At 71.2% G+C, this 55,487-nt stretch carries 49 protein-coding genes, 2 tRNA genes and 1 pseudogene; 41 read left to right on the top strand and 11 right to left on the bottom strand.

Going from position 1 to position 55,487, the window contains the following annotated elements:
- Positions 1 to 44 precede the first annotated feature (44 nt).
- The 7 genes and pseudogenes from V6M57_RS10725 to V6M57_RS10700 all read left to right on the top strand — a co-directional run bounded on the left by V6M57_RS10725 (position 45) and on the right by V6M57_RS10700 (position 11,644).
- The gene (locus V6M57_RS10725) at positions 45 to 482 is read left to right on the top strand and encodes a universal stress protein (RefSeq protein WP_332814978.1); all 438 of its coding nucleotides are present in this window, start codon (positions 45 to 47) and stop codon (positions 480 to 482) included.
- Positions 410 to 874, top strand: a pseudogene (locus tag V6M57_RS18525) (alkaline phosphatase family protein); the annotation flags it as partial. The gene V6M57_RS10725 and the pseudogene V6M57_RS18525, both read left to right, overlap by 73 nt.
- A 143-nt stretch (positions 875 to 1,017) precedes the next feature.
- Positions 1,018 to 2,112 (top strand): alkaline phosphatase family protein, encoded by a 1,095-nt coding sequence (locus tag V6M57_RS10720; RefSeq protein WP_332814977.1) that lies wholly within the window; start codon positions 1,018 to 1,020, stop codon positions 2,110 to 2,112.
- Positions 2,113 to 2,462: 350 nt separating this feature from the next.
- Positions 2,463 to 3,800, top strand: coding sequence for an efflux RND transporter periplasmic adaptor subunit (locus tag V6M57_RS10715; RefSeq protein WP_332814976.1), 1,338 nt, complete (start codon positions 2,463 to 2,465; stop codon positions 3,798 to 3,800).
- Between the two features lie 43 nt (positions 3,801 to 3,843).
- Positions 3,844 to 6,948 carry an efflux RND transporter permease subunit gene (locus V6M57_RS10710; RefSeq protein WP_332814975.1) on the top strand — a complete coding sequence of 1,035 codons (3,105 nt, stop codon included), beginning with the start codon at positions 3,844 to 3,846 and terminating at the stop codon, positions 6,946 to 6,948.
- Complete coding sequence (locus tag V6M57_RS10705) at positions 6,945 to 10,199, top strand: efflux RND transporter permease subunit (protein WP_332814974.1); 3,255 nt, start codon at positions 6,945 to 6,947, stop codon at positions 10,197 to 10,199. Before V6M57_RS10710 ends, V6M57_RS10705 begins: the two co-directional genes overlap by 4 nt.
- Positions 10,196 to 11,644, top strand: coding sequence for an efflux transporter outer membrane subunit (locus V6M57_RS10700; RefSeq protein WP_332814973.1), 1,449 nt, complete (start codon positions 10,196 to 10,198; stop codon positions 11,642 to 11,644). The genes V6M57_RS10705 and V6M57_RS10700 overlap by 4 nt, the downstream gene beginning before the upstream one ends.
- Positions 11,645 to 11,648: 4 nt before the next feature.
- On the opposite strand, the gene V6M57_RS10695 is transcribed toward V6M57_RS10700, so the two are convergent.
- Genes V6M57_RS10695 through nth form a run of 3 tightly spaced genes read right to left on the bottom strand, consistent with a single transcriptional unit; the run spans position 11,649 to position 13,185 of the window.
- Positions 11,649 to 11,918, bottom strand: a complete 270-nt coding sequence (locus V6M57_RS10695) for a hypothetical protein (protein WP_332814972.1) — start codon at positions 11,916 to 11,918, stop codon at positions 11,649 to 11,651.
- Positions 11,919 to 11,947: 29 nt separating this feature from the next.
- Entirely contained in the window at positions 11,948 to 12,493 is a 546-nt protein-coding gene (locus tag V6M57_RS10690; protein ID WP_332814971.1) for a J domain-containing protein, read from the bottom strand.
- Positions 12,494 to 12,507: 14 nt separating this feature from the next.
- Positions 12,508 to 13,185, bottom strand: a complete 678-nt coding sequence (gene nth, locus V6M57_RS10685; RefSeq protein ID WP_332814970.1) for an endonuclease III — start codon at positions 13,183 to 13,185, stop codon at positions 12,508 to 12,510.
- A gap of 53 nt (positions 13,186 to 13,238) precedes the next feature.
- On the opposite strand from nth, the gene V6M57_RS10680 reads away from it, so the two are divergent.
- Both V6M57_RS10680 and V6M57_RS10675 read left to right on the top strand, forming a co-directional pair.
- The gene (locus V6M57_RS10680; protein ID WP_332814969.1) at positions 13,239 to 14,156 is read left to right on the top strand and encodes a crotonase/enoyl-CoA hydratase family protein; all 918 of its coding nucleotides are present in this window, start codon (positions 13,239 to 13,241) and stop codon (positions 14,154 to 14,156) included.
- A 34-nt stretch (positions 14,157 to 14,190) separates the two neighbouring features.
- On the top strand, positions 14,191 to 15,813 hold the full coding sequence (locus V6M57_RS10675) for a gamma-glutamyltransferase family protein (RefSeq protein ID WP_332814968.1): 1,623 nt from the start codon (positions 14,191 to 14,193) through the stop codon (positions 15,811 to 15,813).
- On the opposite strand, the gene V6M57_RS10670 is transcribed toward V6M57_RS10675, so the two are convergent.
- Positions 15,810 to 16,700 carry a YihY/virulence factor BrkB family protein gene (locus tag V6M57_RS10670; protein WP_332814967.1) on the bottom strand — a complete coding sequence of 297 codons (891 nt, stop codon included), beginning with the start codon at positions 16,698 to 16,700 and terminating at the stop codon, positions 15,810 to 15,812. The genes V6M57_RS10675 and V6M57_RS10670 overlap by 4 nt on opposite strands.
- Before the next feature lie 268 nt (positions 16,701 to 16,968).
- Between V6M57_RS10670 and V6M57_RS10665 the strand changes: the two genes are divergently transcribed.
- The 5 genes from V6M57_RS10665 (at position 16,969) to V6M57_RS10645 (ending at position 20,945) form a co-directional block, all read left to right on the top strand.
- Positions 16,969 to 17,379 (top strand): hypothetical protein, encoded by a 411-nt coding sequence (locus V6M57_RS10665; RefSeq protein WP_332814966.1) that lies wholly within the window; start codon positions 16,969 to 16,971, stop codon positions 17,377 to 17,379.
- 36 nt (positions 17,380 to 17,415) lie between these two features.
- Complete coding sequence (locus tag V6M57_RS10660) at positions 17,416 to 17,904, top strand: hypothetical protein (protein ID WP_332814965.1); 489 nt, start codon at positions 17,416 to 17,418, stop codon at positions 17,902 to 17,904.
- 80 nt (positions 17,905 to 17,984) lie between these two features.
- Positions 17,985 to 19,178 carry an aminotransferase-like domain-containing protein gene (locus tag V6M57_RS10655; RefSeq protein ID WP_332814982.1) on the top strand — a complete coding sequence of 398 codons (1,194 nt, stop codon included), beginning with the start codon at positions 17,985 to 17,987 and terminating at the stop codon, positions 19,176 to 19,178.
- A gap of 39 nt (positions 19,179 to 19,217) precedes the next feature.
- A complete protein-coding gene (locus tag V6M57_RS10650; RefSeq protein ID WP_332814964.1) occupies positions 19,218 to 19,490 on the top strand; it encodes a KTSC domain-containing protein in 273 nt (90 codons plus the stop codon).
- Positions 19,491 to 19,553: 63 nt separating this feature from the next.
- A complete protein-coding gene (locus V6M57_RS10645) occupies positions 19,554 to 20,945 on the top strand; it encodes a coniferyl aldehyde dehydrogenase (RefSeq protein WP_442968815.1) in 1,392 nt (463 codons plus the stop codon).
- A 39-nt stretch (positions 20,946 to 20,984) separates the two neighbouring features.
- Here V6M57_RS10645 and V6M57_RS10640 read toward each other — a convergent pair whose 3' ends face one another.
- Positions 20,985 to 22,442, bottom strand: coding sequence for a sensor histidine kinase (locus tag V6M57_RS10640; RefSeq protein ID WP_332814962.1), 1,458 nt, complete (start codon positions 22,440 to 22,442; stop codon positions 20,985 to 20,987).
- 112 nt (positions 22,443 to 22,554) lie between these two features.
- Positions 22,555 to 23,286: an osmolarity response regulator transcription factor OmpR gene (gene ompR, locus V6M57_RS10635; RefSeq protein ID WP_332814961.1), complete on the bottom strand. Its 732-nt coding sequence runs from the start codon at positions 23,284 to 23,286 to the stop codon at positions 22,555 to 22,557.
- A gap of 223 nt (positions 23,287 to 23,509) precedes the next feature.
- On the opposite strand from ompR, the gene V6M57_RS10630 reads away from it, so the two are divergent.
- Genes V6M57_RS10630 through V6M57_RS10620 form a run of 3 tightly spaced genes read left to right on the top strand, consistent with a single transcriptional unit; the run spans position 23,510 to position 26,019 of the window.
- The gene (locus V6M57_RS10630) at positions 23,510 to 24,178 is read left to right on the top strand and encodes an SIMPL domain-containing protein (protein ID WP_332814960.1); all 669 of its coding nucleotides are present in this window, start codon (positions 23,510 to 23,512) and stop codon (positions 24,176 to 24,178) included.
- 48 nt (positions 24,179 to 24,226) lie between these two features.
- A complete protein-coding gene (locus V6M57_RS10625; RefSeq protein ID WP_332814959.1) occupies positions 24,227 to 25,207 on the top strand; it encodes a diacylglycerol/lipid kinase family protein in 981 nt (326 codons plus the stop codon).
- On the top strand, positions 25,204 to 26,019 hold the full coding sequence (locus tag V6M57_RS10620; RefSeq protein WP_332814958.1) for a metallophosphoesterase family protein: 816 nt from the start codon (positions 25,204 to 25,206) through the stop codon (positions 26,017 to 26,019). The genes V6M57_RS10625 and V6M57_RS10620 overlap by 4 nt, the downstream gene beginning before the upstream one ends.
- 22 nt (positions 26,020 to 26,041) lie before the next feature.
- Here the strand turns inward: V6M57_RS10620 and V6M57_RS10615 are convergent, their stop codons facing one another.
- Positions 26,042 to 26,812: a 3-hydroxybutyrate dehydrogenase gene (locus tag V6M57_RS10615; protein ID WP_332814957.1), complete on the bottom strand. Its 771-nt coding sequence runs from the start codon at positions 26,810 to 26,812 to the stop codon at positions 26,042 to 26,044.
- Positions 26,813 to 26,904: 92 nt separating this feature from the next.
- Between V6M57_RS10615 and V6M57_RS10610 the strand changes: the two genes are divergently transcribed.
- From V6M57_RS10610 to rimO, 5 genes are all read left to right on the top strand, one after another.
- Positions 26,905 to 27,810: an alpha/beta fold hydrolase gene (locus tag V6M57_RS10610; protein WP_332814956.1), complete on the top strand. Its 906-nt coding sequence runs from the start codon at positions 26,905 to 26,907 to the stop codon at positions 27,808 to 27,810.
- A complete protein-coding gene (locus tag V6M57_RS10605) occupies positions 27,807 to 30,014 on the top strand; it encodes a RelA/SpoT family protein (RefSeq protein ID WP_332814955.1) in 2,208 nt (735 codons plus the stop codon). Before V6M57_RS10610 ends, V6M57_RS10605 begins: the two co-directional genes overlap by 4 nt.
- A 47-nt stretch (positions 30,015 to 30,061) precedes the next feature.
- Positions 30,062 to 30,138, top strand: a tRNA-Val gene (locus V6M57_RS10600).
- Positions 30,139 to 30,274: 136 nt separating this feature from the next.
- A complete protein-coding gene (gene phaR, locus V6M57_RS10595; RefSeq protein ID WP_332814954.1) occupies positions 30,275 to 30,808 on the top strand; it encodes a polyhydroxyalkanoate synthesis repressor PhaR in 534 nt (177 codons plus the stop codon).
- A 94-nt stretch (positions 30,809 to 30,902) separates the two neighbouring features.
- A complete protein-coding gene (gene rimO, locus V6M57_RS10590; RefSeq protein WP_332814953.1) occupies positions 30,903 to 32,282 on the top strand; it encodes a 30S ribosomal protein S12 methylthiotransferase RimO in 1,380 nt (459 codons plus the stop codon).
- A 92-nt stretch (positions 32,283 to 32,374) separates the two neighbouring features.
- Here the strand turns inward: rimO and V6M57_RS10585 are convergent.
- Positions 32,375 to 32,459, bottom strand: a tRNA-Leu gene (locus V6M57_RS10585).
- A 58-nt stretch (positions 32,460 to 32,517) separates the two neighbouring features.
- Here V6M57_RS10585 and rnr point away from each other — a divergent pair.
- Entirely contained in the window at positions 32,518 to 34,725 is a 2,208-nt protein-coding gene (gene rnr / locus V6M57_RS10580; RefSeq protein ID WP_442968814.1) for a ribonuclease R, read from the top strand.
- A 34-nt stretch (positions 34,726 to 34,759) separates the two neighbouring features.
- Here the strand turns inward: rnr and V6M57_RS10575 are convergent, their stop codons facing one another.
- The 3 genes from V6M57_RS10575 to V6M57_RS10565 are packed head-to-tail and all read right to left on the bottom strand — an operon-like array spanning position 34,760 to position 38,856.
- Positions 34,760 to 36,202 (bottom strand): NAD(P)H-hydrate dehydratase, encoded by a 1,443-nt coding sequence (locus V6M57_RS10575; protein WP_332814952.1) that lies wholly within the window; start codon positions 36,200 to 36,202, stop codon positions 34,760 to 34,762.
- Positions 36,203 to 36,229: 27 nt separating this feature from the next.
- Positions 36,230 to 37,501 (bottom strand): D-amino acid dehydrogenase, encoded by a 1,272-nt coding sequence (locus tag V6M57_RS10570; protein ID WP_332814951.1) that lies wholly within the window; start codon positions 37,499 to 37,501, stop codon positions 36,230 to 36,232.
- 20 nt (positions 37,502 to 37,521) lie between these two features.
- Complete coding sequence (locus V6M57_RS10565; protein ID WP_332814950.1) at positions 37,522 to 38,856, bottom strand: amidase; 1,335 nt, start codon at positions 38,854 to 38,856, stop codon at positions 37,522 to 37,524.
- Positions 38,857 to 39,038: 182 nt separating this feature from the next.
- On the opposite strand from V6M57_RS10565, the gene rpsB reads away from it, so the two are divergent.
- From rpsB to V6M57_RS10475, 18 genes are all read left to right on the top strand, one after another.
- A complete protein-coding gene (gene rpsB, locus V6M57_RS10560; protein WP_332814949.1) occupies positions 39,039 to 39,791 on the top strand; it encodes a 30S ribosomal protein S2 in 753 nt (250 codons plus the stop codon).
- A gap of 72 nt (positions 39,792 to 39,863) precedes the next feature.
- Positions 39,864 to 40,754 carry a translation elongation factor Ts gene (gene tsf, locus V6M57_RS10555; protein ID WP_332814948.1) on the top strand — a complete coding sequence of 297 codons (891 nt, stop codon included), beginning with the start codon at positions 39,864 to 39,866 and terminating at the stop codon, positions 40,752 to 40,754.
- Between the two features lie 83 nt (positions 40,755 to 40,837).
- The gene (pyrH, locus tag V6M57_RS10550; protein WP_332814947.1) at positions 40,838 to 41,557 is read left to right on the top strand and encodes a UMP kinase; all 720 of its coding nucleotides are present in this window, start codon (positions 40,838 to 40,840) and stop codon (positions 41,555 to 41,557) included.
- 19 nt (positions 41,558 to 41,576) lie between these two features.
- Positions 41,577 to 42,140, top strand: coding sequence for a ribosome recycling factor (frr, locus tag V6M57_RS10545; protein ID WP_332814946.1), 564 nt, complete (start codon positions 41,577 to 41,579; stop codon positions 42,138 to 42,140).
- Positions 42,137 to 42,862 (top strand): polyprenyl diphosphate synthase, encoded by a 726-nt coding sequence (uppS, locus tag V6M57_RS10540; protein ID WP_332814980.1) that lies wholly within the window; start codon positions 42,137 to 42,139, stop codon positions 42,860 to 42,862. The genes frr and uppS overlap by 4 nt, the downstream gene beginning before the upstream one ends.
- Positions 42,863 to 42,867: 5 nt before the next feature.
- Positions 42,868 to 43,722, top strand: coding sequence for a phosphatidate cytidylyltransferase (locus tag V6M57_RS10535; protein ID WP_332814945.1), 855 nt, complete (start codon positions 42,868 to 42,870; stop codon positions 43,720 to 43,722).
- The gene (gene dxr / locus V6M57_RS10530) at positions 43,719 to 44,909 is read left to right on the top strand and encodes a 1-deoxy-D-xylulose-5-phosphate reductoisomerase (protein ID WP_332814944.1); all 1,191 of its coding nucleotides are present in this window, start codon (positions 43,719 to 43,721) and stop codon (positions 44,907 to 44,909) included. Before V6M57_RS10535 ends, dxr begins: the two co-directional genes overlap by 4 nt.
- A 17-nt stretch (positions 44,910 to 44,926) precedes the next feature.
- The gene (gene rseP / locus V6M57_RS10525; protein ID WP_332814943.1) at positions 44,927 to 46,303 is read left to right on the top strand and encodes an RIP metalloprotease RseP; all 1,377 of its coding nucleotides are present in this window, start codon (positions 44,927 to 44,929) and stop codon (positions 46,301 to 46,303) included.
- A gap of 56 nt (positions 46,304 to 46,359) precedes the next feature.
- Entirely contained in the window at positions 46,360 to 48,654 is a 2,295-nt protein-coding gene (gene bamA / locus V6M57_RS10520; RefSeq protein WP_442968812.1) for an outer membrane protein assembly factor BamA, read from the top strand.
- Positions 48,654 to 49,163 (top strand): OmpH family outer membrane protein, encoded by a 510-nt coding sequence (locus tag V6M57_RS10515; protein ID WP_332814942.1) that lies wholly within the window; start codon positions 48,654 to 48,656, stop codon positions 49,161 to 49,163. Before bamA ends, V6M57_RS10515 begins: the two co-directional genes overlap by 1 nt.
- Before the next feature lie 7 nt (positions 49,164 to 49,170).
- Positions 49,171 to 50,139 carry a UDP-3-O-(3-hydroxymyristoyl)glucosamine N-acyltransferase gene (lpxD, locus tag V6M57_RS10510; RefSeq protein ID WP_332814941.1) on the top strand — a complete coding sequence of 323 codons (969 nt, stop codon included), beginning with the start codon at positions 49,171 to 49,173 and terminating at the stop codon, positions 50,137 to 50,139.
- Positions 50,136 to 50,579, top strand: a complete 444-nt coding sequence (gene fabZ / locus V6M57_RS10505; protein WP_332814940.1) for a 3-hydroxyacyl-ACP dehydratase FabZ — start codon at positions 50,136 to 50,138, stop codon at positions 50,577 to 50,579. Before lpxD ends, fabZ begins: the two co-directional genes overlap by 4 nt.
- A gap of 2 nt (positions 50,580 to 50,581) precedes the next feature.
- Positions 50,582 to 51,373 (top strand): acyl-ACP--UDP-N-acetylglucosamine O-acyltransferase, encoded by a 792-nt coding sequence (gene lpxA / locus V6M57_RS10500; RefSeq protein ID WP_332814939.1) that lies wholly within the window; start codon positions 50,582 to 50,584, stop codon positions 51,371 to 51,373.
- 56 nt (positions 51,374 to 51,429) lie between these two features.
- Positions 51,430 to 52,548 (top strand): lipid-A-disaccharide synthase, encoded by a 1,119-nt coding sequence (gene lpxB / locus V6M57_RS10495; protein WP_442968813.1) that lies wholly within the window; start codon positions 51,430 to 51,432, stop codon positions 52,546 to 52,548.
- The gene (gene rnhB / locus V6M57_RS10490) at positions 52,520 to 53,185 is read left to right on the top strand and encodes a ribonuclease HII (RefSeq protein ID WP_332814937.1); all 666 of its coding nucleotides are present in this window, start codon (positions 52,520 to 52,522) and stop codon (positions 53,183 to 53,185) included. The genes lpxB and rnhB overlap by 29 nt, the downstream gene beginning before the upstream one ends.
- Positions 53,182 to 53,949, top strand: a complete 768-nt coding sequence (locus V6M57_RS10485; protein ID WP_332814936.1) for a TrmH family RNA methyltransferase — start codon at positions 53,182 to 53,184, stop codon at positions 53,947 to 53,949. Before rnhB ends, V6M57_RS10485 begins: the two co-directional genes overlap by 4 nt.
- 173 nt (positions 53,950 to 54,122) lie before the next feature.
- Positions 54,123 to 55,292 carry a glutamine-hydrolyzing carbamoyl-phosphate synthase small subunit gene (gene carA / locus V6M57_RS10480; protein ID WP_332814935.1) on the top strand — a complete coding sequence of 390 codons (1,170 nt, stop codon included), beginning with the start codon at positions 54,123 to 54,125 and terminating at the stop codon, positions 55,290 to 55,292.
- 3 nt (positions 55,293 to 55,295) lie between these two features.
- Positions 55,296 to 55,487 (top strand): carbamoyl phosphate synthase preATP-grasp domain-containing protein (locus tag V6M57_RS10475; protein WP_332814934.1); only part of this gene is annotated, 192 nt, incomplete at its 3' end.

The following is a 55,487-nucleotide window of genomic DNA, read 5'->3' as shown; positions in this document are numbered from 1 at the left end:
CGGCGTTAAGGTTCAATTCCTCCGCAACTCCCCGGGAGCCCCGCATGTACAAGCGAATCCTGTTGGCCTACGACGGCAGCGATGCCGGCCAGAAAGCCCTGCTCGATTGCCGCGAACTCGCGCAGTGGGCCGGCTCCGAGCTCTTCCTGGTGGCCGTGATGCCCTCCGCCATGAGCTTCGTCGGGCTCGAAGGCGGCGTGTACGACATCGAACTGGAGGAGCGCGAACGCGCCAAGTACCAGGCCATCCTGCAGGACGGCCTGCGCCGGCTGGAGCAGGCCGGCTACGCCGCGCGCGGCGAGGTCGTCACCGGCGAGGCGGTGGAGGAGATCACCAAGTACGCACGCAAGGTCGAAGCCAGCCTGGTCGTGGTCGGCCACAAGCACCTCGACAGCTGGGCCGCGCGCTGGTGGCGCGGCTCGATCTCGGGCGCCCTGATCGAGCATTCGCCCTGCAGCGTGCTGGTGGTGATCACTTCGTGATCCGCCGCGCGTCGGCGCGCGCCCTTCCTGCTGCGCTGGCCCTGCTGCTGGCAGCCTGCGCGGTCGTTGCGCAGGCACCCGCCCGGCCGGCGCTGGTCGTGCTGCTGGTCGTCGACGGGCTGCCGCAGCGGCAGGTCGCCGCCTACCGCGACCAGCTGGCCCCCGACGGCCTGGCGCGCTTCCTGGACCACGGCGCCTGGTTCGCGCAGGCGCACTACGGCTACGCGTTCACCGTCACGGCGCCAGGACATGCGACGCTGCTCACCGGCGCGCGTCCGGGCCGCACCGGCATCATCGGCAACCAGTGGCGCGACGTGCTGTCCGGCGCGCTGGTCTACAACACCGGCGACCCCGCGCACCGCTACCTCGGCCATGCCACCGGCCCGCTGGACGGCACCAGCCCGCGCAACCTGAAGGTGGACACGCTGGGCGACGTGCTGCGCCGTGCCGATCCGCGTGCCCGGGTGATCGCCGTCTCGGGCAAGACCGCGGCGCCATCCTCCCGGCGGGCCGGCTGGGCACGGCCTACATGTACATGGCGACGACCGGCCGGTTCGCCTCCACCACCTACTACATGCAGCAGCATCCGGAGTGGGTCGAGGCCTTCAATGCCGCACGCCCGGCCGATCGCTGGTTCAAGGCCGAGTGGACACCGCTGCTGCCCGAGGCCGCCTATGCCCGCTCGCTGCCCGACGACCCACCCTGGTTCGGCCCGCGCGGCGGCCGGCTGCCGATGCGCATGGGCGGCGCCGATGCAGCGGCGCCGGGGCCGGCGTACTACGCCAGCCTGCTGCGCAGCCCCTTCGCCGACCAGCTCACGCTGGACTTCGCGCGCGCGGCGATCCGCGCCGAGCACCTCGGCCAGGACGAGGTGCCCGACCTGCTGGTGGTGAGCCTGTCCGGCCACGACTACGTGAACCACGCGTTCAGCGCCGAGTCCCGCATCTCGCACGACCACATCCTGCAGGTCGATCGCCTGCTGCAGGCCTTCCTGCGCGACCTGGATGCAACGGTCGGGCGCGGCCGCTACGTGGCGGTGCTCAGTGCCGACCACGGCTTCATGCCCGCGCCCGAGGTCCGCCGCGCGCGCGGCCTGGAGGCCGGCCGCGTGGACTGGCGCCGTGCGCTGGAGCGCGTGAACGGCCGGTTGCAGCAGGCTTTCGGCGCCGCGCCGCTGGTGCGGCTGAGCCCGGGCGCCTCGCTGAACGTCGACCGCCGGATGCTGGCCGAGCACGGCCTGGACCTCGACCGGGTGGCCGATGCAGCGCGGGCCGCGCTGCTGCTCGAGCCGGGCATCGCTGCCGCCTACACGCGCCGCGAGCTGCAGGATCGCAGCCGCACCGGGGCCCCCTTCTTCGAGCCGGTGCTGGAGGGCTGGCACCCGCAGGTCTCGGGCGACGTGCCCTACGTGCTCGAGGCCGGCTGGATGGCGTCGGCCGGCGTGGCCACGCACGGATCGCCGCACGCGTACGACACCCACGTGCCCCTGCTGCTGTGGGGGCCGCCCTGGGTGAAGCCCGGGCGGGTGGATGCGCGCGTGCAGGTCGTCGACCTGGCGCCCACGCTTGCCCATTGGCTGGGGCTGCCGCCGCCACCGGCCAGCCAGGGACGGGTGCTGCCGCTGCCGTGAAGGGGACGGGCGCAGCCACTGCGGTGGAAAGAGGCGGCCCGACGGACTTCAGCGCGCATTCGTGGATCCCCGCGTTCGCGGGGACGACCGGCTCGCTGCGGTGAGGGGCGGCCCGACCGATGTCAGTGCGCATTCGTGGGTCCCCGCTTTCGCGGGGACGACCGGCTCGCTGCGCTTCGCCGGTCGCTTTGCAAACCCGAAACCTGCGCGCCAAGCCCGCGACACCTGGGGCCGGCAAGCTGTTCCACGCGCGGGCGGCCCTGCCGCAAAGGTTCTACATTCGTGAGCGGGCCGCGGCCAGCCGGCGGCGGCAGAGCCGCTGCAGCGGCAACCGACCCGATACGACAAGAATGCAATCCGACCCCTCCCGCGAACTGCGCCATCCCCCCATCTCCGAGGCCGCGGAATCGCCGCCGCGCCGCCTGGGCCGTCGCGGCCAGCTGCTGGGCAGCCTGGTGGCGCTGCTGCTGGTGGCCGGCCTGGCCGGGCTGGCCTGGTACTTGACCCGGCAGCCGGCAGCGCCGGCCAATGGGGCCGCCTTCGGGCCCGGCCGGGGCGGCCCGGCCACCACCGTCGGCGTGGCCGTGGCCGAGCTCACCGACATCCCCGTCACGCTGGACGCGCTCGGCACCGTGGTGCCGCTGGCGACCGTGCGGGTGCGGCCGCAGGTGTCGGGCGTGCTGCAGCAGGTGCACTACCGGGAGGGCCAGTCCGTGCGCGCGGGCGAACTGCTGGCCAGCATCGACGCGCGGCAGTTCGAGGCGGCGCTGCAGCAGGCGACCGGCCAGCGCATGCGCGACGAGGCCCAGCTGGATGCGGCCCGCGTGACCCTGCAGCGCTTCCGCACGCTGCTGGCGCAGGATTCGATCGCCCGCCAGGAGGTGGACACCCAGGCGGCACTGGTCAAGCAGCTGGAGGCCGCCATCGTGGTGTCCAGGGCCAATGAAGCGGCGGCGCGCCTCGACCTGGGCTACACGCGCGTGGCGTCGCCGATCGCCGGCCGGGTGGGCCTGCGCACGGTCGACGTCGGCAACGTGGTCGGACCGTCCGATGCCAACGGCATCGCGGTGGTCACGCAGCTCTCGCCCATCGACGTGGAATTCGCCATCCCGCAGGACCGCATCGATGCGCTGCTGCAGGGCGGGCGCGGCGAGGCCCTGCCGGTGCGCGCGCTGGACAGCACCCGCCGCCGGGAGCTGGAGACCGGCCGCTTCATTTCGCTGGACAACCAGGTCGACGTCCAGACCGGCACGGTGCGGGCCAAGGCGCGCTTCGACAACGCCGGGCAGGCGCTGTTCCCGAACCAGTTCGTCAACGTGCAGCTGCGCCTGCGCACCATCGAGGGCGCGGTGACGGTGCCGCTGTCGGCGGTGCGCACCGGCGCCAACGGCGACTACGTGTTCGTGCTGAAGGACGACCGCACCGTGCAGCTGCGCAACGTGCGGCGCGGCGAGGCCACCGCCGAGCGGGTGCAGATCACCAGCGGCCTGCAGGCCGGCGAGCGCGTGGTGACCGAGGGCGCCGACCGGCTGCGCGACGGCTCGCGGGTGGTGCTGCCGGGCGAAGGGCCCGCAGCGGCGGCCGGCGCCCCCGGCAACGGCACGCCGGCGGCCGCCAGCGCGCGGCCGCGCCGCGCCGCGTCGGGGCCGCAACAGCGTCGTTCGGCGGGCGGCGGGGCGGCGCAATGACGGACGATGGATGGCGGCCCGCGGCCGCAATGACACGGTCCGGATGAGCCCCTCTCGTCCCTTCATCCTGCGCCCGGTCGCGACTTCGCTGCTGATGCTGGCGATCGTGCTGGCCGGTCTGGTGGGCCTGCGGCTGATGCCCTTGTCCGCGCTGCCGCAGGTCGACTACCCGACCATCCAGGTGCAGACGCTGTACCCCGGGGCCAGCCCGGAAGTGATGGCGCAGACCGTCACGGCGCCGCTGGAGCGGCAGTTCGGCCAGATGGCCGGGCTCGCGCGCATGAGCTCGACCAGCGCGGCGGGCGTGTCCATCGTCACGCTGCAGTTCGGCCTCGGCCTCGCCCTGGACGTGGCCGAGCAGCAGGTGCAGGCCGCGATCAATGCCGGCGCGACGCTGCTGCCGGCCGACCTGCCGGCGCCGCCCATCTACGCCAAGGTCAACCCCGCCGATGCGCCGGTGCTCACGCTGGCCATCACTTCGGCCCAGCTCCCGCTGCCCGAGGTGCAGAACCTGGTGAACACGCGGCTCGCGCTGAAGATCAGCCAGGTGTCGGGCGTGGGCCTGGTGACCCTGGCCGGCGGACAACGGCCGGCCGTGCGGGTGCAGGTGAACACGCGCGAGCTGGCTTCCTACGGCCTGACGCTGGAGAACGTGCGCACCGCCATCAGCGCCGCCAATGCCAACGGCGCCAAGGGCAGCATCGACGGGACGGCGCGTTCGTGGACCATCAATTCCAACGACCAGCTGCTCACCGCCGACGATTACGCCGACCTGGTGGTGTCGTACCGCAACGGGGCGCCGGTGCGCCTGCGCCACGTCGCCCAGGTGGTGGAGAGTGCCGAGAACGTCAGGCTCGGGGCCTGGTCGGCGCAGGGCGGCCGGGTGGAGCCGGCCATCATCCTGAACGTGCAGCGCCAGCCGGGTGCCAACGTCATTGCCACCGTCGACGCGATCAAGGCCCGGCTGCCCGAACTGGTGGCCGGGCTGCCGGCCGCGCTGCAGGTGGACGTGCTGTCCGACCGCACCACCGGCATCCGGGCTTCCGTGCAGCACGTGCAGATCGAACTGGTGCTGGCCGTGCTGCTGGTGGTGCTGGTGATCTTCGCCTTCCTGCACAGCCCGCGCGCCACCCTCATCGCCAGCCTTGCGGTGCCGATCTCGCTGGTGGGCGCCTGCGGCGCGATGTACCTGATGGGCTACAGCCTGAACAACCTGTCGCTGATGGCGCTGACCATCGCCAGCGGGTTCGTGGTGGACGACGCCATCGTCATGATCGAGAACATCAGCCGCCACATCGAGGATGGCGAGCCGCCGCTGCCGGCCGCGATGAAGGGCGCCAGCGAGATCGGCTTCACCATCATCTCGCTGACCGTGTCGCTGATCGCGGTGCTGATCCCGCTGCTGTTCATGGGCGACGTGGTCGGGCGGCTGTTCCGCGAGTTCGCGGTCACCCTGGCCATCACCATCCTGATTTCCGCCGTGGTATCGCTGACCCTGGTGCCGATGATGTCGGCACGCTGGCTGAAGGCGCATCCCGGCGGCGAAGCGGCCGGCAGCGGGCTGGGTGCGCGGTTGCAGCGGCGCTTCGAGCGCCTGATCCACCATTACGACCGGGCGCTGGTCTGGGTGCTGCGGCACCAGACGCTGACGTTGCTGGTCGCGCTGGCCACCCTGGTGCTGACGGTGCTGCTGTACATCCTCATCCCCAAGGACCTGTTCCCGACCCAGGACACCGGGCAGCTGCAGGCGCGGGTGGAGGCGCGCAAATCGATCGCCTATCCGAAGATGGCGCAGCTGCAGCAGGAGGTGGTGCAGGCGCTGCTGGAGGAGCCGGGGGTCGCCAGCATCGCCAGCTTCGTCGGCGTGGACGCGGCCAACAACACCATGCTGCACACCGGCCGGCTGCTGATCAACCTGGCCGGCGGCCGCGGCGAGCCGCAGGCGCTGATGGACCGGCTGCGCCGGCGCGCGCACCAGGTGCCGGGCGCCACGCTGTACCTGCAGCCGGTGCAGGACCTCACCGTCGATGCCGAGTCCGGCCCGACCCAGTACCGGTTCTCGCTGGAGGGGTCGGATACCGCGACGGTCAACGAGTGGGCGGGCCGGCTGGTGAGCCAGCTGCAGACGGTGCCGCAGGTGCGCAACCCGGTCACGGACGCGGGGGCGAGCGGCGCGGCCATCTACGTCGACGTCGACCGCGACACCGCGGCGCGCCTGAACATCACGGCCGCGGCCATCGACGAGGCGCTCTACAGCGCATTCGGCCAGCGCATCGTCTCGACCATCTTCACCCAGACCAACCAGTACCGCGTGATCCTGGAGGCGCGGCCGGAGGCTTCGGCGACGCCCGACTCGCTGGCCGGCATCCAGCTGCGCACCGGTTCGGGCGAGCCGACGCCGCTGTCGGCGATCGCGCGGATCGCGGAGCAGCGCGCACCGCTGCAGATCACGCACGTGGCGCAGTACCCCGCGGCCACGGTGGGCTTCGACACCGCGCCCGGCGTTTCGCTCGGGCAGGCGGTGGCCGCCGTGCGGCAGGCGGCCAGCGATGCGGCGCTGCCCTCGTCGGTGACCCTGACGTTCCTGGGCGCGGCGGGGGCCTTCCAGGCCTCGCTGGCCAACCAGCTCTGGCTGATCCTGGCGGCGGTGGTCTGCGTGTACATCGTGCTGGGCGTGCTCTACGAGAGCTACGTGCACCCCCTGACCATCCTGTCCACGCTGCCCTCGGCGGGGGTGGGCGCGCTGCTGGCCCTGATGCTCACCGGCCAGGCGCTGGGCGTGGTCGGCATCATCGGGATCATCCTGCTGATCGGCATCGTCAAGAAGAACGCGATCATGATGATCGACTTCGCGCTCGACGCGCAGCGGGTGGAGGGCCGGCCGGCGCGGGAGGCGATCCACCAGGCGGCGCTGCTGCGCTTCCGGCCGATCCTGATGACGACGCTGGCGGCGCTGGGCGCGGCCATCCCGCTGATGCTGGGCTGGGGCGAGGGCGCCGAACTGCGCCGCCCGCTCGGCCTGGCGATCTTCGGCGGGCTGGTGCTCAGCCAGCTGCTGACGCTGTTCACCACGCCGGTGATCTACCTGTGGTTCGAGCGGCTGGGCGAGCGCTGGCGCCGCCCCGGGCGCGCCGGGGTGGTGCGGTGAACCTCTCCGCCCCTTTCATCCGCCGCCCGGTCGGCACGGTGCTGCTGACGGCAGGGATCGCGCTGGCCGGCATCGCGGCCTTCTTCAACCTGCCGGTGGCCTCGCTGCCGCAGGTCGACTTCCCGGTGATCTCGGTCAGCGCCAGCCTGCCGGGCGCCAGCCCGGAGACCATGGCCACCAGCGTGGCCCAGCCCCTGGAGCGGCGCCTCGGCGTCATCGCCGGCGTCAACGAGATGACGTCCAGCAGCGGCACCGGCTCGACCCGGGTCACGCTGCAGTTCGACCTGAACCGGCAGATCGACGCCGCCGCGCGCGAAGTGCAGGCGGCCATCAACGCCGCGCGCGCCGACCTGCCGGCCAACCTGCGCAGCAACCCGACCTATCGCAAGGCCAACCCGGCCGCCGCGCCGGTGCTGATCCTGGCGCTGACCTCGCCGCGCCGCTCGCCCGGCCAGATCTACGACGCGGTCTCCAACGTCGTGCAGCAGAAGATCGCGCAGGTGCACGGCGTCGGCGACGTGGAGCTGGGCGGCGGCTCGCAGCCGGCGGTGCGCGTCGAGCTGCTGCCGTTCGCACTGAACAAGTACGGCATCGCCACCGAGGACATCCGCGCCGCGCTGCAGGCCGGCAGCGCCAACCGGCCCAAGGGCGACGTGCAGGATGCCGGCGGGCGGCGGCTGCCGGTCTACACCAGCACCAGCAGCAGCGCCGGGGGACCCGGCGGGCTGATCACCATGGGCGCCCACAAGCTGTCGGCCGCCGCCTATCGCGGCCTCGTGGTCGCCTGGCGCGACGGCGCGGCGGTGCGGCTGGGCGACGTGGCCGAGGTCAGCGACAGCGTGGAGAACGTCAACACGCTGGGCCTGTTCAACGGCGAGCCGGCCGTGATCGTGCTGGTCACCCTGCAGGCCGGCGCCAACGTGATCGAGACCGTGGACGAGGTGCGCGCCCTGCTGCCGCAGCTGCAGGCCGAACTGCCGCCGGACATCCGGCTGGCGGTGGCGTCCGACCGCACCCACTCGATCCGGGCTTCGCTGCACGAAGTGGAGCTGACGCTGGCCATCGCGATCGTGCTGGTGGTGCTGGTGGTGAGCGCCTTCCTGCGCAGCGCGCGCGCCACCTTCATCCCGGCGGTGGCCACCATCGTCTCGCTGCTGGGCACCTTCGGCGTGATGCTGGCGCTGGGCTTCTCGCTGAACAACCTGAGCCTGATGGCGCTGACCGTGGCCACCGGCTTCGTGGTCGACGACGCCATCGTGGTGCTGGAGAACATCTCGCGCCACCTGGAGCAGGGCATGGACCGCTTCCGGGCCGCCCTGCTGGGCGCCCGCGAAGTCGGCTTCACGGTGCTGTCGATCAGCCTGTCGCTGGTGGCGGTGTTCATCCCGCTGCTGTTCATGGGCGGGCAGGTCGGGCGCCTGTTCCGCGAGTTCGCCGTCACGCTGGCGGCCGCGGTGCTGATCTCGCTGCTGATCTCGCTGACCACCACGCCGATGATGTGCGCCTGGCTGCTGCGGCTTGGCCGGCCGGCCAAGCCGCCGGGTCGGCTGTCGCGCTGGGCGCAGCGCGGCTTCGACGCCACGCACCGTGCCTACGCCGTGATGCTCGACTGGGCGCTGCAGGCTCGCACGCTGGTGCTGCTGGTCCTGGTGGCGGTGATCGCCCTGAACGCCTTCCTGTTCGTGAAGATCCCCAAGGGCTTCTTCCCGCAGCAGGACACCGGGCAGATCAGCGGCGGCCTGCGCGCCGACCGCAGCATCTCGTTCCAGGCCATGCAGGACAAGCTGCGCCAGCTGGTGGACATCATCCGGGCCGACCCCGCGGTCGACACGGTGGTGGGCTTCACCGGCGGCAGCCGCGCCGGCGGAGGCTTCCTGCAGGTGGGCCTGAAGCCGGCCGCCGAGCGGGCGGCGGGCGAGCGCGCCCAGGCGGTGATCGCGCGGCTGCGCCCGCAGCTGCAGCAGGTCTCGGGCGTGAGCCTGTTCCTCAACCCGGTGCAGGACCTGCGCATGGGCGGGCGGCAGAGCAGCTCCACCTACCAGTACACGCTCAAGAGCGACAACCGGCAGGACCTGAGCCGGTGGGCGACCCGGCTGGCCGAGGCCATGAAGCAGCAGCCCGCGCTGGTGGACGTGGACACCGACCAGCAGGAGCACGGCGTCGAGCTGTTCGTCGAGGTCGACAAGGACACGGCGGCGCGGCTGGGCATCCGCTCGCGCGACGTCGACAACGCCCTGTACAACGCCTTCGGCCAGCGGCAGGTCGCGACCATCTATGGCGAGCTGAACCAGTACAAGGTGATCCTGGGCGTGGCGCCGCGCTACACCCTGAGTCCGCAGGCGCTCAAGGACATCTACGTGCCGGCGCCCAATGCGCCGGCCGGCGCCGCGGCCGGTGCGACCGTGGCGGCGGCCTCGCCGGTCGACCCGGCCCTGCGCGATCCTGCCAGCGGCCAGGCGCTCAGCAGCGCCGCCGTGCCCATGGTGCCGCTGTCGGCGATCGCGCACATCGAGGAACGGCCGACCGCCGCATCGGTGCAGCACCAGGACGCGGAGCTGGCCACCACGATCTCGTACAACCTGGCCGAGGGCCACACGCTGGCCGACGCCCAGGCGGCCGTCCGGCAGGCCGAGGCCGACATCGCGCTGCCGGGCAACGTGCGCGGCAGCTTCCAGGGCTCGGCGCGCGCCGCGCAGCAGTCGCAGCAGCAGCAGCCGCTGCTGATCCTGGCCGCGATCGTGGTGATCTACATCGTGCTGGGCGTCCTGTACGAAAGCCTGGTGCACCCCATCACCGTGCTGTCCACGCTGCCTTCGGCCGGCGTCGGCGCGGTGCTGGCGCTGATGCTGTTCGGGCTGGAGCTGTCGGTGATGGCGCTGATCGGCCTGTTCCTGCTGATCGGCATCGTCAAGAAGAACGCCATCCTGATCATCGACTTCGCACTCGATGCCGAGCGCTCGCGCGGGCTGGCGCCCCTGCAGGCGGTGCGCGAGGCCTGCCTGCTGCGCCTGCGCCCCATCCTGATGACCACGCTGGCGGCGGCGCTGGGCGCCTTGCCGCTGGCCATCGGCTTCGGCGAGGGCGCCGAGCTGCGCCGACCGCTCGGCATCGCCATCGTCGGCGGGCTGGTCGCCAGCCAGCTGATCACCCTGCTGACCACGCCGGTGGTCTACCTGCTGCTGGACAAGCTGCGCCGCCGCAGTCCCCACGAGCGCGCGCTGGCGCGCAGCCACGAGCCGGAACCCGCATGACCCCTTCGTTTCGCCCCACTACCCCGCTCGCGCTGGCCGTGGCGATCGCGCTGGCCGGCTGCGCCGTCGGTCCGCGCTACCAGGCGCCGCCCACGGTCGAAACCCCGGCCGCCTTCAAGGAGGGGGCCGGCGAATGGGTGCGCGCCGCGCCGGCCGACGCGCTGGAGCGCGGCCCGTGGTGGCGGCTGTTCCAGGATTCGCGGCTGGACGAACTGGCCGCGCAGGTGGAGGTCTCCAACCAGAACGTCGCCGCCGCAGTGGCCGGGTACCGGCAGGCGAGGGCGCTGGTGGCGCAGCAGCGCGCGTCGCTGTTCCCCGCCGTCAGCCTGGACGCCGGCGCCAGCCGCAGCGGCAGCGAAGGCACCGGCGTGACCACCGCCACCACCACCGGCGGCACCACCCGGGTCGGCAGCGGCGATCGCACCAGCTACCAGTTCGGCATCGGGGCGAGCTGGGAACCGGACGTGTGGGGCCGGCTGGCGCGCACCGTGGACGGCGCCGAGGCCGGCGCCCAGGCCAGCCTGGCGGACCTGGCCGCGGCGACGCTGGCCGCGCAGGGCGAGCTGGCCGCCAACTACTTCAACCTGCGCGAACTGGACGCCCAGCGCGAGCTGCTGGCCCGCACCATCGCCGGCTACGAGCGGGTGCTGCAGATCACGCGCAACCGCTACGAGGCGGGCATCGCGGCCCGCACCGACGTGCTGCAGGCGCAGACGCAACTGGCCAACGCGCGTGCCGAGCTGCTGGGGCTGGAGCGCCAGCGGGCCCAGTCGGAGCACGCGATCGCGGTGCTGGTGGGCCGAGCCCCGGCCCACTTCTCGCTGCCGGCCGAGCCCGACCGGCCGTTCGCCGTCCCGGACATCCCGCCGGCCGTGCCGTCCACGCTGCTGCAGCGGCGCCCCGACATCGCCGCAGCCGAACGGCGCGTGGCGCAGGCCAACGAGCAGATCGGCATCGCGCAGGCCGCGTACTACCCCAGCCTGCGGCTGACCGGCTCGGTGGGCGCCGGCGCCGCCAGCATCGGCGACCTGTTCAGCGCGTCCTCGCTGGTGTGGGCGCTGGGCGCCTCGCTGGCACAGACGATCTTCGACGCCGGTGCGACCGCGGCGCGGGTGGAAGGGGCGCGCGCCGGTCTGGACGCCGCCGCGGCGCGCTACCGCCAGACGGTGCTGTCGGCCTTCCAGGACGTGGAGGACCAGCTGGCCGGCGTCCGCGTGCTGGCCCGGCAGGTCGACCTGCGCGAGGAAGCGGCCCGCGCCGCCGAGCTGGTCGAGCAGCAGGTGCTCAATCGCTACCAGGCCGGGCAGGTCAGCTTCACCGAGGTGGTCAACGCCCAGGCCACGGCGCAGGGCGCGCGCCGCGCGCTGGTGCAATTGCAGGCCGACCGCCAGGCGGCGGCGGTGGCGCTGGTGCAGGCGCTCGGGGGTGGCTGGAGCGGGCTGTAGGGCTTCAGCCCTGCCGGTTGCCGAGCAGCGCCCGCATGCCGGCCTCCAGCGCCTCCATGCGCACCGTGAGGTTGGGTGCGGAGTCCTTGGCCATCTTCATGAAGCGCTCGAAGTCGGCCAGCACGCCGGCGCGGTCGGCATGGTGCATCAGCGCGCTGGCCAGCGCGGCCTGCAGCACCTGCACCTGGGCCACCAGCGCGAACTGGTTTTCCTTGAGCGCTTCGATGTGCTGGGCCTGCTCGGCCAGCTGGCGCCGGATGTCGTCGGACTGCATGCGCGCCAATGTAGCAGCCGCTACCCCTTTCAGGGCCGGCGCGCCGGCCCGGAGTGCTCTTCGAGCCTGCGGGCAGGGATCAGGCGCAGCGGCGATTCGGCACCCGGCTGGGCGTCCTGCACCGGCAGCGGCTTCGGGGCATGGACGGCCGCCGGCAGCGCCTGTGGCCGGGCGGAAGCCGTGCTCGCCCCGTCGGCCGCCCGGAGGGGCGCGTCGCTCTGCCCGGGGCCCAGGCCCTGCACCAGGGCCCAGGCCGCGGACGCCACCGCCAGCAGGCCCGCGGCCGCCCACGCCAGCCGCACCTTGGCGCGATCGCCCGGCAACTCGACCCGGCCCGGCTGGCGCGGTTCGCTGGGGCGTGTTCGCCCGTGGTCGTAGCGGGCCCGGCGGTCGGGGTCCGACAGGACCTCGTAGGCCTGGTTGATCAGGGCCATGGCCTCGGTGTCGGCGGCCTCGCCCCGGTCGGGGTGGTGCTGCTGCGCCAGGCGCCGCCAGGCCTGGCGCACGTCCTGCGCCGACGCCCCGGGGGCCAGCCCCAGCACGTCATACAAGGAGGGCTGGCCCTTTGCAGACATGAGGGTGGACCCTATCACGGTCCGGACCGTGGTGCATCCGGCCTTTCATGCCTGCCGGGGGGCGGCATCTTGGGCTGGTAGTCGCACCAGGCGCGCACGGCGCAGCGCCAGCACTGCGGCAGGCGCGCCACGCACACGTAGCGGCCGTGCAGGATCAGCCAGTGGTGCGCGTCCGCCAGGTAGGCGGCGGGCACGCGCTGCAGCAGCTTCAGTTCCACCTGCAGGGGATCCTTGCCGGGGGCGAGGCCGGTGCGGTTGGCGACCCGGAAGATGTGCGTGTCGACCGCCAGCGTCGGCTCGCCGAAGGCGACGTTGAGCACCACGTTGGCCGTCTTGCGGCCCACTCCCGGCAGCGCCTGCAGTTCCTCGCGCGTGCGCGGTACCTTGCCGCCATGCCGCTCGAGCAGCAGCCGGCAGGTCTCCAGCAGGTTGCGGGCCTTGGTGCGGTACAGGCCGATCGTGCGGATGTGGCCCTCCAGCCGGTCCAGGCCCAGGTCCAGCATGGCCCGGGGTGTCGGTGCGGCCGCGAACAGGCTGCGTGTCGCCTTGTTGACACCGACGTCGGTGGCCTGCGCCGACAGCAGCACCGCGGCCAGCAGCTCGAACACGCTGCTGTATTCCAGTTCGGACCGCGGGGAGGGATTGGCCGCCTGGAGGGTGGCGAAGAAGGGCTCGACGTCGGCGTCTTTCACGGCAGGGGAGTGTAGGTCGATGTTAAGGTCACTCGTGCATCCAGGAGGCCGCCATGCCCGCATTCGAGACCCTGTCGATCCGCAAGGACGAAACCAGCCCCCGCATCGCCCGCCTGGTGCTGAACCGGCCCGAGCGCCTCAATGCGATCGGCGAGGAGACCCCGCGCGAACTGCGGCAGGCGGTGGAGTGGGCCAATGCCGACGACGAGGTCCACGTGATCGTCGTCGAGGGCGCCGGCAAGGGCTTCTGCGGCGGCTACGACCTGACCGTGTTCGGCCAGGGGGAGGTCGACCACCCGTGCCAGCAGGAGCGCTTTCCGTGGGACCCGATGGCCGACTACGCGTACATGAAGCGCAACACCGAGGACTTCATGGCGCTGTGGCGCAGCCCCAAGCCGACCATCGCCAAGGTGCACGGCCACGCGGTGGCCGGCGGCAGCGACATCGCCCTGTGCTGCGACCTGCTGGTGATGGCCGAGGACGCACGCATCGGCTACATGCCCACGCGGGTCTGGGGCTGCCCCACCACCGCGATGTGGGCCTTCCGGCTCGGGCCGACGCGCGCCAAGCAGCTGATGTTCACCGGCGACACCATCGACGGCCGCACGGCGGCCGAATGGGGCCTGGCCAACGAATGCGTGCCGGCGGCGCAGCTGGAAGAGGCCACCATGAGGCTGGCGCAGCGCATCGCCGGCGTGCCGCGCAGCCACCTGGCCATGCACAAGATGGTGGTCAACCAGGTGATGCTGAACATGGGGCTGGAGCAGGCGCAGCAAATCGCCACGGTGTTCGATGGCATCACCCGGCACAACCCGGAGGGCCTGTGGTTCCGCCGTCATGCGCAGGCGGAAGGCTTCAAGGCCGCGGTCCAGTGGCGCGACAGCGGCCGGCCCATTCCCGAGGGCGACGAAGCGCGTGCGCTCATCGCCGAGCTCGACGCGAGGCAGGGGCGCCGGCAGCAGGGACAATGACGGTCGATCCGCGAAACGCGTTCCGCCGCCCACCATGCCGTTCGACTTCCACAACCCCTATCCCACCACGCGCATCCCCGTCCTCGCGCGCAACGTCGTCTCCACCTCGCACCCGCTGGCCGCGCAGGCCGGGCTGCGCATGATGTGGAAGGGCGGCAATGCGGTGGATGCCGCCATCGCCGCCGCCGCCGCGATGACGATCTGCGAGCCGGTCAGCAACGGCCTGGGCAGCGACGCCTTTGCCATCCTGTGGGACGGCCGCGAACTGCACGGCCTGAACGCCGCCGGACGCGCCCCCGCGGCCTGGACGCCGGACTACTTCCGCCGCAAGTACGGTGCCGCCGCCGCGAATCCGCCCAAGCGCGGCCCCGACTCGATCACGGTGCCCGGCGCCGTGGCCGGCTGGGTGGCGCTCTCGGAGCGCTTCGGCAAGCTGCCCTTTGCCGACCTGCTGGAGCCGGCCATCGAGATCGCCGAACGCGGCTACCTGCTGCCGGTGGTGGTGCAGCAGAAGTGGGCCGCGGCCACGCCCGAGCTGGGCTCGCTGCCGGGTTTCGCGCCCTCCTTCCTGCCCTGGGGCCGGGCGCCCCGGGTCGGCGAGCTGTTCCGGTTCCCGGCGGCCGCGCGTGCGCTGCGCGCGATCGCCCAGACCCGCGGCGCCGCCTACTACGGCGGCGAGATCGCGCAGGCGATCGAGCGATTCGTGCGCGAACACGGCGGCTCGATCACGGCCGCCGATTTCGCGAGCTTCAGGCCCGAATGGGTGCAGCCCATCGCCCGGGACTACCGCGGCTACACGCTGCACGAGATCCCGCCCAGCGGGCAGGGCATCGCCGCATTGATCGCGCTGGGCATCCTCAGCCGGTTCGACCTGGCCGGCTTGCCGGTGGACGGCGCCGAATCGCAGCACCTGCAGATCGAAGCCATGAAGCTGGCCTTCGCCGACGTGTACCGCTACTGCGCGGAGCCTTCCTGCATGGAGGTGACGGCCGAACAGATGCTGGACGACGCCTACCTGGCCGCGCGGGCCAAGCTGATCGACCGGCGCAAGGCGCAGGACTTCGGCGCCGGCAACCCGGCCCGGGGCGGCACCATCTACCTGACCGCTGCCGACGAGAACGGCATGATGGTCAGCTTCATCCAGAGCAACTACATGGGCTTCGGCTCCGGCGTGGTGGAGCCGGGCTTCGGCATCAGCCTGCAGAACCGCGGCCACGGGTTCAGCCTGCGCGAAGGCGCCAACCAGGTGGCGCCGGGCAAGCGGCCGTTCCACACCATCATCCCGGCCTTCCTGACCCGCCGGGTGGAAGGACGGGTCGAGCCCGTCATGTCCTTCGGCGTGATGGGCGCCAACATGCAGCCGCAGGGCCACGTGCAGACGCTGGTGCGCATGCTCGACTACCGCCAGAGCCCCCAGGCCGCCTGCGACGCGCCGCGCTGGCGCTTCAACGCCGGCCTGGAGATCAACGTCGAGCAGCAGATGGACAAGGCCACCGTGCGCGAGCTGGCCGCCCGCGGCCACCGCGTCGAGGTGATCGACGACAACTACCAGGACTTCGGCGCCGGCCAGTTCATCTGGCGCGCCGGCGACCCCAAGGTGGAAGGCTACGTGGCCGCCTCCGACTCGCGCCGCGACGGGCTGGCGGCCGGGTTCTAGTCCCGGGTCGGGTTCTCCTGAGGGGCCTTGCGCGGCCCCGACAGCGATCCGTGCGCGTCGGCGTAGGCCTTGGTGAACTCCGCCCCCAGCAGGAAGATCTGCGCGGCGTAGTACACCCACACCAGCAGGATCACCAGTGCGCCGGCCGCCTCGAAGGATTCGTTGACGCGGCTCTTGCCGATGTACAGGCCGATCAGCAGCTTGCCGACCTCGAACAGCAGCGCGGTGACGATGGCGCCCACCCAGACGTCGCTCCAGCGCACCGGGGCGGACGGCATCAGCTTGAAGATCGTCGCGAACAGGGCCGACAGGAAAACCAGCGACACCAGCAGGTTCAGCCCCTGCAGCAGCGCCTCCCAGCCCGGTACCAGCCCGCCGGCCCAGGTGCCCACCGACGCCAGCAACGCGCTGACCAGCAGCGACACCATCAGCAGGAAGGCCACCGCCAGGATCAGCCCGAAGGACAGCAGCCGCGCCCGCAGGATGCCCACGATCCCGGCCGGCTTGTTCGCCTCCGGCACCTTCCAGATCCGGTCCAGCGCGTTCTGCAGTTCGGCGAACACGGTGGTCGCGCCCACCAGCAGCAGGACGAAGCTGGCGAGGCCGGCGACCAGGCCGCGCTCGGTGTCGCTGTGCTGCGCCACCAGCCGCTCCACCATCTGCGCGCCCTGGGGGCCCACCATGCCCGAGATCTGGCCCGTGATCTCGCCCATCACGGCTTCGCGCCCGAACACGCCGCCGGCGACGGCGATCACGATCACCAGCAGCGGCGCCAGCGAGAACACCGTGTAGTAGGAGATGGCTGCGCCCATCGATGGCGCGTAGTCGTTGGACCAGGACTGGACGGACTGGATGCCCAGGCGCAGGAGGTGCTTGGGGTTGAGCATGGCTGGCTCCTTGTAGCGCGGCTGCGCCGGGGCATGGGTCGCCGGCCCTGCACCGCTGCCTCGGATATCGACGCGGCAGGGGGTAGTCCCGCGCCTACCCTCATCGGCAACCGCCACCGACAGGCATGGGCCACAGGCCGCAAAGAATGGTGATCGGCCGTGTCTCGAGCGCGTGTCGGGCACGCGCGTGGCCAGCGGTCGGACCCGGACCGTGGCTTCCGGTGGACGCAGGCCGAATGCCTCCCGGCCCATTTCCAAGGAGCAGCCCATGCCGACAGTGATTCGAGCATTCGACGACCGCAACGTCGCCCAGAGGGCCGTGGACAGGCTGGCGCAGTCCGGCTTCGATCGGCAGGACATCCACGTCGAGCAGCGCACCCCGTCGCACGGCACGACGAGCGCGCAGGAAGGCCGGGAGGACGGGGGATGGTTCAGCAGCTTCTTGCGTGACCTGTTCGGCACCGAGGACCAGGCCAACACCGGCCACGCCCATACCTATGACGAGGCCGTCCGCCGCGGCAGCTCGGTGGTGGTGGTGGAGGCCGGCGACTCGCAACAGGCCGAGCGGGCCGCCTCCTTGCTGGACGAGCTGGGTGCGGTGGACGTGGACGAACGGGCCCGCCAGTGGCGTGCCGACGGGTGGACGGGCGGGGCGCCGGTGAACAGGCCGATGCCCTGATGAGGCAGGGCAGGCCAGCCAGCAAGGACGACCCCCATGCATACCGCCCTGTGTACCTTCGACGACCGCGAAACCGCCGAGAAGGCGCGCGACCGGCTGCTGCAGGCGGGCTTCGCACGCCATGACATCCATTTGCAGCACCGCGGGCCCACCGACTCCGACAGCATGGGAGAGGACCCGCGCGCCTGGGACGGCACCGACCGCGAGATCGCCGCGGACCGCAGCGTGGTGGACAAGGTGGCCGGCTTCTTCGTGCGCCTGTTCGGCGCCGACGATCCGCAGCACCGGCACGAGGCCTGGTCCCGCGCGGTGGACAGCGGCCGCACCGTGCTGGTGGTGGACACGGCGGACGAGCAGCAGGCTCAGCGCGCCCGCGGACTGCTGCACGACCTGCAGGCGGCCGACGTGGGCGTCTACCACCGGCCGCGGCAGCTGACGGTCTACGACATCCTGAGCGTCGGCGACGAGGACGAGGATCCCGCGGCGCCGCGGCAGGGCGGGGTCGGGGACAAGCCTTCGCGCTGATTCCCGGCCGGGTTCGGGCAGGCGCGGCCGCGGATGGCGCGACAATGGGCGGTCGACCCGAATCCACAACGACCATGTCCCTGCCATTCGCCTCCCGCCTCGACAACGTCGAAACCTCCGCCATCCGCGAGCTGTTCAAGCTGCTGGGCAAGCCGGGCATCATTTCCTTTGCGGGCGGCTTTCCGGACAGCGCGATGTTCGACGTGGACGGCCTGCGCGAGGCCAGCCAGAAGGCGCTGGCAGAAGAACCGGGCGCGGCGCTGCAGTACGGGGCCACCGAGGGCTACGAGCCGCTGCGCCAGCAACTGGCGGCGTTCGAGCAGGGCAAGGGCGTGGCCGGCCTCGATCCCAGCCAGCTGATCGTCACCACCGGCAGCCAGCAGGCGCTGGACCTGCTGGGCAAGACGCTGGTCGGCCCCGGCGACAAGGTGATCGTGGAAGGCCCCACCTTCCTGGCCACCATCCAGTGCTTCCGCTTGTATGGCGCCGACCTCGTTTCGGCGCCGATCGACGCGCACGGCGTGCAGGTCGACCGGCTCGAGGCGCTGATCGCCGAGCACAGGCCCAAGTTCGTCTACCTGATTCCCACCTTCGGCAACCCGAGTGGCGCACTGCTGTCGCTGGAGCGGCGGCGCAAGGTGCTGGAGCTGGCCGTGAAGTACCAGACCCTGGTCGTGGAGGACGACCCCTATGGCGACCTGTACTTCAGCCCCGAGCCGCCGCCCCCTTCGCTGCTGGCGCTGTCCGGCGAAGTGCCCGGCTCGCGCGAGTGGCTGGCGCACTGCGGCAGCATGAGCAAGGTCCTGTCGCCCGGCCTGCGCGTGGGCTGGCTGGTGGCGCCGGCCGAGCTGCTGGCCAAGGCCACCATGTGCAAGCAGTTCAGCGACGCCCACACCAGCACCTTCGCCCAGGCGACCGCGGCGCAGTACCTCCGGAGCGGGCGCATGCCGCAGACCCTGAAGCACGTGCGCCGGGTCTACGCCGAGCGGGCGCAGGCCATGGGCGAGGCGCTGCAGCGCGAGCTGGGCGACGCGATCGCCTTCACCCAGCCGCAGGGCGGCCTGTTCTTCTGGGCGCGGCTCACCGGGGCCGGCGGCAAGCTGCGCGACGCCGGCGAGTTCGCCCGGCGCGCGATCGAGCAGGGGGTGGCCTTCGTGCCCGGCGCGCCCTTCTTCGCCCGGGACCCGGACACCAGTTCGCTGCGCCTGTCCTTCGCCACGGCCGGCGTGGACAAGATCCGAGAGGGCATCGCGCGGCTCGGCAAGGCGCTGTAGCGGGTGCCTTCGGGACCCGGCCCGCCAAGGAGGATCGCGATGACCACCAGGGTGTTCACGAGCGGGCGCATCCGGCAGGCGGACTACGACCCCGGCTCGCGCCAGCTGGACCTGCACTTCGACAACCGGTCGGTCCTGGCCTACAGGCACGTGCCGGAAGAGGTGTTCCGGCGCCTTTGCAGCGCTCCCAACCCGGCGACGTACTGGGAAGACCGCATCGCCGAGGAGTATCCCAAGGGCACGCCCAAGGCGCCTGCGGCAGGAACCGGCAGCAGGCCTCCCGGCGGCGTGTTCGGCGAAGGGAGCGACTAGATGGACGCGGCGACCCGCGCACCGGTCACCGGCCCGGGGGCCGGGCAGGACGCCGTGCCGTCCATGGCGCAGCAGTTCGGCCGCCTGCGCGCGGCCCAGGCGGCCGAACCCTGGCCCGAATGGGCTGCGCGCGCGGATCGGTTGCGCCGGTTGCTGCGCCTGGTGCGCGACCACGAACAAGCCATCGCAGCCGCCATCCACCAGGACTTCGGCAACCGCCCGGCCATCGAGACCGGGATGGTCGAGGTCTGGCCCAGCCTGGCGGAGATCAGGGGAGCGTTGCGGCACGGCCGCCGCTGGATGGCGCCGCGCCGCGCGAGCGTCGGCAAGTGGTTCATGCCGGCGCGGGCGCGCATCGTGCCGCAACCCCTCGGCGTGGTCGGCATCATCGTGCCCTGGAACTATCCGCTGAACCTGGCGGTGACGCCGCTGGCTGCGGCGCTGGCGGCCGGCAACCGGGCCATGGTCAAGCTGTCGGAATCCACGCCCGCGTACGGCGCGCTCATGCAGCGGCTGGTGGGTGAAGCGTTCGGCGCCGACGAAGTCGTGGTGGTCACCGGCGGGGCCGACGTGGCGGCGCAGTTCAGCGCGCTGCCGTTCGACCACCTGCTGTTCACCGGCTCGACGCCGGTGGGCCGCCAGGTGATGGCGGCGGCGGCACGGAACCTGACGCCGGTCACGCTGGAACTGGGCGGCAAGTCACCGGCCGTTGTGACGCCGGGCCACCCGATGGCACATGCCGCCGAGCGCATCCTCGTGGGCAAGCTGATCAATGCCGGACAGACCTGCATCGCGCCCGACTATGTGCTGGTGCACCGGCCCGAACTCGACGCCTTCGTCCAGGCCGCGCAGCAGCAGGCCCGGCGCATGTACCCCGGTGGACTGGCCGACGCCGATTACTGCAGCATCGTCAACGAGCGCCAGTACGCGCGGTTGCTGGCCGCCATGGCCGAGGCGCAGGAGCGGGGCAGCCGCGGCGTTCCCTTGTTCGCCGGGGCGCAGCGCAGCGACGCGCAGCACCGCCTGGCGCCGCTGCTGCTGGTGGACCCGCCGGCGGACACGCGGGTCATGAGCGAGGAGATCTTCGGCCCGGTGCTGCCGCTGGTGCCCTACGACTCGGTGGAGCAGGCCATGCGCTTCGTGCAGGAGCGCCCGCGGCCCCTGTCGCTGTACTGGTTCGACCGGGACCGGCCGCGCACCGAAACCGCGATGCGCGAATTGCCGGCCGGCGGCATGACGGTGAACGACGTGCTGCTGCACGCCGGCCAGGAGGACCTGCCCTTCGGCGGCGTCGGCGCCTCCGGCATGGGCCACTACCACGGGCGCTGGGGCTTCGAGACCTTCAGCAAGCTCAAGCCGGTGTTCCTGCAGTCGCGGGTGAACGCCTTGTCGCTGTTCCTGCCGCCCTACAGCCGGTTGGCGCGCACCCTGCTGCACTGGATGAAGCGGCTGTAGCGGGCGAAGCGCGGCCGCCGGCGGGGCGCCGCCGGCGCGTCAGCCGACGGCTTCCGTGTTCGCCGAATCCGGTTCGGATTCCTCCACCACCGCCACGCGCGGGCGCTGCAGCTTGATGTGCGCGGCCAGCCCGCCGGAAGTGGTGTTGGCCAGCGCGAAGATGCCGCCCATGCGCTGCACCGTCTTGTCGACGATGGCCAGCCCCAGGCCGGCGCCGGTGGCCGCGGTGCGGGCGGCGTCGCCGCGGAAGAACGGCTTGATCAGGTTGGGCAGCGCCTCGGGCGCCACGCCCATGCCGTGGTCGCGCACCTTCAGCAGGACCCATTCGTTGCGCTGCTTGGCGGCGATGTCCACCACGGCGATCCCGGTCTCCGGCGTCTTGCCGTAGCGGCGGGCGTTCTCCAGCAGGTTGGAGATGACGCGTGCCAGCTCCACCTCGTCGGCCAGCACGTACAGGCCCCTGGGCACGTCGGTGTTGATGCGCATGTCGCCGTGGTCCTGCACGGCGTACACGCAGGCTTCGACCACGCTGCGCAGGTTGACCGGCTTGAGCTCGGCATGGTCGGGGCGCGCGTAGTCGAGGAACTTGTCGATGATGGCGTCGAGCTGGTCGATGTCGGAGGCCATGTGCTCGCGCGCCTCCGGGTCGGCCACGCTCATCTCGGTTTCCAGCCGCAGGCGGGCCAGCGGCGTGCGCAGGTCGTGCGAGATGCCGGCCAGCATGACGGCGCGGTCCTGCTCGATCTTGGCGAGCTGCTGCGCCATCCGGTTGAAGCCGATGTTGACCTCGCGGATCTCGCTGGTCACCGCCTTCTCGTCCAGCCGGCTGGCGTCGAAGTCGCCATCGCGCACCCGGCTGGCGGCGAACGACAGCTGCTTGAGCGGCCGGTTGATCAGGCGAGCGATGAGGGCCGCGCCGGCCAGCGACAGGCCGGCCGCCGTGATCAGCCAGATCAGCCAGGTGCGGCCTCCCACGCGGGTGAAGCGATCGCGGTCCATCAGCAGCCAGTAGGCGTCGGAGTCGATCTTGAACCCGACCCAGAAACCCTGCTCGCCGTTCACCGCCGAGGCGAGGACCGTGCCCGGGCCCAGGCGCTTGACCAGCTCGTCGGCCACGCGCTCGTCGAGGGAAGCGGAGTCGAACACGACGTAGACGTCGGTCGGCTTGCTGGGCAGGATGCGGACGCCTTCCTGCTCGGCCAGCGTCTTGATCAGCGAGACGCGCGCGATCGCGTCGGAGTAGCGCAGCGCGGCCCGGCTCAGGTTCACCAGCGAGGCGATCTGCTGGGAGGTCTGGACCGCGCGCGGCTCGAACTCCAGCGCGCGGAAGGTCTGCAGCCAGGCCACGATCGAGCCGATCAGCAGCAGCGACAACAGGAAGAACGTGCGCCAGAACAGCGACAGGCCCACGCGCGGGCGCATCTCCAGCGGGGCCGGAGCCGTCTCGAGCGGCGCCGGTCCGGTGGCGTCGATGCTGGTCGAAACCCCTCGGATCATCTCGGACGACAAATGACGAATGACAGATGACCTCTCGGGGTCATGCGCCGCATTGTCGAGTGCGGCAGCTCACTTGTCATTCGTCATCGAAGCGCAGCGAGGTCATTCGTGATCAGCCCGCGCCGTCCGGCACGAACACGTAGCCCACGCCCCACACGGTCTGGATGTAGCGCGGCGCGGATGGGTCCAGCTCCACCAGCTTGCGCAGGCGCGAGACCTGCACGTCGAGGCTGCGGTCGAAGGGCTCGAACTCGCGGCCGCGCGCCAGCTGGGCCAGTTTCTCGCGCGACAGCGGCTGGCGCGGGTGGCGCACCAGCGCCTTGAGCATGGCGAACTCGCCGGTGGTCAGGGGCAGCTCGTCGCCGTTCTTGCGCAGGGTGCGGGCGCCCAGGTCGAAGGCGAAGGGGCCGAAGTTGACCACTTCGTTCTCGCTGGAGGGCGCCCCGGGCGCCTCCTGCGCCGGGCGGCGGCGCAGCACGGCGTGCACGCGGGCCAGCAGTTCGCGCGGGTTGAAGGGCTTGCCCAGGTAGTCGTCGGCGCCGACTTCCAGGCCGACGATGCGGTCCACATCCTCGCCCTTGGCGGTGAGCATGATGATGGGCGTGCGGTCATTGGCCGCGCGCAACCGGCGGCAGATGGACAGGCCGTCCTCGCCGGGCATCATCAGGTCCAGCACGATGAGATCGGCGGTCTCGCGCAGCATCAGCCGGTTGAGCGCCTTGCCGTCTTCGGCCAGGATGACTTCGAAACCTTCCTGCGTGAGGTAGCGCCTGAGCAAGTCGCGGATGCGGGCATCGTCGTCGACCACCAGGATCTTGTCGGTGCGGGCTGCAGCTTGTGTCATGATGCTCCAAAACGTATTTGTAACAGAGCCGATTCTGAAGGCCTTGTCCAGTGAAATGCAGCTATTTCACGGGTACCTGACACACTGTTACACAAATTGCGACGGCTGGGAGCGAATCACTTTTCCGGCGTGAACTCGGGCCGCCGGGAAACATCAAGTCCAGATGCAGATCAGCCAGCTCCGCCGTTGCCCGCCCATCCTCCTTTATGCCTTGCTGGCCTGCATGGGGCCCGCCCAGGCCCAGCTGGTGCCGGTGCCTGCGCCGGCGCCCGAGAACGTCGTCCAGCTCTCGGCTTCGGCCGTCGTCGAGGTGCCGCAGGACCTGCTGGGCATGCAGCTGGCGGTGACGCGCGAAGGGGCCGACCCGGCCCAGCTGCAGGCGCAGCTGAAGGAGGTGCTGGACCAGGCGCTGGCTGAAGCGCGCAAGGCCGCCCAGCCTGGCGCGCTCGAGGTGCGCACCGGCAACTTCCACGTCGGCCCGCGCTACGGGCGCGAAGGACGCATCACCTCCTGGGTGGGGACCGCCGAGTTGCTGCTGGAGGGCACGGATTTCGCGCGCATGGGCCAGCTGGCGGGTCGGCTGCCGGGCATGACCCTGACCGGTGCGTCGTTCCGGCTCAGCCGGGAGCGCAGGCTGCAGGCCGAACGCGAGGCCCAGGCGCAGGCGGTCGAGCGCTTTCGCGCCAAGGCCGGCGAGCTGGCCAGGGCTTTCGGGTTCGGCGGCTACGGCCTGCGCGAGGTGTCGGTCCATGCCCAGGACGAAGGGCCGCCGCCGCGCCCGCGGCCGATGGCGATGGAGGCCAGGTCCGCGATGGCCGACGCCCCGGTGCCGGTCGAAGCCGGCAAGTCGGCGGTGGCCGTCAACGTCTCGGGTTCCGTACAGCTTCGCTAGGCTGCGTCCGACAACCCGCCCGCGCGGCCTGCTCCTAAGCTCGGCCGCATGGAGGCCCTCAGCGATCCGGCAGCCGAACCGAAGGCCGACGGGGCCGGGCCCGAGCTGTTCCTGCTGGTCAACCCGGGTTCCGGCGCGACCGACCTGGCCCGCAAGCGCGAGATCCTGGAGTCGGTCTTCCGCGAAGCGGGGCGGCCGTTCCGGTTCGCCAGTCTCGACTCCACCGCCGACCTGTCGCGCGCCTGCGCTGCCGCGGCGGCGCAGGCATGCGAATGCGGAGGCGCGCTGGTGGGCGTGGGCGGCGACGGCACCCTGAACACCGTGGCCCAGGCGGCGTGGCAACACGACTGCACCATGGGCGTGCTCCCGCAGGGCACCTTCAACCTGTTCGCGCGCGAGCACGGCATCCCGCAGGAGCTGGAGGCCGCGGCCCGCGCGCTGCTGCGGTCGCGGCCGGAGCCGGTGCAGGTGGGCGAGGTGAACGGACACCTGTTCCTGGTCAATGCGAGCCTGGGGCTCTATCCGCAACTGCTGCAGGACCGCGAAGCCTTCAAGCAGCAGTTCGGCCGCCACCGCTGGGTGGCCGCGATCGCGGGGCTGAAGACGATCTTCGAATGGCGCCGCCAGCTCGCCCTGGAGATCGAGCTCGATGGCGAACGCACCGTGCTGCGCACGCCGACCCTGTTCGTCGGCAACAACCGCCTGCAGCTCGATCGCATCGGCATGGAGGCGCGCATCGCCGCGCGGGTGGGCGAGGGCCGGCTGGCGGCGCTGATCGCGCACCCGATCGGCACCGGCCGCATGGTCTGGCTGATGCTCAAGGGCGCCTTCGGCCGGCTGGGCGATCCGGAGCAGGTCGACTGCTTCGCCTTCCGCACGCTGACGGTGCGGGTGCTGGGCCGGCGGCGCATCCGGGTCGCGGCGGACGGCGAGGTCGACGTGCTGGCCGCGCCGCTGCGCTTCTCGGTCGCCCCGCGGCCGCTGCGCCTGCTGTTGCCCCGGCCCGAGGACCGGGTGCCGGTCGAATGAGCCTGTTGCTGCACGTCTCCGACACGCACTTCGGCACCGAGGACCCGCCGGTGGTGGCCGCCCTGCAGCGGCTGGCGACGGCGCTCGCGCCCGACGTGCTGGTCCTCAGCGGCGACATCACTCAGCGCGCCCGCCGTGCGCAGTTCGCCGCGGCCCGCGCCTTCTGCGATTCGCTGGGGGTCGCGCGCCTGCTGGCGCTGCCGGGCAACCACGACATCCCGTTGTTCAACCTGCCCGTGCGACTGCTGGATCCCTACCGCGGCTACCGCGCCGCTTTCGGTGCCGAGCTGGAGCCGGAACTGGAAGGGGACGACCTGCTGCTGCTGGGGGTGAACACGACCCGGCCCGCGCGGCACAAGAACGGGGCGGTGTCGGCGGCGCAGGTCGCCCGCGTGGTCCGGCGCCTGCAGGGGGCGCGGCGCGAGCAGCTGCGGGTGGTGGTCACGCACCAGCCGGCCTGCGTGATGCGCGAGGAGGACGAGCACGACCGGCTGCGCGGCGGCCACGCGGCCCTCCAGGCCTGGTCAGCCGCCGGCGCCGACCTGGTGCTGGGCGGGCACATCCACCTGCCGTACCTCGCCGACGCCGGCGCGCGCGTGCCGGACACGCCCCGGGCGCTGTTCTGCGTGCAGGCCGGCACGGCCGTGTCGCGGCGGGTGCGGCATGGCTCGCCCAATTCGGTGAACGTGGTGCGATGGTCGGCGCCAGCGGCCGGCGATGCGCGCCAGTGCCGTGTCGAGCGCTGGGACTACGAGCTGGCCCAGGACCGCTTCGATCGCTCGCACGAGCAGCTGCTGCAGCTGGCGGAATGAGCGCCTGCCGGCAATGGCAGGCTCACTGCGCGGCCCAGCCGCCGTCCATGTTCCAGGCCACGCCGCGCACGTTGTTGGCGGCGGGCGAGCAGAAGAACACGGCGAGTTCGCCCAGTTCCTCGGGGGTGGTGAACTGCAGCGAGGGCTCCTTTTCGCCCAGCAGCGCCTTCTTGGCCTCCTCGTTGCTCAGGCCGCCGGCCTGGGCCCGGGCATCCACCTGCTTCTGCACCAGCGGGGTCAGCACCCAGCCGGGGCAGATCGCGTTGCAGGTCACCCCGGTGGTGGCGGTTTCCAGCGCGACCACCTTGGTCAGGCCGACGATGCCGTGCTTGGCGGCGACGTAGGCCGATTTCTCGGCCGAGGCCACCAGTCCGTGCACCGAGGCGACGTTGATGATGCGGCCCCACCCGGCCGCCTTCATGGCCGGCAGCGCCAGCCGGGTCGCGTGGAAGGCGCTGGACAGGTTGATGGCGATGATGGCGTCCCAGCGCTCCGGCGGGAACTCCTCCACCCTGGCGACATGCTGGATGCCCGCGTTGTTGACCAGGATGTCCACGCGGCCGAACCGGTCTGCGGCGAACCTCATCATGTCGCCGATCTCGGCCGGCTTGCTCATGTCGGCGCCGTGGTAGGCCACCTGGGCACCCAGCCCCGCGACTTCGGCCCTGGGTCCCTCGGCATCGCCGAAACCGTTCAGCACGATGTTGGCGCCCTGGCGTGCAAGGGCCTTGGCGATGCCGAGGCCGATGCCGCTGGTCGAGCCGGTCACGAGGGCTGTCTTGCCGCTGAGCATGGGAAGTCTCCGAAGGGGGTTGGTAGGATGCGATGGACTCGTGCGTGCCGGGTCCGGCACGCGACGGCGCGAAGTATCGGATGATTTTTCCCATGGCGTCTCCTACGCTCGACTACGTACCTTGTGCCGACGCGGACGGCGGGCACCGCATGGCGTACTGGACCTGGGGCGATGCCACCGCTGCGCGGGTCATCGTCTGCGTGCACGGGCTTTCGCGGCAGGGCCGCGATTTCGACGTGCTGGCGCAGGCGCTGCTGGCGGGCAGCGGCGGGCCGCTGCGCGTGGTCTGCCCCGACGTCGTGGGCCGCGGCCGCAGCGACTGGCTGAAGAACCCGCAGGGCTATGCGCTGCCCACCTATGCCGCCGACATGCTCGCCATGCTGGGGCAACTGCAGGCCCGGTCGCCGATCCAGGACCTGTCCTGGTGCGGCACCAGCATGGGCGGGCTGATCGGCATGGCGGTGGCGGGCACGCCCGGCCTGCCGCTGCCGGCGCCGGTGCGGCGCCTGCTGCTCAATGACGTCGGGCCGGTGATCCAGTGGCAGGCGATCGAGCGCATCGGCGCCTACCTCGGCCAGGCCGGGCGCTTCGCCAGCTTGCAGGAAGCCGCGGATGCGATGTGGCGCATCTCCAGCAGCTTCGGCCCGCACACGCCCGAGCAGTGGCTGGCCCTGTCGCGGCCCATGGTGCGGGAGCTGCCCGGGGGCGGCCTCACGCTGCACTACGACCCGGCCATAGGCGTGCCGCTGCGCGCCATGACGGCGCAGGAGGCCGAGCAGGGCCAGGCCGCGCTGTGGGCCCTGTACGACGCGATCACGGCCCGGACCCTGCTCACGCGCGGTGCGCAATCGGACCTGCTGGCGCGCGAAACCGCCCTCCGGATGACGCAGCGCGGCCCGCGCGCGCAGCTGATCGAGTTCGAGGGCGTGGGCCACGCACCGATGTTCGTCGTGCCCGACCAGGTCCAGGTCGCGGCCTCGTTCCTGCTGCAGCCATGAAGCGGCAATCGGTCGAGCCGGCGGAGAGCGGCGCGGTTCCCGAACTGATCGCCGCGGCCGAACAGGCGCTGCCGCGGCAGGCCCATGCGCTGGCGCGGGCGCGCGCCTTTGCCGAGCCGCTGATCGCCGGCGAGACGCTGGACACCGGCGAGAACACGCTGGCCCACGCGGACGGCGTGGCCGGCATCCTCAAGACCATGGGCGGCTCCGAGGCCATGCAGGCGGCCAGCTACCTCGTGTATGCGTGCCAGCACCTGCACCAGCCCAAGGAGGTGATCGCCAAGGCTTTCGGCGAGAGCTATGCCGCGCTGGCACTGGAGACCACCGCGCTGGTGCGCGTGCAGCGCCAGGCCCGCTCTTCCGGCGACGAGGCCGACCGGACCGGCGAGGTTCCGCAGGACCAGACCGAGAACGTGCGCAAGATGCTGCTGGCGTTCTCGCGCGACCTGCGGGTGGTGATGCTGCGGCTGGCTTCCCGGCTGCAGACGCTGCGCTGGCACGCGGCGCGCAAGACCGTGCCCACCCCGGGCGTTGCCCGCGAGGCGCTGACCATCTTCGCGCCGCTGGCCAACCGGCTGGGCGTGTGGCAGATCAAGTGGGAGATGGAGGACCTGGCCTTCCGTTTCCTGGAGCCGCAGACCTACCACCAGGTGGCGCGGCTGCTGGACGAGAAGCGGGCCGAGCGCGAGGCGTTCGTCGAGGAGCTGCGGCAGCGGCTGGAGCGGGAGCTCAAGGCCCAGGGCATTGCCGCGCAGGTGCAGGGGCGGCCCAAGCACATCTACAGCATCGTCAAGAAGATGCGCGGCAAGTCGCTGGACTTCGAGGAGGTGTTCGACATCCGCGCGCTGCGCGTCATCGTGCCGGAAGTGCGCGACTGCTACGAGACGCTGTCCTGGGTGCACGAGCAGTTCGAATCGATCCCGTCCGAGTTCGACGACTACATCGCCAGGCCCAAGCCGAACGGCTACCAGTCGCTGCACACGGTGGTGCGCGACGAGGCCGGCCGCGCGATCGAGATCCAGATCCGCACCCAGGCCATGCACGAGCACGCCGAGCACGGCGTCGCGGCCCACTGGGCCTACAAGGAGGCGGGCGCCAAGGGCTACGGCGGCGTGACGGCGGCGGGCGAGTACGACGCCAAGCTGGCCGTGCTGCGCCAGCTGCTGGCGTGGGAGCGCGACCTGGCGGGGGCGGGCAAGGGCCTGTTCGAGGACCGCATCTACGTGCTGACGCCCAACGCCCAGATCGTGGAACTGCCGCAGGGCGCCACCCCGGTGGATTTCGCCTACACCGTGCACACCAGCCTGGGCCATCGCTGCCGCGGCGCCCGGGTGGACGGCGCGATGGTCACGCTGAACACGCCGCTGCAGAACGGCCAGACCGTCGAGATCGTGGCGGCCAAGGAGGGCGGGCCCTCGCGCGACTGGCTCAATCCGGAACTGGGCTTCCTGGCCGGCCACCGCTCCAAGTCCAAGGTGCGGGCCTGGTTCAACGACCAGGCCAAGGCGGAGACGCTGGCGCGCGGCAAGGAGGCGGTGGAAAAGCTGCTGCAGCGCGAGGGGCGCACCGCGCTCAAGCTGGGGGATCTCGCCGCGCAACTCGGATTCAGGACGGCCGACGACCTGTTCCTGGCGGTGGGCAAGGAGGAGTATTCGCTGCGCCAGGTCGAGGCCGCGTTCAGGCCGGCCGAGCCGCCGCTGCCGCAGGACGAGTACCTGCTGCTGAAGAAGCCGCGGCCGACCGAGAAGTCACCCACCGGCGGGGTGCTGGTGGTCGGCGTCGGTTCGCTCATGACCCAGCTCGCGCGCTGCTGCAAGCCGGCCCCGCCCGACGAGATCGCCGGCTTCGTCACGCGCGGCAAGGGCGTGAGCGTGCACCGGCGCGACTGCAGCAACTTCCGCGAGATCGCCGGGCGCAGCCCCGAGCGCGTGATCGAGGTCGAGTGGGGCCGGCCGAAGGCGGGCGAGTCCGCGATGTACCCGGTGGACGTGGCGGTGGAGGCGACCGACCGGCAGGGCCTGCTGCGCGACATCTCGGAGGTGTTCGCCAAGGAGAAGATGAACGTCGTCGGCGTGCAGACGCAGTCGCTGCGGGGTACCGCCTGGATGACCTTCACGGTCGAGATCGCCGACTCGAACCGTCTCGCCCGGGTGCTCGGCCTCGTGCTCGACGTGCCCGGCGTGGTGACCGTGCGGCGGCGCTGAGTCGGCCGGTTGCCCTCTGCTACAATCCCGCCTCTCGAACGACATTCAGGCGCGTAGCTCAGCTGGTTAGAGCACCACCTTGACATGGTGGGGGTCGTTGGTTCGAGTCCAATCGCGCCTACCATTCTTCCGACTGCCGCCGCCGCACCGTAGGGTAAACCTGTGGGCGTGCGCCGAGGCGGCCTTCCTAGAATCTTTTGCACTGCGGCACGCGCGCTCGCAACGGCGCGGCCGCGGAGAATCCAGGAGGAGTGCCCCTCGTGCAAAGCAAGAAAGCCGCCACAGCCGCGCCGGCGCGGCGCGTGATCAAGAAGTATCCAAACCGGCGGCTGTACGACACCGACACCTCCACCTACATCACGCTGGCCGAGGTCAAGCAGCTGGTGATGGAGAACGAGCCGTTCGTGGTGCGCGACGCCAAGAGCAACGAGGACCTGACGCGCAGCATCCTGCTGCAGATCATCCTGGAGGAAGAGGCGGGCGGCGCGCCCATGTTCAGCGAGGCGGCGCTGGCCAACATCATCCGCTTCTACGGGCATGCAGCGCAGGGCTTCATGGGCGCCTACCTCGAGAAGAACGTGCAGGCGTTCACCGACATCCAGGCCCGGCTGGCCGAGCAGTCCAAGCAGATCACGCCGGAGATGTGGTCGCAGTTCATGAACATGCAGAACCCCCTGATGCAGGGCCTGATGGGCAGCTACGTCGAGCAGTCGCGCACCCTGTTCGAGAAGATGCAGGAGCAGATGCAGAAGCAGACCGAGCAGATGCTCGGCGCCTTCATCGGCAAGCGCTGAAGCGGCCCGCCGGGCTGCGCGCCCGAGCCACGCCCGGCGGCAGGACACGAGTCCGCGCCGGCCACCGTAAGTCCCCTCTGGGACAATCCAGACCATGAGTGAATCCCCCATCGCCGAGGCGGCCCCCAAGGTGGGCTTCGTCAGCCTCGGCTGCCCCAAGAACCTGACCGACTCCGAGCTGATCCTCACCCGGCTCTCGGCCGAGGGCTACCGCACCTCGAAGACCTTCGAGGGCGCCGACCTGGTGATCGTCAACACCTGCGGCTTCATCGACGACGCCGTCAAGGAGAGCCTGGACACGATCGGCGAGGCCCTGGCCGGGAACGGCAAGGTCATCGTCACCGGCTGCCTGGGCGCGCGCGCCGGCACCGGCGGCGGCAAGCTGGTGCAGCAGGTCCATCCCTCGGTGCTGGCCGTCACCGGCCCGCAGGCCACCCAGGAGGTGATGGACCACGTGCACACGCACCTGCCCAAGCCGCACGATCCGTTCGTGGACCTGGTGCCGCCGGCCGGCATCAAGCTGACGCCGCGGCACTACGCCTACCTGAAGATCAGCGAGGGTTGCAACCACCGCTGCACCTTCTGCATCATTCCCTCGATGCGCGGCGACCTGGCCAGCCGGCCGGTCGGCGACGTGCTCAGGGAGGCGCGCGCACTGTTCGAGTCCGGCGTCAGGGAGCTGCTGGTGGTCAGCCAGGACACCTCGGCCTACGGCGTGGACCTGAAATACCGCACCGGCTTCTTCGACGGCCGGCCGGTGAAGACGCGCACGCTGGAGCTGGTGCAGGCGCTGGGCGAACTGGCGCAGCCGCACGGCGCCTGGGTGCGGCTGCACTACGTGTACCCGTATCCGTCGGTGGACGAGATCATTCCGCTGATGGCGACCGGCGCCGTGCTGCCCTACCTGGACGTGCCCTTCCAGCACAGCCACCCGGACGTGCTGCGGCGCATGAAGCGGCCGGCCAGCGGCGAGCGCAACCTGGAGCGCATCCGCGCCTGGCGCCAGGCCTGTCCCGAGCTGGTGATCCGCAGCACCTTCATCGCCGGCTTCCCCGGCGAGACGGAGGCCGAGTTCGGGCACCTGCTGGACTTCCTGCGCGAGGCACAGATCGACCGGGCCGGCTGCTTCGCCTACAGCCCGGTCGAGGGCGCGGCCGCCAACGAGCTGCCCGGCATGCTGCCGCCCGAAGTGCGCGAGGAGCGCCGGGCGCGCTTCATGGCGGTGGCCGAGGAAGTCTCGGCGGCCCGGCTGCGGCGCCGAGTCGGCGCGACCATGCAGGTGCTGGTGGATTCGGCGCCGGCACTGGGCCGCAAGGGCGGCGTGGGCCGCAGCTACGCGGACGCGCCGGAGATCGACGGCACCGTGCGGCTGCTGCCGCCGGAAAAACTGAGCAAGCAGCTCAAGGTGGGGGAGTTCACGCGGGCGCGCATCGTCGCGACCGACGGCCACGACCTCGTCGGGGTGCCGGTCTGACCGCGGCCGGCACCGTACCCTGCAACGCGGCCAGCGGCCGCGGCGCACCGCCAACGAAAAAGCCGGCACGAGGCCGGCTTTATGATTTGTCTTGGTGCCCAGGAGAGGACTCGAACCTCCACGGAGTTACCCGCTAGTACCTGAAACTAGTGCGTCTACCAATTCCGCCACCTGGGCATTTCAGGAAAGAAAAGGATTCTATATCAAAAACATCGGTTCACAACACACGCCCGGCCTGCTCGACGAAGTCGAGGGCGTCATCCAGGGACATCGTGACGGCCATGGGTACGTCCTGAGGGATGACGCAGAGACCGACATCTACCTGCCCCCCAACGAGATGCGCGCGGTGCTGCACAAGGACCGCGTCCGGGTGCGTATCGTGCGGCACGACCGCAAGGGCCGCCCGGAAGGCCGGGTAGTGGAGATCGTCGAGCGCCCGCCGCAGCCGATCATCGGCCGCCTGCTGCACGAAAGCGGCGTCTGGCTGGTCGCGCCGGAAGACAAGCGTTACGGCCAGGACGTCCTCATCCCCAAGGGAGCGACCGGCGCGGCCAAGCCGGGGCAGGTGGTGGTGGTGGAGCTCACCGAGCCGCCCAGCCTGTACGGCCAGCCCGTCGGCCGGGTCAAGGAGGTGCTGGGCGAGATCGACGACCCCGGCATGGAGATCGAGATCGCGGTGCGCAAGTACGGTGTGCCGCACGAGTTCTCCGAGCCCTGCATCGCCATGGCCCGGGTGCTGCCCGACAAGGTGCGCCCGGCCGACCGCAAGCACCGCGTGGACCTGACCGATGTCCCGCTGGTCACCATCGACGGCGAGGACGCGCGCGACTTCGACGACGCGGTCTATTGCGAGCCGGCCAAGGTCGGCCGCGGCAAGGGCTGGCGCCTGCTGGTGGCGATCGCCGACGTCAGCCACTACGTGGAGACCGGCAGCGCCATCGACGTCGACGCCTACGACCGGGCCACCAGCGTCTACTTCCCGCGCCGGGTGATCCCGATGCTGCCGGAGAAGCTGTCCAACGGGCTGTGCTCGCTCAATCCGGAGGTCGACCGCCTGTGCATGGTGGCCGACATGCTGATCACGGCCGCCGGCGAGATCCAGGCCTACCAGTTCTACCCGGGCGTGATGTGGAGCCATGCCCGCCTGACCTATACCGAGGTGGCGGCCATCCTGGCCAACACCCGCGGCCCCGAGGCGCAGCGGCGCAAGGACCGGGTGCCGGACCTGATCAACCTGCACGACGTCTACCGGGCCCTGCTCAAGGCGCGCGAGATGCGCGGCGCGGTGGATTTCGAGACCACCGAGACCCAGATCATCTGCGACGAGGGCGGCCGCATCGAGAAGATCGTCCCGCGCACCCGCACCGACGCGCACCGCCTGATCGAGGAGGCGATGCTGGCCGCCAACGTGTGCGCCGCCGACTTCATCCAGCAGGGCAAGCACCCCGGGCTGTACCGCGTGCACGAGGGCCCCACGCCGGAGAAGAAGGAGATCCTGCGCAACTACCTCAAGGCCATGGGGGTGGGCATCTCCCTCTCCGAGGAGCCGATGCCGGTGGAGTTCCAGCGCATCGCCGAGGCGACCAAGGACCGCCCCGATGCGCAGCAGATCCACACCATGCTGCTGCGGTCCATGCAGCAGGCGATCTACACGCCGATCAACAGCGGCCACTTCGGGCTGGCCTACGATGCCTACACCCACTTCACCAGCCCGATCCGGCGCTACCCGGACCTGCTGGTGCATCGCGTGATCAAGGCCCTGCTGTCCAGCCGGCACTACGCCTTGCCGGCGCTGCCGACACCGGGCGAGGCGCACGAGAAGCTGGCGCGTCGACTGGCCACTCGCGTGGCGCCGCCCGGCCAGAAGCCGAAGAAGCCGGCCCCGACCAGCCGCGAGACCCAGGCCTGGGAAGCCGCCGGGCTGCACTGCAGTGCCAACGAGCGCCGTGCCGACGAGGCCAGCCGCGACGTCGAGGCCTGGCTCAAGTGCAAGTACATGCGCGAGCACCTGGGCGAGGAGTTCGGCGGCGTCGTCAGCGCCGCCACCACCTTCGGCATCTTCGTCACGCTGGATGCGCTGTACGTCGAGGGGCTGGTGCACATCACCGAGCTGGGCGGCGAGTACTTCAAGTTCGACGAGGCGCGGCAGGAGCTGCGCGGCGAGCGCACCGGCATCCGCTATGCCATCGGCACGCGGGTGCGGGTGCAGGTCAGCCGGGTCGACCTGGACGGCCGCAAGATCGACTTCCGCCTGGTGCGCGAAGGCGAGGACCTGGAGTCGCGTGCCATGCGCGACAAGGGCGCCGGGGGCGGCTCGCCGGGTGCGACCGGCTTGCGGCGCGCGGCCCGGAAGACCGGCAAGGGCGCGCCGGTGAGCAACGTCAAGGAAGCGGTGAAGAAGGCGGTGGCGGCCAAGGCCAAGGGGCGCAAGCCGCGGCACTGACCATGGCGTGCCGCCGTCGCCAGGGCGCCACCGGTCAGGGAGCCAGGCGGGCGCCGGCCAGGGCGCCGGCCGTGAGCGGCCGATCGGCCGGCCAGCGGTCGGCCAGCAGCCCGTGCCGGTACACGGCGGCGCTCGCCGGCTGGGCGGCATCGCCCTCCGCCGCGGCCAGGCCCGCCGCCAGCATGCCGGCCAGTACATCGCCGGTGCCGCCGGTGGCCAGGCGCGCATTGCCGGTCGGGTTGATGCGGGGCAGGGCGCCCGGGGCGGCGACCACCGTCCCCGATCCCTTGAGCACCACCACACAGCCGAAGCGCTGCGCCAGTTCGCCCGCGCTGCGCAGCCGGTCGGCCTGTACCCGGGTGGTGTCGGCGCCCAGCAGGCGAGCCGCTTCCAGCGGATGCGGACTCAGCACCGTCGGCTGGCCTCGGGCGGCGCGCTTGCACAGTTCCTGCTGTAGCGCGGGGTCGGCCGCCACGGCATTCAGCCCGTCGGCGTCCAGCACCAGCGACCGGGCGCGGGCCAGCACCGTGGGCAAGGCGGCGGCGACGGCCGTTCCGCCGCCGCAGCCGCAGGCGACGGCCAGGGTTTCCAGCGGCAGGCTGCCCCAGTCGCGCACCATCAGCTCCGGCAGGCCGGGCACCAGCGCACCGGCGCGTTCGTCCAGGGGGCAGAGGAACACGCGGCCGGCGCCGGCCGAGAGCGCTGCGTGCGCGGCCAGCACGGCCGCACCGCCCATGCCGGGGGCCCCGCCGACCACCGCCACGTCGCCGTAGCTGCCCTTGTGGCTCGCGTGCGGCCGTGCCTGCCGCCGCGGTGGGCCGGCCAGTCCGGCGCAGGCGGAGCCGGCTGGCGCCGGCACCTGCAGGTCGTCGAACCACACCTGTCCGGACGCGTCGCGTCCGCGCGCCGTGAACAGGCCCGGCTTGAGCGTGAGCAGGCAAAGGGTGTGGTCGGCCCGCACGCCGTCGCCCTGGCCGGTGTCCGCGGCCAGGCCGCTCGGGACGTCCACCGCGAGCACGAGGCCGCGGCCGGCGGCGATCCGTCCGGCCGTGTCGGCGACCGCGCCCTGCAGCGGGCGCGCGGCGCCGATGCCCAGCAAGGCGTCGATGCACAGGTCCCATTCGGCCGGCGGCGGCGAGACCAGCGGCAGCCCGGCCGCGCGGCCCTTCTGCCAGGCGGCTGCGGCGTCCGGCGGGAAGCGGTCCGGATCGCCGGCGATCGTCACGGCCACGGACTTCCCCCAGTGCTGCAGGTGGACCGCGGCCTCCAGCCCGTCGCCGCCGTTGTTGCCGGGGCCGCAGGCGACCCAGATCCGGCGCGCATGCGGCGCGATGGCCAGCGCGAGCCGCGCGGTCGCCAGTCCCGCCCGCTGCATCAGCGTGTGGGCGGGCAGCGTGGCCGCCGCCTGCTGCTCGATGCGGCGCGTGGCGGCGACGTCGTGCAGCCACCAGGGGCGATCGGCCGTGACCTTCAGCATGGGGCCGATTGTGCGGCCCCGGCGCCGTCAGGCCGTCAAGCGCTCGATGCCCAGGCCTTCGAGATCCAGCAGCGGCGCGCGGCCCGCCATCAGGTCGGCGACCACGCGGGCGCTGCCGCAGGCCAGCGCCCAGCCGCTGGAGCCATGGCCCAGGTTCAGCCACACGCCCGGCGCGCCCGAGGCCCCGAGCACCGGCGGGCCGTCGGGCAGCATGGGGCACGCGCCCTTCCATTCCTGCACGGCCGCGCCCTTGTTGGAGAGCTGCGCGGCGCCCGGGAACCAGTCGTGCAGCACCTTGTACAGCGTCTGCAGCGCCTCCGGGCGCTTGTGCTGCGGCCTGCCGCCGATCTCGGCGCTGCCGGCCACGCGCACGCGCCGGCCGAGGCGCGTGATCGCCACCTTGAAGCGCTCGTCCATCACCGCGCTGCGCGGCGCATGGAGCGATTCGCGGATCGGTGCGCTGATCGAGTAGCCGTAGACCGGCGCCATGCGGATGCGAAAGCCCAGCGGCCGCAGCAGCGCCGCCGATTCCAGGCCGCCGCAGACCACCACCGAATCGAAGGTGTCGGCGCGCGGGGCGGCGTCGCCCTGCTGCACCTGCAGCGTGGTCGGCGCGGCCCGATCCAGCGGCAGCACCGTGGTGTTGAACTCGAAGCGGGCGCCGGCGGCCCGCGCCGCGTCCTTGACCAGCAGCGCGAACTGCCGGCAGTTGCCGGCCTCGTCCTCGGGCAGCTGGACCGCCCCCAGGAAGTCGGTGTCCGGGTTCAGCGCAGGCTCGACGGCACGGGCGGCCGCCGCATCGATTTCGCGAAAGGTCACGCCGGCTTCGCGCAGGACCTGCAGGCCGGGCTGCACCATGCGCCGGTCCTTCTCCGAGCGCAGCAGCACCAGGTAGCCCGGGCTGCGGTCGTAGTCGAGCTGCAGCGAGTCGGTCAGCCAGTGCAGGCGCTCGCGGCTGTAGAAGGCCAGCCGCTGGAGCCGGGCGCGGTTGGCCAGGTAGGTGTCGAGCCGGCAGGCCCGCCACCAGTGCCACATCCAGCCCAGCTCGCCGGCCGAGACCGGCCAGGTGAGCTTGACCGGCGCATGCCGGCTGAACAGGGACCGCAGCACCTTGGCCGGCATGCCGGGCGCGGCCCAGGGCGCGACAGAGCCGGGCGCCACCACGCCGGCATTGGCGAAGCTGGTCTCTTCGGCCGCGGCGCCGCGGCGCTCGAAGACGACGACCTGGTGGCCGTCGGCGGCCAGCTCGTACGCGGTGGTGACGCCGACGATGCCGGCGCCGATGACGGCGACTTTCAAGGGATTCCCCGGGCCCGGCCTCAGCCCTGCCGCAGGGGTTGCAGCGCGGCCTCGGCGACGAGCCCGGCATCCAGCACGGTGTCGTCGCGCAGCGGCCCGTGCCAGAGCATCAGCCCGACGGGCAGGCTGCCGGGCGCATGGCAGGGCAGCGACAGCGCGCAGCCGTCCAGCATGTTGACCACGCTGGTGTTGCGCAGCAGGAGCGCGTTGCAGCGGAAGAAGGCCTCGTCGCGCTCGGCCCCGGGCGCGAGCCCGGCGATCGGCGGCGCCACGGTGGGAACGGTGGGCGACAGCACCGCATCGAAGCCCTGCAGGGCCGCCTCGACCCGGCGGATCCAGTCGGCGCGGTGGCGCACCAGGTCCAGGTATTCCCAGGCCTTCATGCCGGCGCCGCGCTCGATCCGCGTGCGCACCCGCGGGTCATAGCCGTCGCCGCGCCGCTGCAGCAACTCGCGGTGCCAGGCGTAGCTCTCGGCGGCCGAAAAGCCGCCCGTGGCCTGGATCGTGCCGAGGTCGTGGATGGCGTCGAGCGCGATCTCCTCGATGCGTGCGCCGGCATCGCGCAGGGCGCGCAGCGCGGCCTCGAACGACTGGGCCACGGTCACGTCCATGCCGTCCAGCATCTGGGTGCGCACGACGGCGAACCGGCGCGAGGCCAGCGGCTGGCGCGCCAGCGCTACCGTGCGATTGGCGAGGATCTCGTGCGCGAGCACCGCATCGCGAACGGAGCGGGTCATGGCACAGACGGTGTCCAGCGTGGTGGACAGCGGCAGGGCGCCGTCGGCCGGGGTCAGGCGCGCGGTGTTCTTGAAGCCGACGGTGCCGCACAGCGCGGCCGGGATGCGGATCGAGCCGCCGGTGTCCGAGCCCAGCCCGATGAAGGCGGCGCCGGTGGCCACCGACACGGCCGCTCCCGAGGATGAGCCGCCGGGGATGCGCGCCGTCGCCGGGTCGGCCGGGTTGGCCGGGGTGCCGTGGTGCGGGTTGATTCCGACGCCCGAGAACGCGAACTCGGTCATGTTGGTGCGCCCGACCAGGCTGGCGCCGGCCGCGCGCAGGCGTGCGACGGCCGTGCTGTCGGCGCGGGCCGGTGGCGCGTCGGCCAGTACGGCCGAGCCGGCGGCGGTGACCTGGCCCTCGACGTCGAACAGGTCCTTGACCGAGACCGGCAGGCCCGCCAGCGGCAGCGCTTGCACCCCCGGCCGGGCGGCCGCGGCGGCCTCTTCGGGCAGGGTGCGGACGAAGGCGTGGGCGCAGGCGGTCGACCGGGCGATGGCCAGCGCCCGGGCAAAGCTTTCGGCGGCGCTGCCGCGGCCGCTGCCGAGCTGCTCGCGGGTGGCGATGAGGTCGTCCATCGGGGAGGAAAAGGGAGGGCCCTGTGCTAGAATCTCGCGGTTTTGCTGGACGGCAATCGCATGGTGCGGCTGCCGCAAGACCGGCAGGACCAACTCGCGAATCCGTCCCAACCAGGTGTCGCAACGGCCGCAGGGCCTGAGCGATTGCGGGGCGGATTCTAGACCCAACCTAGGAACCCCTCATGGCAGTCTCCATGCGCGAAATGCTGGAAGCCGGCGTCCATTTCGGACACCAGACGCGCTTCTGGAACCCGAAGATGGCCCCCTACATCTTCGGCTCCCGCAACAAGATCCACATCATCAACCTGGAAAAGTCGCTTCCGATGTTCCAGGATGCGATGAAGTTCGTGAAGCAGCTGTCGGCCAACCGCGGCACCATCCTGATGGTGGGCACCAAGCGCCAGGCCCGCGAGATCGTCGCCACCGAGGCCCGCCGCGCCGGCGTGCACTTCGTCGACCAGCGCTGGCTGGGCGGCATGCTGACCAACTTCAAGACGGTCAAGACCTCGATCAAGCGCCTCAAGGACATGAAGGCGCAGCAGGAAGCCGGCCTCGAATCCATGAGCAAGAAGGAGCAGCTGATGTTCCAGCGCGAGATGGACAAGCTCGAGAAGGACATCGGCGGCATCCAGGACATGAACAGCCTGCCCGACGCCATCTTCGTGATCGACGTGGGCTTCCACAAGATCGCCGTCTCCGAGGCGAAGAAGCTCGGCATCCCGCTGGTCGGCGTGGTCGACTCCAACCACTCGCCCGAGGGCATCGACTACGTGATCCCCGGCAACGACGACTCGGCCAAGGCCGTGCAGCTGTATGCCCGCGGCATCGCCGACGCCGTGCTGGAGGGGCGCTCCAGCGCCGTGTCCGAAGTGGCGCGCGCCGTCTCCGAAGGCGGCGACGAGTTCGTCGAAGTCGAGGAAGGCGCCGGCGCGTAAGGCGCGCGACCCCCGCACCGTGGAAGGGGCTCTCGGGCCCCTTTTTACCGCCCGAATACTGAAAGGACAGCAATGGCAGCAATCACCGCAAGCATGGTCGCCGAACTGCGCGCCAAGACCGACGCCCCGATGATGGAGTGCAAGAAGGCGCTCACCGAGGCCGACGGCAACATGGAAAAGGCCGAGGAGCTGCTGCGCGTCAAGCTCGGCAACAAGGCCGGCAAGGCCGCGGCCCGCATCACCGCCGAAGGCGTCGTCGCCGCCAGCATCGAGGGCACGACCGGCGCGCTCATCGAGGTCAACTGCGAAACCGACTTCGTCACCAAGAACGACAGCTTCATCGCCATGGCCCGCGCGGCGGCGGAGCTGGTCGCGAAGCACGACCCGGCCGACGTGGCCGCGCTGGGCGCGCTGCCCCACAGCCAGGACGGCTTCGGTCCCACGCTGGAAGACGTGCGCAAGGGCCTGATCGGCAAGATCGGCGAGAACATGAGCTTCCGCCGCTTCAAGCGCCTTGCCGGCGGCAGCAAGCTCGCTTCGTACCTGCACGGCACCCGCATCGGCGTGGTGGTGGAGTACGAGGGCGACGACGTGGCGGCCAAGGACGTGGCCATGCACGTGGCGGCGATGAAGCCGGTGGCGCTGGCCTCCAGCGACGTGCCGGCCGAACTGATCGACAAGGAGCGCAGCGTCGCCACCGCCAAGGCCGCCGAATCCGGCAAGCCGGCCGACATCGCCGCCCGGATGATCGAGGGCTCGGTGCAGAAGTACCTCAAGGAGGTGTCGCTCTTCAACCAGCCGTTCGTCAAGAACGACAAGCAGACGGTGGAGCAGATGCTCAAGGCCGCCGGCACCACGGTGAAGGGCTTCACCCTGTACGTGGTGGGCGAGGGCATCGAGAAGAAGTCCGACGACTTCGCCGCCGAAGTCGCCGCCCAGGTCGCCGCCGCCAAGGGCGCCTGACCCGGCCCGCCGCGCGCGGCGCCAGACCCGCGCGCGGCCCCGCACCGCTACACTCGATTGCTCGCCACACCCGGAGTCCCTGAATGACCGCAGCCCCCGCCCACAAGCGCATCCTGCTCAAGCTGTCCGGAGAAGCGCTGATGGGGGACGACCCGTTCGGCATCAACCGCGCCACCATCGTGCGCATGGTCGAGGAGATCGCCGAGGTGGTGAACAGCGGGGTGCAGGTGGCGGTGGTCATCGGCGGCGGCAACATCTTCCGCGGCGTCGCCGGCGGCTCGGTCGGGATGGACCGCGCCACCGCCGACTACATGGGCATGCTGGCCACGGTGATGAACGCGCTGGCGCTGGCCGACACCATGAACAAGCAGGGGCTGGTGGCGCGCGTGATGTCGGCCATCGCCATCGAGCAGGTGGTCGAACCCTACGTGCGGCCCAAGGCCCTGCAGTACCTGGAAGAGGGCAAGGTGGTGATCTTCGCGGCCGGCACCGGCAACCCCTTCTTCACCACCGACACCGCCGCGGCCCTGCGCGGCGCCGAGATCGGCGCCGAACTGGTCCTCAAGGCCACCAAGGTCGACGGCGTCTATTCGGCCGATCCCAAGAAGGACCCGTCCGCCACGCGCTACGGCCGGATCACTTTCGACGAGGCGATGTCGCGCAACCTGGGCATCATGGACGCCACCGCCTTCGCCTTGTGCCGCGACCAGAAGCTGCCCATCAAGGTTTTCTCCATCTTCAAGCACGGCGCGCTGCGCCGCGCCGTGATGGGCGAGGACGAGGGCACGCTGGTGTGCGCCTGACGAACCGGAGGAAAACGCCATGACGACCATCGCCGAGACCAAGAAGACGACCGAAGCCAAGATGGACCAGTCCATCGCGGCCTTCAAGACCAACCTGACCAAGATCCGCACCGGCCGCGCCAACCCCGGCCTGCTGGACACGGTGCACGTCGACTACTACGGCTCCATGCTGCCGATCAGCCAGGTGGCCAACGTCTCGCTGCTGGATGCCCGCACCATCAGCGTGCAGCCCTGGGAAAAGGGCATGGGCGCCAAGATCGAGAAGGCCATCCGCGAGAGCGACCTGGGCCTGAACCCGGCCTCCATGGGCGACCTGATCCGGGTGCCCATGCCGCCCATGAGCGAAGAGCGCCGCAAGGAAATGACCAAGCTGGTGCGCCACGAAGGCGAGGCCGCCAAGATCGCCATCCGCAACCTGCGCCGCGACGCCAACAACGCCGTGCAGAAGCTGGTCAAGGACAAGCTCGCCTCCGAGGACGAGCAGAAGCGCGCCGAGGCCGACATCCAGAAGACGACCGACCGCCACGTGGCCGAGATCGACAGGATGGTCGAGTCCAAGGAGCAGGAGATCCTGGCGGTCTGACCGTGAGCGCCGTTCCCCACCACATCGCCATCGTCATGGACGGCAACGGGCGCTGGGCCACCCGGCGCTGCCTGCCGCGCGTGGCCGGCCACAAGAAGGGCGTCGATGCCCTGCGCGCCTGCGTGCGCCACTGCGGCGAGCGGGGCGTCGGCGTGCTGACCGTGTTCGCGTTCTCGTCCGAGAACTGGAACCGCCCGCCCGAGGAGGTCTCCGGCCTGATGGAACTGCTGGCCGTCGCGCTGTCGCGCGAGGTGCCGCACCTCAAGGCGGAAGGCGTGCGCATCCACTTCGTCGGCGACCGCTCGGGCCTGTCGGAGAAGGTGCGCGCCGGGCTCGCACAGGCCGAGGCCGCGACCGCGGCCAACAGCCGCCTGGTCTTCAACATCTGCTTCAGTTACGGCGGCCGATGGGACATCGCGCAGGCGGCGGCGGGGCTGGCCGCGCGCGGCGAGCCCATCACCGAGCAGTCGCTGGACCGTGCGATGGCACTGGCCCACGTACCCGATCCCGACCTGCTGATCCGCACCGGCGGCGAGCAGCGGCTTTCCAACTTCCTGCTCTGGCAGGCGGCCTATTCCGAGCTGTACTTCACCGACAAGCTCTGGCCCGAATTCAGCGCCGCCGAACTGGACGCGGCCATCGCCGATTACGCCCGCCGCGAGCGGCGCTTCGGCCGAACCTCCCAGCAACTGCAGCAGCCGGCTCCGCGCAAGGCTGCCTGAGCGCCATGCTCAAGCAGCGCGTCATCACGGCCGTCGTCCTGCTGGCCATCCTGCTGCCGGCGCTGTTCTGGCCGACGCCCTGGCCGTTCGCCGTGCTGATGCTGCTGCTGATCGCGGCCGGCGCCTGGGAGTTCGCCCGCCTCAACGGTTGCAGCGAAGCCGCCGCCGTTTCGCTGGGCGCGCTGTGCGCGGCCTTCTGCGCCGCCGCCTGGGGCGCGGGCTGGCTGGACCGGCCCCTGCCGCTGGTGTGGGCCGCGGCCGGGGGCGCCTGGGTGCTGGCCGGTGCGGGACTGTTGCGCGCCGGCGTGCGCGGCTGGCCGGGCATCCCCCGCGCCGTCCGGCTGGCCGGCGGGCTGCTGGCCCTGTGCCTGGCCTGGCTGGCGGTGGTGCAGGCGCGCATCATCGGGATCAATTACCTGCTGTCCGTGCTGCTGCTGGTGTGGGTGGCCGACATTGCCGCCTACTTTGCCGGCCGCGCGTTCGGCCTGAAGTTCTCGCGCAACAAGCTCGCCCCGGCGATCAGCCCCGGCAAGAGCTGGGAAGGCGTCTGGGGCGGGATGGCCGGCGTGCTGGTGCTGGCCTACGCCTGGGTTGCCGGCGACGCCTACTGGCAGGCGCAGGTGCCCAGCCTCTACAGCCGCCTGGCGGCCGCGGGCGCCTGGCTCGTGGTGCCGGGCGCGCTCTTCCTCGTCGCCATGAGCGTGGTGGGCGACCTGGTCGAATCGCTGGTCAAGCGCAGTGCCGGCGCGAAGGACTCCAGCGGGCTGCTGCCCGGCCACGGCGGCGTGCTCGACCGCGTCGATGCGCTGCTGCCCACGCTTCCCCTTGCCATGATGCTGTCGACCTACGCCCGCCCATGACCCGCCAGCGCCTTGCCATCCTGGGCTGCACCGGCTCGATCGGCGCCAACACGCTGGACGTGGTCGCGCGCCATCCCGACCGGTACGAAGTCGTGGTGCTCAGCGCCGGCTCGCGGGTGGAGCCGATGCTGGCGCAGTGCGCGCGGTTCCGCCCGCGCTTTGCCGTCATGGCCCACGAAGGCGCGGCACGCGAACTGGCGGCGCGCGTGGAGGCCGAGCGCCTGCCCGTGGCGGTGCTCGGAGGCGACGCCGCGCTCGACGAACTGGTGGTGCGCGGGGACGTGGACACGGTGATGGCGGCCATCGTCGGCGCCGCCGGCCTGTCGTCCTGCCTGGCGGCGGCGCGTGCCGGCAAGCGCCTGCTGCTGGCCAACAAGGAAGCGCTGGTCGTCGGCGGGGAGCTGTTCCTGCAGGCCGTTCGCGACGGCGGCGCCACCCTGCTGCCGATCGACAGCGAGCACTCCGCCATCTTCCAGTCGCTGCCGGAGGACCCGGCGACCTGGCCGCAGCGCGTCGACAAGATCATCCTGACGGCCTCCGGCGGCCCGTTCCGCCGGCGCGCGGTGCCGACCCTGCGCGAGGTCACGCCGGAGCAGGCGTGTGCGCACCCGAACTGGGTGATGGGGCGCAAGATCTCGGTCGACTCGGCCACCATGATGAACAAGGCGCTGGAGGTGATCGAGGCGCGCTACCTGTTCGGGTTGCCGCCCGAGCGGCTCCAGGTGGTGATCCATCCGCAGAGCGTGATCCACTCCATGGTCCAGTACCGCGACCATTCGGTGGTGGCCCAGCTCGGCACGCCCGACATGCGCGTGCCCATCGCCTACGGGCTGGCCTGGCCGGAGCGCATCGCCTCGGGCGCCGACCCGCTGGACTTCACGGCGCTGGCCGACATGAGCTTCGAATCGCTCGACAGCCATGGCCACCGCGAACGCTTCCCGGGGCTGCAGCTGGCCTGGGATGCGCTGCGCGCGCCGGCCGGCACCACGGCCGTGCTGAACGCGGCCAACGAGGAGGCGGTCGCCGCCTTCCTGGACCGCCGCATCCGCTTCGACCAGATCCATGCCGTGAACCTTGCAACTTTGGAGCGCGTGCAGCCCTCCAAGCCGCAGGCGCTGGCCGACCTGCTGGCGCTGGACGCGGGCGCACGGCTGGCTGCGCGCGCCGCCATCGCGAAGTTCGGCTGAGCCCGGGAGCCGCCGCCATGCTGACCACCGTCGTCGCCTTCATCGTCGCCCTGGGCCTGCTGGTGGCCATCCACGAATGGGGCCACTACCGGGTGGCCGTGGCCTGCGGCGTCAAGGTGCTGCGCTTCTCGGTCGGCTTCGGGCACACGCTGTACCGCTGGAAGCCGCGCCGGCAGCGGCGCGGGCAGGACACCGAGTTCGTGATCGCCGCGTTCCCGCTGGGCGGCTACGTGAAGATGCTGGACGAGCGCGAAGGGCCGGTCGCCCCGCACGAGCGCCACCTGGCCTTCAACACCCAGCCGCTGCGCTCGCGCGCGATGATCGTCGCCGCCGGGCCGCTGGCCAACCTGCTGCTGGCGGTGCTGCTGTATGCCGGCATCAACTGGTGGGGCGTGCAGGAGCCGCGGCCCGTGCTGGCATCGCCGGTGGCCGGTTCGGTGGCGCAGCAGGCCGGCCTGCAAGGCGGCGAAACGGTCACGCGCGCCGGGTTCGAGGGCGCCGGGATGGAGCCGGTCCGCTCGTTCGAGGAGCTGCGCTGGCTGCTCACCCGCGGTGCGCTCGATGCGCGCGACGTCCGCCTGGCCGTCACGGAGGAAGGGCGCGCCGGCGAGCGCGAGGTGCAGCTGCCGCTGAGCGGCATCGCATCGCCCGATGCCGATGCGCAGCTGTTCCGGCGCATCGGCCTGCTGGGGCCGCTCACCCGACCGGTGATCGGCGACGTGGTCGCCGGGGGCGCGGCCGCGCAGGCCGGCCTGCGCAAGGGCGACCTGGTGCTGCGCGTGGGCGGCACGCCGGTGGTCGACGGCCAGCAGCTGCGCGAATGGATCCGGGCGCAGGCGGCCGACGGCGCCCCGCCGGCCCGCACCTGGCGCGTCGAGCGCGAGGGCCGCGTGCTCGAACTGGACGTGGCGCCGCAGGTCGTGAACGAAGGCGAGCGCCGCATCGGCCGCATCGGCGCCTTCGTGGGCGCGGCACCGGAGATGGTGGAAGTGCGCTACGGACCGATCGAGGGCCTGTGGCGCGGCGCCGTGCGCACCTGGGAGGTATCGGTGCTCACCGTGCGCATGCTGGGGCGCATGGTGATCGGCGAGGCCTCGCTGAAGAACCTGAGCGGGCCGCTGACGATCGCCGACTACGCGGGCAAGTCCGCCAGCCTGGGACTGCTGCAGTACGTGGCCTTCCTGGCCATGATCAGCGTGAGCCTCGGGGTGCTCAACCTGCTGCCTCTCCCGGTCCTCGATGGGGGGCACCTGATGTATTATCTTTGGGAGGCGGCCACGGGGCGGAGCGTCCCGGACGCGTGGATGGAGAGGCTGCAGCGCGGCGGGGTGGCGGTGCTTCTGGTGATGATGACCATCGCACTGTTCAACGACGTCACGCGTCTCTTCGGTTGAACGACAAGCGGCCTGCAGCGGCCAGCCCCGGAGGACGGCGGGGCCACCAGGACTCAATGAAGAATCAATTCAAGCGCATGCGCGCGCGCGCCGTCACGGGCCTGGTCGCCGCCGCATTTGCCGCCCACGCCTGGGCGGTCGATCCCTTCACCGTGCGGGACATCCGCGTCGAGGGGCTGCAGCGCGTGGAACCGGGCACGGTCTTCGCCTCGCTGCCGTTCCGCGTGGGCGACCAGTACACCGACGAGAAGGGCTCGGCCGCGATCCGGTCGCTGTTCGGGCTGGGGCTGTTCAAGGACGTGCGGCTCGAGGTCTCGGGCGACGTGCTGGTGGTGATCGTGGAAGAACGCCCCACGGTCGCCGGCGTCGACTTCGTCGGCGAGAAGGAGTTCGACCAGGACACCCTGAAGAAGGCCCTGCGCGAGATCGGCCTGACCGAGGGCCGCCCCTACGACCAGGCGCTGGTCGACCGGGCCGAGCAGGAACTGCGCCGCCAGTACATCAACCGCAGCCTGTACGGCGCCGAGGTGGTGACCACCGTCACGCCGATCGAGCGCAACCGCGTCAACCTGACCTTCAGCATCACCGAGGGCGATCCGGCGCGCATCAAGGACATCCGCATCGTCGGCAACAGGGCCTTCGGCGAGGGCACGCTCAAGGGCCTGTTCGACCTGGACACCGGCGGCTGGCTGTCCTGGTACACCAAGTCCGACCGCTACTCGCGCGCCAAGCTCAATGCCGACCTGGAGAGCCTGCGCTCCTACTACCTGAACCGCGGCTTCCTGGAGTTCCGCATCGACTCCACCCAGGTCGCCATCTCGCCGGACAAGCAGGACATCACGATCACGGTCAACGTGACCGAGGGCGAGCGCTTCGTGGTCAGCGGCGTCAGGCTCGAGGGCAACTACCTCGGCCGCGAGGAGGAGTTCAAGAGCCTGGTCCGGATCCGCGCCGGCGAACCCTACAACGCCGAGCAGGTGGCCGAGACCACCCGCCAGTTCAGCGACTACTTCGGCAATTTCGGCTACGCCTTCGCCAGCGTGGAGGCCCGCCCCGAGATCGACCGCGAGAAGAACCTGGTGGCCTTCACCATCGTCTCGGAGCCCTCGCGGCGCGCCTACGTGCGCCGCATCAACATCTCGGGCAACAACCGTACCCGCGACGAAGTGATCCGGCGCGAGTTCCGCCAGTTCGAGTCGAGCTGGTACGACGCCGAAAAGATCAAGCTCTCGCGCGACCGCGTCGACCGGCTCGGGTTCTTCCGCGAGATCAACGTCGAGACCGCCGACGTCCCCGGCGCGCCCGACCAGGTCGACCTGAACATCTCGGTGGTCGAGAAGCCCACCGGCAGCCTGCAGCTGTCGGCCGGCTTCTCCAGCGCCGAGAAGCTCGGGCTGGGCTTTTCCATCAAGCAGGAAAACGCCTTCGGCTCCGGCCAGTACCTGGCGGTGGAGCTGAACACCAGCAAGTACAACCGCACGATCGCCTTCACCTCGGTCGATCCGTACTTCACCCGCGACGGGATCTCGCGCACGGTCGACGTCTACCACCGCAACTCCAAGCCGTACGAGGAGCAGGGCGGCAACTACTCGCTGGCCACCACCGGCGCCAGCCTGCGCTTCGGCGTTCCCTTCAGCGAGTTCGACACGGTCTACTTCGGGCTGGGCCTGGAGCGCGCCGAGATCCGCCCGGGCACCAACATCCCGGCGGCCTACCTGGCCTACGCGGCGCGCGCGGGACTCACCAGCTACAACGTGCCGCTGACCATCGGCTGGTCGCGCGACGACCGCGACAGCGCCATTGCGCCCACCGAGGGGCGGCTGCAGCGGCTGAACGGCGAGGCGAGCCTGTTCGCCGACGGGCGCTACCTGCGCGGCAGCTACCAGTACCAGCACTACATCCCGCTGAACAAGCAGTTCACCGTGGCCTTCAACGGCGAACTGGGCTGGGGCAAGGGGCTGGGCGGGCGCCCGTTCCCGGTGCTCAAGAACTTCTACTCGGGCGGCCTGGGCTCGGTGCGCGGCTTCGAGCAGGGCACGCTGGGGCCGCGCGACGTCACGGGAGCCAGCATCGGCGGCTCGCGCAAGGTCACCCTCAATGGCGAGCTGTTCACGCCCTTCCCGGGCGCCGGCAACGACCGCACCCTGCGGCTGTTCGGCTTCGTGGACGTCGGCAACGTGTACGGCGAGAACGAGAAGGTGGATTTCGGCCAGATGCGCGCGTCGGTCGGTGCCGGGGTGTCCTGGCTCTCGCCGATCGGCCCGCTGCGGCTGGCGATCGCGCAGCCGGTGCGCAAGTTCGCCGGAGATAGAATCCAGCGCATTCAATTCCAGATCGGAACCGCCTTCTGATGAAGTATCTGAGCCGTCCCTCGCTGTGGGCGCTGGTGTGCGCCCTGGCCCTCGCCGCGCCCGCCTTCGCGCAGGAATTCAAGGTCGGTTTCGTCAACACCGACCGCATCTTCCGCGAAGCCAACACCGCCAAGCAGGCGCAAGCCAAGCTGGAACAGGAGTTCTCGCGCCGCGAGAAGGAACTGGCCGAGTTGGGCAACTCGCTCAAGAGCCTGTCCGAGCGCTACGAGCGCGAGGCGCCGACCCTGTCGGAGAGCCAGCGCCAGCAGCGCCAGAAGCAGCTGATCGACCAGGACCGCGAGTTCCAGCGCAAGCGCCGCGAGTACCAGGAAGACCTGAACGCGCGCAAGAACGAAGAGTTGCAGTCGGTCCTCGAGCGCGCCAACCGCGTGGTCAAGCAGGTCGCCGAGCAGGAGAAGTACGACCTGATCCTGCAGGAAGCGGTCTACATCAACCCCAAGCACGACATCACCGAGAAGGTGATCAAGGCGCTCAACGCCGCCAAGTGAGGCCCGCGTGCGGCTTCGTCTGGGCGACATCGTGGGTTCGCTCGGCGGCGAGTTGCACGGCGACCCTGCGATCGGCATCGAGGGGCTGGCACCGCTCGAATCGGCCGGCCCGGCCCAGCTGAGCTTCCTGAGCAATCCGCGCTACGGACAGCAGCTCGCGGCCTCGAAGGCGGCCTGCGTCATCGTCGGCCCCGCCATGGCAGAGCCTGCGCTGGGCCGCGGCGCGGCCATCGTGGCCGACGATCCCTACCTCTATTTCGCACGGGTCACGCAGCTGTGGAAGTCGCGCTCGGCCCCGCCGCAGGGGCCCGCGGTGCACCCCAGCGCCGTGGTCGACCCGCAAGCCGAGGTCGATCCCGGCGCCCGCATCGGGCCGCTGTGCGTGGTCGAGCGCGGCGCCCGCATCGGTGCCGGCACGGTGCTCAAGTCGCGCGTGACCGTGGGCGAGGGCTGCGTCATCGGCGCACGCTGCATCCTGCACCCGGGCGTGGTGATCGGCGCCGACGGCTTCGGCTTCGCACCGCGCGGCGGCGAATGGGAGAAGATCGAGCAGCTCGGCGCCGTGCGCATCGGCGACGACGTGGAGATCGGCGCCAACACCTGCATCGACCGCGGCGCGCTGGCCGACACCGTGATCGAGGACGGCGTCAAGCTGGACAACCTGATCCAGGTCGGCCACAACGTGCGCATCGGCCGCCACACCGCCATCGCGGGCTGTGCCGGCATCGCCGGCAGCGCCACGATTGGCGCCCACTGCACCATAGGCGGCAGCGCCGGCATCCTGGGCCACCTGGTCATCGCCGACCATGTGCACATCTCTTCCTTCTCGCTGGTCACGCGCTCCATCCTCAAGCCCGGCCATTACACGGGCGTGTTCCCCATCGACGAGAATGCCGCCTGGGAGAAGAACGCGGCCTCGCTCAAGCAGCTGGCCGCCCTGCGCGATCGCGTGCGCGCCCTCGAGAAGAAGTCATGAAACTGGACATCCACCAGATCCTCAAGCAGCTGCCCCACCGCTATCCCATCCTGCTGGTCGACCGCGTCGAGTCGATCGAGCTGGGCAAGAGCATCCGCGCCATCAAGAACGTCACGATCAACGAGCCCTTCTTCACCGGCCACTTCCCGCAGCGCCCGGTGATGCCGGGCGTGCTGATGCTCGAAGCCATGGCGCAGGCCGCCGCGCTGCTGTCCTTCGCCACCATGGGCATCACGCTCGACGACAAGAGCGTCTACTACTTCGCCGGCATCGACGGCGCCCGTTTCAAGCGGCCGGTCGAGCCGGGCGACCAGCTGGTGATGGACGTCACGCTGGAGCGGGCCAAGTCCGGCATCTACAAGTTCAAGGGCGTCGCCCGCGTGGGGGAGGAGGTCGCCTGCGAGGCCGAGCTGATGTGCACCATGCGCGCGGTGGCGTGAGCATGGCCATCCACCCGACGGCCATCGTCGATCCGCGCGCGCAGGTCGACGCCAGCGCGAGCATAGGGCCGTATTCGGTGATCGGCCCCGAGGTGAAGATCGGCGCGCGCACCACGGTGGGCGCCCATGCGGTGATCGAAGGCCGCACCACCATCGGCGAGGACAACCGCATCTTCCACTTCGTCGCGCTCGGCGGCATCCCGCAGGACAAGAAGTACGCCGGCGAACCGTGCGAACTGGTGATCGGCGACCGCAACACCATCCGCGAGTTCAGCACCTTCAACATCGGCTCGCCCGGCGGCGGCGGCGCCACCCGCGTGGGCAACGACAACTGGCTGATGGCCTACGTGCACCTGGCGCACGACTGCGTGGTCGGCAACCACACCATCTTCGCCAACAACTCGCAGCTGGCCGGGCACGTGGAGGTGGGCGACTGGGCCATCCTGGGCGGCTTCACCGTGGTGCACCAGTTCGTGCGCATCGGCGCCCACGCCATGACGGCCATGTGCTCGCTGCTGTTCGCCGACCAGCCTCCCTTCGTGATGAGCCAGGGTCAGCCGGCGCAGGCGCGCTCCATGAACTACGAGGGGTTGCGCCGGCGCGGCTTCTCCGCCGAACGCATCGCCGCGGTCAAGGCCATGCACAAGGCGCTGTACCGCGACGGCCTGACGCTGGAGCAGGCCCGCGAGCGCCTGGCCGCCCTGGCGAGCGAGGCGCCCTCCGCGGCCGCCGACGTGCAGCTGATGGAGGACTTCCTGGTTCGCGTGTCGCCGCAGCGCGGCATCGTGCGGTGAGCCCACCCGGCCCGCCGCCGCAGCAGGCCGGGTCGTCGACCGACCCTTGCATCGCGATGGTGGCCGGCGAGGCGTCGGGCGACCTGCTGGCCGGCCTGCTGCTGGGCGGCCTGCGGCAACGCTGGCCGGGGTTGCAGGCAGTGGGCATCGGCGGCCCGCAGATGGCTGCCGAGGGGTTCCAGGCCTGGTGGCCGCACGACAAGCTGGCGGTGCGGGGCTACGTGGAGGTGCTGCGGCACTATCGCGAGATCGCGGGCATCCGCAGGCAGTTGCGCGAGCGGCTGCTGCGCGAGCGCCCCAGCGCCTTCGTGGGCGTGGATGCCCCCGATTTCAACCTCGACCTGGAGCTGCAGCTGCGCGAGCGCCGCGTGCGGACCGTGCACTTCGTCTGTCCCTCCATCTGGGCCTGGCGGCCGCAGCGCATCGAGAAGATCCGGCGCGCCTGCGACCACGTGCTCTGCATCTTCCCGTTCGAGCCTGCGCTGCTGGCACGGCACGGCGTGCGCGGCACCTACGTGGGCCATCCGCTGGCCGGCGTGATCCCGCTCGAGCCGGACCGCGCCGCGGCACGGGCGGAACTCGGGTTGGGCGAGGCGGACGAGGTGGTGGCCATCCTGCCCGGCAGCCGCGCCTCCGAGGTGCAGTACCTGGCGCAGCCGTTCTTCGAGGCCGCGGCGCTGCTGCGCCAGCGCCGCCCCGGGCTGCGCTTCATCGTGCCGGCGCTGCGCCCGCTGCGCCCGGCCATCGAGGCGGCGGCGCTGCGCGCCGGGCTGGCGGAAGGCCTGCAGCTGCTGGACGGCCAGTCGCACCGCGCGCTGGCCGCCTGCGACCTGACTCTCGTCGCCAGCGGAACGGCCACGCTGGAGGCGGCGCTGTTCAAGCGGCCGATGGTGATCGCCTACCGGATGAACGCGATCAGTTGGCAGCTGATGCGCCGCCAGCAGCTGCAGCCCTGGGTCGGCCTGCCCAACATCCTGGCCGGGGATTTCGTGGTGCCCGAGTTGTTGCAGCGCGACGCCAACCCCGAGGCCCTGTCGCGCGCGGTCTTGGACTGGCTCGCGGCACCTGCCAGAATGGCGGCCGTGCGGGAACAGTTCACCGTGTTGCACCACCAGTTGCGGCGCGACACGGCCCGCCTGGCGACCGATGCGATCGAGAAAGTCATCGAAGGGTGAGCAGGGCCATCTGGCCTGGGATCCGCTCGGCCTGATGGCCGGCGTGGACGAGGCCGGGCGCGGACCGCTGGCGGGGCCGGTGGTGGCGGCGGCGGTGATCCTGGACGACAGCCGGCGCATCCGCGGGCTGGCCGACTCCAAGGTGCTCACCGCACTGCAGCGCGAGCGCCTGTACGACCAGATCATGGACAAGGCCCTGTGCTGCTCGATCGCGCAGGCCAGCGTCCAGGAGATCGACAGCCTCAACATCTACCACGCCACCCTGCTGGCGATGAAGCGCGCCGTCGAGGGATTGCGCCTGAAGCCGGCGAAGGTGCTGGTGGACGGCAACGCGCTGCCGCGCATCGACGTGCTGGCCGAGGCCATCGTCGGCGGCGATGCCAAGGTGAAGTCGATTTCGGCGGCGTCCATCCTGGCCAAGGTCCACCGCGACCGCCTCCTCGCGCAACTGCACGAGGAGTTCCCGCAGTACGGCTTCGCCTCGCACAAGGGCTACAGCACGCGCGAGCACCTGCAGGCGCTGAAGGTGCATGGCGCCTGCCCGCACCACCGCAGGTTCTTCAACCCCGTGGCGGTCAGCCTGATGCTGGCGGGCAATGACGCCGAGGGCGGCGACGGGCTCGCCGCGGCGGCGTGAGCGAAGCCCCGCCTGCGGTCATCCGCTCCACGGCCAATCCGCAGTTCAAGGCGCTGCGCCTGCTGGCGCACGACAGCACCGGCTGGCGCAAGCAGGGCCGCATCTGGCTGGAGGGCGACCACCTGTGCCGGGCGGCGCTGGCGCGCGGCGTCCAGGCGCAGCTGGCCGTGTACGCCGAAACCTGCCCGGCGCAGCAGCGCCTGCCGGCACCCCGCACCCTGGTCTTCGCCGATCCGCTGTTCGCGGCGCTCAGCAGCCTGGAGTCGCCGGCCCGCATGGGCTTCGTGCTGGACCTGCCGGCGGCACCGCCGTTCGATCCCGCGGCGGCCACCGTGGTGCTGGACCGCGTGCAGGACGCCGGCAACGTGGGTGCCATCCTTCGCAGCGCTGCGGCGTTCGGGTTCCGCCAGGTGGTGGCGCAGAAGGGCACCGCCGCCCTGTGGTCGCCCAAGGTGCTGCGCGCCGGCATGGGCGCGCACTTCGCGCTGGACCTGTTCGACGCTGCCGATCCTGCGCTGCTGCAGGCGCTCGCGGTGCCGCTGCTGGCGACCAGCTCGCACGAAGGCGAACTGCTGCACCGGGCGGCGCTGCCGTGGCCTTGCGCCTGGGTGTTCGGGCACGAAGGGCAGGGGGTGTCGGCCGACGTAGGCGCGCGCGCGTCCGCCCACCTGCGCATTGCGCAGCCCGGCGGTGAAGAGTCGCTGAACGTCGCTGCCGCGGCCGCCATCTGCCTGCACGCCAGCGCCGCCGCCCAACTGGGCTGATGCCCCGGAAAGCCGCTTCCACTGCAGGAAATGCAGCACGCGGGCTATAATTGGAGGCTTTCCCGCAAACCCGTACGCCTAGCGCAGCCGAAGCTCCTCCCCTGAACAAAAGCAACACCGGAACCGAAGTTCCGGCTGTCGTTTGGGCGTACCGTCACCATCCGGAGAACCCAGTGCTTTTGTCTCAACAGGGAGCTCGCCCTGCCGCCCTCCTGGCGCTCGCGGACGGTACGGTCTTTCCTGGCACTTCCATCGGCGCCGCCGGCACCGCCACCGGCGAGGTCGTGTTCAACACGGCCATGACCGGCTACCAGGAAATCCTCACCGACCCCAGCTACGCGCGGCAGATCGTCACCCTGACCTACCCGCACATCGGCAACTACGGCGTCAACGAAGAGGACGTCGAAGCGGCCCGGGTGCATGCCGCCGGCCTCGTCATCCGCGACCTGCCGCTGGTCGCTTCCAACTTCCGCTCGCACCTGACGCTGTCCGAGTACCTGCAGCGCGAGAACACCGTCGGCATCGCGGACATCGATACGCGCAAGCTCACCCGCCTGCTGCGCAGCAAGGGCGCCCAGAACGGCTGCCTGATGGCACTGCCGGCAGGGCAGGAGATCACGCCCGAGATCGTCGAGAAGGCCGTTGCGATAGCGCGCCGCGCGCCCGCCATGAACGGCCAGGACCTGGCCCAGGTCGTCACGGCGGGCCAGCCCTATGGCTGGGAGCAGACCGAATGGCAGCTGGGCACCGGCTACGGCCGGCTGGAAAAGCCCAGGTACCACGTCGTCGCCTTCGACTACGGCGTCAAGAAGAACATCCTGCGCATGCTCGCCGAGCGCGGCTGCAAGGTCACGGTGGTTCCCGCGAAGACGACTGCGGCGGAGATCCGCAAGCTCGATCCCGACGGCGTGTTCCTGTCCAACGGCCCGGGCGACCCCGAGCCCTGCGACTACGCCATCGAATCCACGCGCGAACTGATCGAGGCCGGCTACCCCACCTTCGGCATCTGCCTGGGCCACCAGATCATGGCGCTGGCCTCGGGCGCGAAGACCTACAAGATGAAGTTCGGCCACCACGGCGCCAACCATCCGGTCAAGGACCTGGACGACGGCCGGGTGTCCATCACCAGCCAGAACCACGGTTTCGCGGTGGACGAGAAGTCGCTGCCCGCCAACGTGCGCCCCACCCACGTGTCGCTGTTCGACGGCACGCTGCAGGGATTCGAGCGCACCGACAGGCCGGCGTTCTGCTTCCAGGGCCATCCAGAAGCGTCGCCTGGCCCCCACGACATCGGCTACCTGTTCGACAAGTTCACCCGGCTGATGGACGAGAAGAAGAAGTAAGACATGCCCAAGCGTTCCGACATCCGTTCCATCCTCATCATCGGCGCCGGCCCCATCGTCATCGGCCAGGCCTGCGAGTTCGACTACTCCGGCGTGCAGGCCTGCAAGGCGCTGCGCGAGGAGGGCTACAAGGTCATCCTGATCAACTCCAACCCGGCGACGATCATGACCGACCCGGCCACGGCCGACGTCACC

Origin of the sequence: Ramlibacter sp. (assembly GCF_036676645.1) — a bacterium.
GTDB lineage: Bacteria > Pseudomonadota > Gammaproteobacteria > Burkholderiales > Burkholderiaceae_C > Ramlibacter.
The sequence above is the reverse complement of the archived record's forward strand: the minus strand, read 5'-3'. Positions and strand labels throughout refer to the sequence as shown.

Coding starts and splice junctions, on each gene's coding strand:
- V6M57_RS10725 (WP_332814978.1), top strand. CDS start 45: ATGTACAAGCGAATCCTGTTGGCCTACGACGGCAGCGATGCCGGCCAG.
- V6M57_RS10515 (WP_332814942.1), top strand. CDS start 48,654: ATGAAGTATCTGAGCCGTCCCTCGCTGTGGGCGCTGGTGTGCGCCCTG.
- V6M57_RS10575 (WP_332814952.1), bottom strand. CDS start 36,202: ATGCTGAAGGTCACGGCCGATCGCCCCTGGTGGCTGCACGACGTCGCC.
- V6M57_RS10620 (WP_332814958.1), top strand. CDS start 25,204: ATGAGCCTGTTGCTGCACGTCTCCGACACGCACTTCGGCACCGAGGAC.
- V6M57_RS10680 (WP_332814969.1), top strand. CDS start 13,239: ATGCCCGCATTCGAGACCCTGTCGATCCGCAAGGACGAAACCAGCCCC.
- V6M57_RS10710 (WP_332814975.1), top strand. CDS start 3,844: ATGAGCCCCTCTCGTCCCTTCATCCTGCGCCCGGTCGCGACTTCGCTG.
- V6M57_RS10700 (WP_332814973.1), top strand. CDS start 10,196: ATGACCCCTTCGTTTCGCCCCACTACCCCGCTCGCGCTGGCCGTGGCG.
- V6M57_RS10695 (WP_332814972.1), bottom strand. CDS start 11,918: ATGCAGTCCGACGACATCCGGCGCCAGCTGGCCGAGCAGGCCCAGCAC.
- V6M57_RS10675 (WP_332814968.1), top strand. CDS start 14,191: ATGCCGTTCGACTTCCACAACCCCTATCCCACCACGCGCATCCCCGTC.
- rpsB (WP_332814949.1), top strand. CDS start 39,039: ATGGCAGTCTCCATGCGCGAAATGCTGGAAGCCGGCGTCCATTTCGGA.
- V6M57_RS10645 (WP_442968815.1), top strand. CDS start 19,554: ATGGCGCAGCAGTTCGGCCGCCTGCGCGCGGCCCAGGCGGCCGAACCC.
- lpxA (WP_332814939.1), top strand. CDS start 50,582: ATGGCCATCCACCCGACGGCCATCGTCGATCCGCGCGCGCAGGTCGAC.
- ompR (WP_332814961.1), bottom strand. CDS start 23,286: ATGACACAAGCTGCAGCCCGCACCGACAAGATCCTGGTGGTCGACGAC.
- V6M57_RS10625 (WP_332814959.1), top strand. CDS start 24,227: ATGGAGGCCCTCAGCGATCCGGCAGCCGAACCGAAGGCCGACGGGGCC.
- V6M57_RS10615 (WP_332814957.1), bottom strand. CDS start 26,812: ATGCTCAGCGGCAAGACAGCCCTCGTGACCGGCTCGACCAGCGGCATC.
- V6M57_RS10650 (WP_332814964.1), top strand. CDS start 19,218: ATGACCACCAGGGTGTTCACGAGCGGGCGCATCCGGCAGGCGGACTAC.
- fabZ (WP_332814940.1), top strand. CDS start 50,136: ATGAAACTGGACATCCACCAGATCCTCAAGCAGCTGCCCCACCGCTAT.
- V6M57_RS10605 (WP_332814955.1), top strand. CDS start 27,807: ATGAAGCGGCAATCGGTCGAGCCGGCGGAGAGCGGCGCGGTTCCCGAA.
- dxr (WP_332814944.1), top strand. CDS start 43,719: ATGACCCGCCAGCGCCTTGCCATCCTGGGCTGCACCGGCTCGATCGGC.
- rnhB (WP_332814937.1), top strand. CDS start 52,520: ATGCGATCGAGAAAGTCATCGAAGGGTGAGCAGGGCCATCTGGCCTGG.
- V6M57_RS10610 (WP_332814956.1), top strand. CDS start 26,905: ATGGCGTCTCCTACGCTCGACTACGTACCTTGTGCCGACGCGGACGGC.
- V6M57_RS10665 (WP_332814966.1), top strand. CDS start 16,969: ATGCCGACAGTGATTCGAGCATTCGACGACCGCAACGTCGCCCAGAGG.
- V6M57_RS10690 (WP_332814971.1), bottom strand. CDS start 12,493: ATGTCTGCAAAGGGCCAGCCCTCCTTGTATGACGTGCTGGGGCTGGCC.
- frr (WP_332814946.1), top strand. CDS start 41,577: ATGACGACCATCGCCGAGACCAAGAAGACGACCGAAGCCAAGATGGAC.
- V6M57_RS10660 (WP_332814965.1), top strand. CDS start 17,416: ATGCATACCGCCCTGTGTACCTTCGACGACCGCGAAACCGCCGAGAAG.
- rseP (WP_332814943.1), top strand. CDS start 44,927: ATGCTGACCACCGTCGTCGCCTTCATCGTCGCCCTGGGCCTGCTGGTG.
- pyrH (WP_332814947.1), top strand. CDS start 40,838: ATGACCGCAGCCCCCGCCCACAAGCGCATCCTGCTCAAGCTGTCCGGA.
- tsf (WP_332814948.1), top strand. CDS start 39,864: ATGGCAGCAATCACCGCAAGCATGGTCGCCGAACTGCGCGCCAAGACC.
- bamA (WP_442968812.1), top strand. CDS start 46,360: ATGAAGAATCAATTCAAGCGCATGCGCGCGCGCGCCGTCACGGGCCTG.
- V6M57_RS10565 (WP_332814950.1), bottom strand. CDS start 38,856: ATGGACGACCTCATCGCCACCCGCGAGCAGCTCGGCAGCGGCCGCGGC.
- V6M57_RS10715 (WP_332814976.1), top strand. CDS start 2,463: ATGCAATCCGACCCCTCCCGCGAACTGCGCCATCCCCCCATCTCCGAG.
- V6M57_RS10535 (WP_332814945.1), top strand. CDS start 42,868: ATGCTCAAGCAGCGCGTCATCACGGCCGTCGTCCTGCTGGCCATCCTG.
- V6M57_RS10670 (WP_332814967.1), bottom strand. CDS start 16,700: ATGCTCAACCCCAAGCACCTCCTGCGCCTGGGCATCCAGTCCGTCCAG.
- V6M57_RS10720 (WP_332814977.1), top strand. CDS start 1,018: ATGGCGACGACCGGCCGGTTCGCCTCCACCACCTACTACATGCAGCAG.
- lpxB (WP_442968813.1), top strand. CDS start 51,430: ATGGTGGCCGGCGAGGCGTCGGGCGACCTGCTGGCCGGCCTGCTGCTG.
- rimO (WP_332814953.1), top strand. CDS start 30,903: ATGAGTGAATCCCCCATCGCCGAGGCGGCCCCCAAGGTGGGCTTCGTC.
- V6M57_RS10630 (WP_332814960.1), top strand. CDS start 23,510: ATGGGGCCCGCCCAGGCCCAGCTGGTGCCGGTGCCTGCGCCGGCGCCC.
- V6M57_RS10640 (WP_332814962.1), bottom strand. CDS start 22,442: ATGATCCGAGGGGTTTCGACCAGCATCGACGCCACCGGACCGGCGCCG.